At 42.4% G+C, this 56,609-nt stretch carries 63 protein-coding genes and 1 pseudogene (2 of these 64 cut by a window edge); 50 read left to right on the top strand and 14 right to left on the bottom strand.

Annotated features, from left to right (window positions below):
* The 13 genes and pseudogenes from V6D42_RS07285 to V6D42_RS07225 form a co-directional block, all read left to right on the top strand.
* Positions 1–848 carry the 3' portion of an EAL domain-containing protein gene (locus tag V6D42_RS07285; RefSeq protein WP_333512774.1) on the top strand. Its footprint begins 379 nt before the window's first position, so the window shows 848 of its 1,227 coding nt (coding positions 380–1,227); its start codon lies off the left edge, out of view; the stop codon is at positions 846–848.
* 247 nt (positions 849–1,095) lie between these two features.
* Positions 1,096–1,614: pseudogene (locus V6D42_RS07280) on the top strand (manganese catalase family protein); the annotation flags it as partial.
* 266 nt (positions 1,615–1,880) lie between these two features.
* Positions 1,881–2,120 carry a YkuJ family protein gene (locus V6D42_RS07275; protein WP_010334055.1) on the top strand — a complete coding sequence of 80 codons (240 nt, stop codon included), beginning with the start codon at positions 1,881–1,883 and terminating at the stop codon, positions 2,118–2,120.
* A 109-nt stretch (positions 2,121–2,229) separates the two neighbouring features.
* Entirely contained in the window at positions 2,230–2,748 is a 519-nt protein-coding gene (locus V6D42_RS07270; protein WP_010334056.1) for a ribonuclease H-like YkuK family protein, read from the top strand.
* Positions 2,749–2,887: 139 nt separating this feature from the next.
* A complete protein-coding gene (abbA, locus tag V6D42_RS07265; RefSeq protein WP_003218673.1) occupies positions 2,888–3,079 on the top strand; it encodes an AbrB antirepressor AbbA in 192 nt (63 codons plus the stop codon).
* 137 nt (positions 3,080–3,216) lie between these two features.
* The gene (gene cbpB, locus V6D42_RS07260; RefSeq protein WP_333512773.1) at positions 3,217–3,660 is read left to right on the top strand and encodes a cyclic-di-AMP-binding protein CbpB; all 444 of its coding nucleotides are present in this window, start codon (positions 3,217–3,219) and stop codon (positions 3,658–3,660) included.
* A 146-nt stretch (positions 3,661–3,806) separates the two neighbouring features.
* Complete coding sequence (gene ccpC / locus V6D42_RS07255; protein ID WP_010334058.1) at positions 3,807–4,688, top strand: transcriptional regulator CcpC; 882 nt, start codon at positions 3,807–3,809, stop codon at positions 4,686–4,688.
* Between the two features lie 115 nt (positions 4,689–4,803).
* Positions 4,804–5,280 carry a flavodoxin gene (locus tag V6D42_RS07250; RefSeq protein WP_333512772.1) on the top strand — a complete coding sequence of 159 codons (477 nt, stop codon included), beginning with the start codon at positions 4,804–4,806 and terminating at the stop codon, positions 5,278–5,280.
* Positions 5,270–6,163 (top strand): WD40/YVTN/BNR-like repeat-containing protein, encoded by an 894-nt coding sequence (locus tag V6D42_RS07245; RefSeq protein ID WP_333512771.1) that lies wholly within the window; start codon positions 5,270–5,272, stop codon positions 6,161–6,163. The genes V6D42_RS07250 and V6D42_RS07245 overlap by 11 nt, the downstream gene beginning before the upstream one ends.
* A 15-nt stretch (positions 6,164–6,178) precedes the next feature.
* Complete coding sequence (locus V6D42_RS07240; RefSeq protein WP_229148106.1) at positions 6,179–6,634, top strand: flavodoxin; 456 nt, start codon at positions 6,179–6,181, stop codon at positions 6,632–6,634.
* A 105-nt stretch (positions 6,635–6,739) separates the two neighbouring features.
* The gene (dapD, locus tag V6D42_RS07235; protein WP_333512770.1) at positions 6,740–7,450 is read left to right on the top strand and encodes a 2,3,4,5-tetrahydropyridine-2,6-dicarboxylate N-acetyltransferase; all 711 of its coding nucleotides are present in this window, start codon (positions 6,740–6,742) and stop codon (positions 7,448–7,450) included.
* Between the two features lie 70 nt (positions 7,451–7,520).
* Complete coding sequence (locus V6D42_RS07230; RefSeq protein WP_333512769.1) at positions 7,521–8,645, top strand: N-acetyldiaminopimelate deacetylase; 1,125 nt, start codon at positions 7,521–7,523, stop codon at positions 8,643–8,645.
* 60 nt (positions 8,646–8,705) lie between these two features.
* Positions 8,706–8,951, top strand: coding sequence for a YkuS family protein (locus V6D42_RS07225; protein WP_010334064.1), 246 nt, complete (start codon positions 8,706–8,708; stop codon positions 8,949–8,951).
* Positions 8,952–8,985: 34 nt separating this feature from the next.
* On the opposite strand, the gene V6D42_RS07220 is transcribed toward V6D42_RS07225, so the two are convergent.
* The gene (locus V6D42_RS07220) at positions 8,986–9,789 is read right to left on the bottom strand and encodes a mechanosensitive ion channel family protein (protein ID WP_044156062.1); all 804 of its coding nucleotides are present in this window, start codon (positions 9,787–9,789) and stop codon (positions 8,986–8,988) included.
* A 244-nt stretch (positions 9,790–10,033) separates the two neighbouring features.
* Here V6D42_RS07220 and ahpA point away from each other — a divergent pair, with 244 nt between their 5' ends.
* The 3 genes from ahpA (at position 10,034) to rok (ending at position 12,150) form a co-directional block, all read left to right on the top strand.
* Positions 10,034–10,576, top strand: a complete 543-nt coding sequence (ahpA, locus tag V6D42_RS07215; protein WP_010334066.1) for a biofilm-specific peroxidase AhpA — start codon at positions 10,034–10,036, stop codon at positions 10,574–10,576.
* An 81-nt stretch (positions 10,577–10,657) separates the two neighbouring features.
* Entirely contained in the window at positions 10,658–11,116 is a 459-nt protein-coding gene (gene ykuV / locus V6D42_RS07210) for a thiol-disulfide oxidoreductase YkuV (protein ID WP_333512768.1), read from the top strand.
* 449 nt (positions 11,117–11,565) lie between these two features.
* Positions 11,566–12,150, top strand: coding sequence for a transcriptional regulator Rok (gene rok / locus V6D42_RS07205; protein WP_010334068.1), 585 nt, complete (start codon positions 11,566–11,568; stop codon positions 12,148–12,150).
* A 42-nt stretch (positions 12,151–12,192) separates the two neighbouring features.
* On the opposite strand, the gene V6D42_RS07200 is transcribed toward rok, so the two are convergent.
* On the bottom strand, positions 12,193–13,158 hold the full coding sequence (locus V6D42_RS07200) for a sporulation protein (RefSeq protein ID WP_326202164.1): 966 nt from the start codon (positions 13,156–13,158) through the stop codon (positions 12,193–12,195).
* 132 nt (positions 13,159–13,290) lie between these two features.
* Between V6D42_RS07200 and V6D42_RS07195 the strand changes: the two genes are divergently transcribed.
* The 16 genes from V6D42_RS07195 (at position 13,291) to sipT (ending at position 29,691) form a co-directional block, all read left to right on the top strand.
* Entirely contained in the window at positions 13,291–13,890 is a 600-nt protein-coding gene (locus V6D42_RS07195) for a molybdenum cofactor guanylyltransferase (RefSeq protein ID WP_333512767.1), read from the top strand.
* Between the two features lie 51 nt (positions 13,891–13,941).
* Positions 13,942–14,961, top strand: a complete 1,020-nt coding sequence (locus V6D42_RS07190; protein ID WP_268505557.1) for a MoeB/ThiF family adenylyltransferase — start codon at positions 13,942–13,944, stop codon at positions 14,959–14,961.
* Positions 14,962–14,978: 17 nt separating this feature from the next.
* Positions 14,979–16,271, top strand: a complete 1,293-nt coding sequence (locus V6D42_RS07185) for a molybdopterin molybdotransferase MoeA (RefSeq protein ID WP_326202169.1) — start codon at positions 14,979–14,981, stop codon at positions 16,269–16,271.
* Entirely contained in the window at positions 16,232–16,753 is a 522-nt protein-coding gene (gene mobB / locus V6D42_RS07180) for a molybdopterin-guanine dinucleotide biosynthesis protein B (protein ID WP_026014702.1), read from the top strand. The genes V6D42_RS07185 and mobB overlap by 40 nt, the downstream gene beginning before the upstream one ends.
* Complete coding sequence (locus V6D42_RS07175) at positions 16,753–17,226, top strand: molybdenum cofactor biosynthesis protein MoaE (protein ID WP_095714706.1); 474 nt, start codon at positions 16,753–16,755, stop codon at positions 17,224–17,226. Before mobB ends, V6D42_RS07175 begins: the two co-directional genes overlap by 1 nt.
* A complete protein-coding gene (gene moaD / locus V6D42_RS07170; protein ID WP_326192094.1) occupies positions 17,219–17,452 on the top strand; it encodes a molybdopterin converting factor subunit 1 in 234 nt (77 codons plus the stop codon). Before V6D42_RS07175 ends, moaD begins: the two co-directional genes overlap by 8 nt.
* Before the next feature lie 236 nt (positions 17,453–17,688).
* Positions 17,689–19,446: an ABC transporter ATP-binding protein gene (locus V6D42_RS07165; protein ID WP_333512766.1), complete on the top strand. Its 1,758-nt coding sequence runs from the start codon at positions 17,689–17,691 to the stop codon at positions 19,444–19,446.
* A 9-nt stretch (positions 19,447–19,455) separates the two neighbouring features.
* Complete coding sequence (locus V6D42_RS07160; protein WP_333512765.1) at positions 19,456–21,270, top strand: ABC transporter ATP-binding protein; 1,815 nt, start codon at positions 19,456–19,458, stop codon at positions 21,268–21,270.
* 119 nt (positions 21,271–21,389) lie between these two features.
* Complete coding sequence (gene yknW / locus V6D42_RS07155; protein ID WP_333512764.1) at positions 21,390–22,085, top strand: toxin SDP protection protein YknW; 696 nt, start codon at positions 21,390–21,392, stop codon at positions 22,083–22,085.
* 4 nt (positions 22,086–22,089) lie between these two features.
* Positions 22,090–23,226: an efflux RND transporter periplasmic adaptor subunit gene (locus V6D42_RS07150; protein WP_333512763.1), complete on the top strand. Its 1,137-nt coding sequence runs from the start codon at positions 22,090–22,092 to the stop codon at positions 23,224–23,226.
* Positions 23,227–23,919, top strand: a complete 693-nt coding sequence (locus V6D42_RS07145) for an ABC transporter ATP-binding protein (RefSeq protein WP_168747669.1) — start codon at positions 23,227–23,229, stop codon at positions 23,917–23,919. It begins immediately after the preceding gene.
* Positions 23,916–25,109, top strand: coding sequence for an ABC transporter permease (locus V6D42_RS07140; protein ID WP_326202183.1), 1,194 nt, complete (start codon positions 23,916–23,918; stop codon positions 25,107–25,109). Before V6D42_RS07145 ends, V6D42_RS07140 begins: the two co-directional genes overlap by 4 nt.
* 278 nt (positions 25,110–25,387) lie before the next feature.
* Complete coding sequence (locus V6D42_RS07135) at positions 25,388–26,143, top strand: DeoR/GlpR family DNA-binding transcription regulator (protein ID WP_229148119.1); 756 nt, start codon at positions 25,388–25,390, stop codon at positions 26,141–26,143.
* Positions 26,140–27,051: a 1-phosphofructokinase gene (gene pfkB, locus V6D42_RS07130; RefSeq protein WP_333512762.1), complete on the top strand. Its 912-nt coding sequence runs from the start codon at positions 26,140–26,142 to the stop codon at positions 27,049–27,051. Before V6D42_RS07135 ends, pfkB begins: the two co-directional genes overlap by 4 nt.
* A gap of 14 nt (positions 27,052–27,065) precedes the next feature.
* The gene (locus tag V6D42_RS07125) at positions 27,066–28,967 is read left to right on the top strand and encodes a PTS fructose transporter subunit IIABC (protein ID WP_333512761.1); all 1,902 of its coding nucleotides are present in this window, start codon (positions 27,066–27,068) and stop codon (positions 28,965–28,967) included.
* Between the two features lie 142 nt (positions 28,968–29,109).
* Positions 29,110–29,691, top strand: coding sequence for a signal peptidase I sipT (gene sipT / locus V6D42_RS07120; protein WP_029441233.1), 582 nt, complete (start codon positions 29,110–29,112; stop codon positions 29,689–29,691).
* Between the two features lie 35 nt (positions 29,692–29,726).
* Here the strand turns inward: sipT and V6D42_RS07115 are convergent, their stop codons facing one another.
* Positions 29,727–29,996: a hypothetical protein gene (locus V6D42_RS07115; protein WP_010334087.1), complete on the bottom strand. Its 270-nt coding sequence runs from the start codon at positions 29,994–29,996 to the stop codon at positions 29,727–29,729.
* Positions 29,997–30,181: 185 nt separating this feature from the next.
* Here V6D42_RS07115 and V6D42_RS07110 point away from each other — a divergent pair, with 185 nt between their 5' ends.
* Both V6D42_RS07110 and V6D42_RS07105 read left to right on the top strand, forming a co-directional pair.
* Complete coding sequence (locus tag V6D42_RS07110) at positions 30,182–31,801, top strand: ABC-F family ATP-binding cassette domain-containing protein (protein ID WP_168747675.1); 1,620 nt, start codon at positions 30,182–30,184, stop codon at positions 31,799–31,801.
* 59 nt (positions 31,802–31,860) lie between these two features.
* Complete coding sequence (locus tag V6D42_RS07105; RefSeq protein WP_326202197.1) at positions 31,861–32,772, top strand: ketopantoate reductase family protein; 912 nt, start codon at positions 31,861–31,863, stop codon at positions 32,770–32,772.
* 27 nt (positions 32,773–32,799) lie between these two features.
* On the opposite strand, the gene V6D42_RS07100 is transcribed toward V6D42_RS07105, so the two are convergent.
* The 3 genes from V6D42_RS07100 to mreBH all read right to left on the bottom strand — a co-directional run bounded on the left by V6D42_RS07100 (position 32,800) and on the right by mreBH (position 35,387).
* Positions 32,800–34,032 (bottom strand): aminopeptidase, encoded by a 1,233-nt coding sequence (locus V6D42_RS07100; protein WP_333512760.1) that lies wholly within the window; start codon positions 34,030–34,032, stop codon positions 32,800–32,802.
* A 113-nt stretch (positions 34,033–34,145) separates the two neighbouring features.
* Entirely contained in the window at positions 34,146–34,277 is a 132-nt protein-coding gene (locus V6D42_RS07095) for a protein YkpC (RefSeq protein ID WP_010334091.1), read from the bottom strand.
* Positions 34,278–34,379: 102 nt separating this feature from the next.
* Entirely contained in the window at positions 34,380–35,387 is a 1,008-nt protein-coding gene (gene mreBH / locus V6D42_RS07090) for a cell shape-determining protein MreBH (RefSeq protein WP_333512759.1), read from the bottom strand.
* Positions 35,388–35,668: 281 nt separating this feature from the next.
* On the opposite strand from mreBH, the gene abhA reads away from it, so the two are divergent.
* From abhA to ade, 5 genes are all read left to right on the top strand, one after another.
* Complete coding sequence (abhA, locus tag V6D42_RS07085) at positions 35,669–35,947, top strand: transcriptional regulator AbhA (RefSeq protein ID WP_003244728.1); 279 nt, start codon at positions 35,669–35,671, stop codon at positions 35,945–35,947.
* Between the two features lie 187 nt (positions 35,948–36,134).
* Entirely contained in the window at positions 36,135–37,421 is a 1,287-nt protein-coding gene (locus V6D42_RS07080) for an ATP-binding protein (RefSeq protein ID WP_333512758.1), read from the top strand.
* Between the two features lie 15 nt (positions 37,422–37,436).
* Positions 37,437–38,267, top strand: a complete 831-nt coding sequence (locus V6D42_RS07075) for a gamma-glutamylcyclotransferase (protein ID WP_333512757.1) — start codon at positions 37,437–37,439, stop codon at positions 38,265–38,267.
* 71 nt (positions 38,268–38,338) lie between these two features.
* A complete protein-coding gene (gene ktrC / locus V6D42_RS07070) occupies positions 38,339–39,004 on the top strand; it encodes a Ktr system potassium transporter KtrC (RefSeq protein WP_010334094.1) in 666 nt (221 codons plus the stop codon).
* A gap of 156 nt (positions 39,005–39,160) precedes the next feature.
* A complete protein-coding gene (gene ade, locus V6D42_RS07065) occupies positions 39,161–40,894 on the top strand; it encodes an adenine deaminase (protein WP_333512756.1) in 1,734 nt (577 codons plus the stop codon).
* Positions 40,895–40,927: 33 nt separating this feature from the next.
* On the opposite strand, the gene rnjA is transcribed toward ade, so the two are convergent.
* Positions 40,928–42,595 carry a ribonuclease J1 gene (gene rnjA / locus V6D42_RS07060; RefSeq protein ID WP_010334096.1) on the bottom strand — a complete coding sequence of 556 codons (1,668 nt, stop codon included), beginning with the start codon at positions 42,593–42,595 and terminating at the stop codon, positions 40,928–40,930.
* Between the two features lie 5 nt (positions 42,596–42,600).
* Entirely contained in the window at positions 42,601–42,810 is a 210-nt protein-coding gene (gene rnpZA / locus V6D42_RS07055; protein ID WP_010334097.1) for an RNA polymerase subunit omega 1, read from the bottom strand.
* Positions 42,811–43,190: 380 nt separating this feature from the next.
* Between rnpZA and V6D42_RS07050 the strand changes: the two genes are divergently transcribed.
* Positions 43,191–43,964, top strand: coding sequence for a Cof-type HAD-IIB family hydrolase (locus V6D42_RS07050; protein ID WP_333512755.1), 774 nt, complete (start codon positions 43,191–43,193; stop codon positions 43,962–43,964).
* Positions 43,965–44,005: 41 nt separating this feature from the next.
* On the opposite strand, the gene def is transcribed toward V6D42_RS07050, so the two are convergent.
* A complete protein-coding gene (gene def, locus V6D42_RS07045; RefSeq protein ID WP_333512754.1) occupies positions 44,006–44,560 on the bottom strand; it encodes a peptide deformylase in 555 nt (184 codons plus the stop codon).
* Positions 44,561–44,672: 112 nt separating this feature from the next.
* On the bottom strand, positions 44,673–44,822 hold the full coding sequence (locus V6D42_RS07040; protein ID WP_333512753.1) for a YjcZ family sporulation protein: 150 nt from the start codon (positions 44,820–44,822) through the stop codon (positions 44,673–44,675).
* 218 nt (positions 44,823–45,040) lie between these two features.
* On the opposite strand from V6D42_RS07040, the gene V6D42_RS07035 reads away from it, so the two are divergent.
* The 5 genes from V6D42_RS07035 to lpdA all read left to right on the top strand — a co-directional run bounded on the left by V6D42_RS07035 (position 45,041) and on the right by lpdA (position 51,057).
* A complete protein-coding gene (locus V6D42_RS07035; RefSeq protein ID WP_333512752.1) occupies positions 45,041–45,712 on the top strand; it encodes a YkyA family protein in 672 nt (223 codons plus the stop codon).
* A 386-nt stretch (positions 45,713–46,098) separates the two neighbouring features.
* Positions 46,099–47,214, top strand: coding sequence for a pyruvate dehydrogenase (acetyl-transferring) E1 component subunit alpha (gene pdhA, locus V6D42_RS07030; protein WP_326128912.1), 1,116 nt, complete (start codon positions 46,099–46,101; stop codon positions 47,212–47,214).
* Positions 47,215–47,217: 3 nt separating this feature from the next.
* Complete coding sequence (gene pdhB / locus V6D42_RS07025; RefSeq protein ID WP_029441235.1) at positions 47,218–48,195, top strand: pyruvate dehydrogenase complex E1 component subunit beta; 978 nt, start codon at positions 47,218–47,220, stop codon at positions 48,193–48,195.
* Between the two features lie 116 nt (positions 48,196–48,311).
* Entirely contained in the window at positions 48,312–49,640 is a 1,329-nt protein-coding gene (gene pdhC / locus V6D42_RS07020; protein ID WP_024121262.1) for a pyruvate dehydrogenase complex dihydrolipoyllysine-residue acetyltransferase, read from the top strand.
* Between the two features lie 4 nt (positions 49,641–49,644).
* Complete coding sequence (gene lpdA, locus V6D42_RS07015; protein ID WP_333512751.1) at positions 49,645–51,057, top strand: dihydrolipoyl dehydrogenase; 1,413 nt, start codon at positions 49,645–49,647, stop codon at positions 51,055–51,057.
* A gap of 50 nt (positions 51,058–51,107) precedes the next feature.
* Here the strand turns inward: lpdA and slp are convergent, their stop codons facing one another.
* Positions 51,108–51,482 carry a peptidoglycan-associated lipoprotein Slp gene (slp, locus tag V6D42_RS07010; protein ID WP_010334105.1) on the bottom strand — a complete coding sequence of 125 codons (375 nt, stop codon included), beginning with the start codon at positions 51,480–51,482 and terminating at the stop codon, positions 51,108–51,110.
* A 430-nt stretch (positions 51,483–51,912) separates the two neighbouring features.
* Here slp and V6D42_RS07005 point away from each other — a divergent pair, with 430 nt between their 5' ends.
* Positions 51,913–52,032, top strand: a complete 120-nt coding sequence (locus tag V6D42_RS07005; protein ID WP_010334106.1) for a GapA-binding peptide SR1P — start codon at positions 51,913–51,915, stop codon at positions 52,030–52,032.
* Between the two features lie 36 nt (positions 52,033–52,068).
* On the opposite strand, the gene speA is transcribed toward V6D42_RS07005, so the two are convergent.
* Complete coding sequence (speA, locus tag V6D42_RS07000) at positions 52,069–53,541, bottom strand: arginine decarboxylase (protein ID WP_333512750.1); 1,473 nt, start codon at positions 53,539–53,541, stop codon at positions 52,069–52,071.
* 185 nt (positions 53,542–53,726) lie between these two features.
* Here speA and V6D42_RS06995 point away from each other — a divergent pair, with 185 nt between their 5' ends.
* Positions 53,727–53,993 carry a UPF0223 family protein gene (locus V6D42_RS06995; RefSeq protein ID WP_010334108.1) on the top strand — a complete coding sequence of 89 codons (267 nt, stop codon included), beginning with the start codon at positions 53,727–53,729 and terminating at the stop codon, positions 53,991–53,993.
* A 36-nt stretch (positions 53,994–54,029) separates the two neighbouring features.
* Here the strand turns inward: V6D42_RS06995 and V6D42_RS06990 are convergent, their stop codons facing one another.
* Positions 54,030–54,668 carry a YktB family protein gene (locus tag V6D42_RS06990; RefSeq protein ID WP_326128908.1) on the bottom strand — a complete coding sequence of 213 codons (639 nt, stop codon included), beginning with the start codon at positions 54,666–54,668 and terminating at the stop codon, positions 54,030–54,032.
* 238 nt (positions 54,669–54,906) lie between these two features.
* Here V6D42_RS06990 and V6D42_RS06985 point away from each other — a divergent pair, with 238 nt between their 5' ends.
* The 3 genes from V6D42_RS06985 to V6D42_RS06975 all read left to right on the top strand — a co-directional run bounded on the left by V6D42_RS06985 (position 54,907) and on the right by V6D42_RS06975 (position 56,472).
* Entirely contained in the window at positions 54,907–55,095 is a 189-nt protein-coding gene (locus V6D42_RS06985) for a hypothetical protein (protein ID WP_010334110.1), read from the top strand.
* 137 nt (positions 55,096–55,232) lie between these two features.
* Positions 55,233–56,030 (top strand): inositol-1-monophosphatase, encoded by a 798-nt coding sequence (suhB, locus tag V6D42_RS06980; RefSeq protein WP_333512749.1) that lies wholly within the window; start codon positions 55,233–55,235, stop codon positions 56,028–56,030.
* On the top strand, positions 56,017–56,472 hold the full coding sequence (locus V6D42_RS06975) for a GNAT family N-acetyltransferase (RefSeq protein WP_333512748.1): 456 nt from the start codon (positions 56,017–56,019) through the stop codon (positions 56,470–56,472). The genes suhB and V6D42_RS06975 overlap by 14 nt, the downstream gene beginning before the upstream one ends.
* Positions 56,473–56,569: 97 nt before the next feature.
* On the opposite strand, the gene V6D42_RS06970 is transcribed toward V6D42_RS06975, so the two are convergent.
* Positions 56,570–56,609, bottom strand: partial view of a class I SAM-dependent methyltransferase gene (locus V6D42_RS06970; RefSeq protein ID WP_333512747.1) — the 3' end only. It continues 875 nt past the right edge of the window; 40 of the gene's 915 nt are visible here — the last part of the coding sequence; its start codon lies off the right edge, out of view; its stop codon occupies positions 56,570–56,572.

Below are 56,609 nucleotides of genomic sequence, written 5' to 3'. Positions count from 1 at the left end.
ATTTTGAAGGGGATATTGAGCAGCTTTACCATATGCTTGCCTACTATCGTACATACGGAATCAAAATTGCAGTTGATAATATCGGAAAAGAAAGCAGCAATCTGGACAGAATTGCGCTGCTTTCACCAGATTTGTTAAAAATTGATCTGCAGGCGCTGAAAATATCGCAGCCATCTCCGTCTTATGAGCATGTGCTGTACAGCATTTCATTATTAGCAAGAAAAATCGGTGCGGCGCTGCTTTACGAAGATATTGAGGCGAATTTTCAGCTTCAATATGCATGGAGAAACGGAGGCCGCTATTTTCAGGGCTTTTATTTGGTGTCCCCGTCAGAATCGTTTTTAGAGAGAGATGTATTGAAGCGAAGACTTAAGACTGAATTTCACCAATTTATCACACATGAGAAAAAGAAACTAGAAACCGTCTATGAGCACTCTGAACAGTTTTACAAACGGGTGCATCAGGCTGTTACATCATTGCGAAAATACAGCCAGTCTCCGGATGATGACGACTTTATTAAAAAGCTTGCGGAAGAGCTGACGGATTGCAGCTTTAGAATTTATATTTGTGATGAAGAAGGCGATCAGCTGACTGGAAATGTTTTTAAACAAAACGGAGAATGGATTTACCAGCCGGAGTATGCGGAGAAGAATTGGAGCTGGCGTCCTTATTTTTTAGAGAATATTATGAGAATGAGAAACCTCAGAAAAGGATTTTTCAGTGATTTGTACAGCGATTTGGAAACAGGTGAAATGATCAGAACGTTTTCGTATCCGATGGATGATCATATGTATTTATTTATAGACCTGCCGTATTCTTATTTATATGAGCAGGATGGTTTGATTTAAACGGCTGAAGAGCCGTTTTTTTTATGAATTGAAAAAATATCAAAAAAACGATTGACATTGATACTGAGAATCATTATCATTTAATTATAGAGAGAAGCTACTCTCTGTTCCCCAACCCCTCTATCAGATCAAGATCCGAAAAGCTTGGCGCTACCCCCGCCAAGTTTTTTATTTGTCAACGAATAAGACAAACCATAAAAACAATAAACCTTATTAGTGGTAAACAACGCCACTAGGAGGTTAAAACATGTTCAAAAGGAGCAACAGCCTGCGCATTGATTTTCCAACCCCAGAACATCCTGACCCGAATGCTGCAGCCGCGTTTCAAGAGCTAGGCGGCAAATTTGGTGAAGGGTCCATTCTCAATCATTACATGTTCCAATCCTGAAACTTTCGCTGCAAGAAAAAATTAAAACCGTTTTACGCCGATCTCGTATCAAGCATTACCGCTGAAGAATTCAGCCATGTAGAGCTTGTGTCAAATACGAAATCTTTAATGCTGACAGCTTCGTCATTTAAAGGTGATCCCGATGTTTTACACCGATGAGAGATGCAAAAAATAAACGCCATTCCCAGCATCTTATTGAAACGGCTCAATCGTATCCGTTTGATTCGATGGGGAAGTCTGGACTGGTGAAAATGTGTTAACAGCGGAAACCTGGTGCTGCATTTGCTCATGTGCGGCGGCGTTCACATCGTGGCTTATGCCAAAGCGCTTGAGGTTGCGACTGGCGTTAGTATCGGCAAAATGCATCCAATCCCAAATCCCGTTATTCAAAAAAGGATTTTGACAAAATTGCAAAAGGCTGTTGGATCCTGCCGGAATACCAAAAAAACTATAATTGTGTGTATGACATTCCAAAAAAAGCCTCAAACTACGTAAAAATAGTTTTTTCACTTTTTTTCTTTTTTTAAATTCAGCAGGGAAAATGCCATCCTGTCCGACTTTATGGTATGATGCTCAATAGAACTTGTATTATAATAAATACTTGTTGATTTGAAGTTGTTTTTTGAAAGGAGTCTTTTTTTAGAATGTCACAATTAATGGGTATCATCACACGGCTGCAAAGTCTGCAAGAAACGGCGGAAGCGGCTAGCGAGCCAATGCAGCGCTACTTCGAAGTAAATGGTGAAAAAATATGCAGTGTTAAATATTTCGAAAAAAATCAAACGTTCGAACTGACGGTTTTCCAAAAAGGTGAAAAGCCGAACACATATCCGTTTGATAATATCGACATGGTTTCAATCGAAATCTTTGAACTTCTGCAGTAAGACTCTTGATATAGGGGAAACAAGCTTTCGCTTTGCAGCATGTAATCGAAATAAACGGTAAGGAACATACTTGTTTCATGGTTGTAAATCCTTGAAAAGGAGTGTCGTCATGGCCGATTCTTTTCTGTTTTATAATCTTTCAGAAGCACAGATGACCTTTCAAGATGTGATGGAGCGGCTTAAAGCCTTTATCCGAAAGGACCCCCGTTCTTCATATGTGTTATCGATTGGAACCGATTCTCAGGTTTATCGTGATTACACAAAGTTTATTACTGCGTTACATTTGCATCGTACAGGCAAGGGAGCTTGGGGCTGCTTGAAAAATCACGCAGTCGACAGACCCATACATAGCCTTCGTGAAAAGATTTCGTTAGAAACTGCGTACAGTCAAGAAACAGCCGCCTATATTCTGGATGGACACTTGATGGATATTACCGATCTGCTCCTGCCTTTTACAGGTGAAGGGGCGGATCTTACATTTGAGGTTCACTTGGATATTGGGAAAAAAGGTCTTACAAAAGAACTGATTCAAGAAATGACAGGACGTATTACTTCAATGGGGATTGAGGCTAAAATCAAACCGGATTCATACACAGCCTTCAGCTATGCAAATCGTTTCACAAAATAATTCCGGCTCGCAAGCCGAGGGAAATGTCGAATTATGCGGTTGACGATTGTTTTCTGATTACTTATTCTAGCGGTAGAGCTGAAAGTAAGTTTTCTTGCTTTCAGAGGTATTCAGTATAAAACAGGGGGCCTGATTACGAATGAGTCTTATCGGTGAACGATTTACAGAAGAAGAACAAAAACTTCTGCTGAATATCCTGATCAACCATGAGTATGCTATCGAGCTTTTAAGCAGTGAGATCAACGATATAGAGACAGGAACCAAAAACGTTGACGGAACCACCTACAAAAAACTTGTAACGCTATACGACCGATTTCGATTTGAAAATTAATGGAACACTTTATAATTGATACTCCTCCAAAGAGTATCTTTTTTATTGAGGAAACTTTTCGACAAATACTGATAAAGTTTATATTATTGTAGTATAGGGAATGTATGTGTTGATGAAAATGAAAAGGGGTCGAAAACATGATAAGCTTGCAATCAGATCAGCTTCTTGAGGCAACAGTCGGACAATTTATGATTGAGGCGGACAAAGTAGCGCACGTTCAAGTTGGGAACAACCTGGAGCACGCTTTATTAGTGCTGACAAAAACAGGATACACGGCCATCCCGGTGCTGGATGCGTCTTATCGTTTACACGGCTTAATTGGGACAAATATGATCATGAACAGCATTTTTGGTCTTGAAAGAATTGAATTCGAAAAGCTTGACCAGATTACCGTAGAGGAAGTCATGCTGAGTGATATTCCGCGTCTTCATATAAATGATTCGATTATCAAAGGATTCAGCATGGTCATTGATAACGGGTTTGTTTGCGTTGAAAATGATGATCAGGTCTTTGAGGGGATCTTCACGAGAAGAGTGGTTTTGAAGGAATTGAATAAACATATTCGCTCATTGAACAAGTAGGCTGCTCGGCCTATTTTTTATTATATTTCCAGAGCCATAAAGAAAGCGCATACATAAATTGGGGTGAAAAGGACTTGAATCATAAACTAAGTTTTTATTAGAATGGGAGATAAGAAAAACTTATTGATAATAAAAAGGAGGACGACATGCAGCTTCAAGAGCTTCATATGCTCGTAGTTTTAGCTGAGGAGTTAAATATGAGAAAGGCGGCTGAACGGCTTTTTGTATCCCAGCCGGCTTTATCTCAGCGTTTACAAACCATTGAAAAGGCGTGGGGGACAAAGATATTTTTAAGATCCCAAAAAGGACTGACGGTAACGCCAGCCGGAGAGAAAATCATTCAGTTTGCGAATGACGTTACGTCAGAGCAGGACAGAATTAGAGAAAATATCGATGAGCTCGAAGGAGAAATTCACGGCACACTGAAGCTCGCCGTCGCCTCTATCATCGGCCAGCATTGGCTTCCTAAAGTTCTGAAAACGTATGTGGAAAAGTATCCGAATGCAAAGGTTTCGCTTATTACCGGCTGGAGCAGCGAAATGCTGAAAAGCCTTTATGAGGATCAGGTTCATATTGGCATTATTAGAGGAAACCCCGAGTGGAAAGGCCGCAAAGACTATTTAATGACAGATCATCTGTATTTAGTCGATACTGAAATTTCCTGTATAGAAGATATTGCTCATACAGAACGGCCATTTATCCAATTTAAAAGCGACAGCACTTATTTTCAGGAGATTCAGCATTGGTGGCATCAAAAATTTAAAACGTCGCCAAAACAGACTATATTGGTTGATCAGATTGAAACGTGCAAACAGATGGCGCTGCACGGGATCGGATATGCGATTTTGCCGTCTGTTACCCTTCAGAACGAAGACAAAGTCAATAAAATGCCTCTGTTAGACGGTAAAGGAAACCCTATCGGGCGGGATACGTGGTTATTAGGCTATGAACCTGCTTTTGAACTGAAGCAAGTTCAAGCTTTTGTTTCAGTTGTAAAGGAGATGCTTGATCAAGAGCACCCATTTTAAGAGAAAAGACAGCACAAGGCTGTCTTTTTTTATTTACATATTGACAATGAAAATCATTATCATTTAAAGTGGTACATATGATATTGAAAATCATTATCAATTATGAGGTGATAACATGGCAAAAGCCTTGATTACATATGCCAGCATGTCAGGAAATACCGAAGACATTGCTGGAATTATAAAAGACACGCTGCAGGAATATGGTTTAGACATTGATTGCATCGATATGGATGACGCAGAAGCATCGGCTCTGACTTCTTATGATTATGTGCTCATTGGCACCTATACATGGGGGGATGGTGATTTGCCTTACGAAGCAGAGGACTTTTTCGAAGAGGTTCAGCAGCTCCAGCTTAACGGCTTGAAAACAGCTTGCTTCGGCTCGGGGGATTACTCTTATCCGAAATTTTGCGAAGCTGTCAATCTGTTCAGTGACATGCTGCAAGAGGCGGGAGCTGCTGTCTATCAAGAAACACTTAAAATTGAGCTTGCCCCTGAATCGGATGATGACGTGGAAAGCTGCAGAGAATTTGCAAGAGGTTTTCTTGCATGGGCAGACTTTGTGAACAAGGGAAAAAGCCATGTTTCATAAAGGTGCGACAGCTGTTGCGGCATCGGCGTTTTCTGGCTATTTTGTGGCACTAAAAAGAGAGGGCATTTTTCATTATTCTTTGGAACAAGGCTGGAAGAAGCTTTTTCGTTTAAAAGCGAAAATACACTGCATCAGTTACATCGGTCCTTATTTATTCGGTGTCGGTGAAAAGGGAACGATCATTCGTTCATCTGACGAGGGGAAAACATGGTCGATATCGAGCTTCCCGACAAATGCGACAGTGTGGGCGATTACCGGCAGGAATGATGGATTTGTTTGCGCCCATGGCAAGCATTGCGTTTATGTATCAGAAGACTTCGGTATTTCGTGGCGGGTTGCCAAACCCTTTGCGGAATTTGAACATCCGCCTGTTATCCGTTCACTGTGTCTGCACGGCGGTAATCTTTATATTGGTACACAAATACACGAATGCTTCGGAGGGATTTGGGCTTACGATTTCAAACAAGACGCTGTCCGAATGGTAAAAAAAGAAGACAGCCGTATGACGGCATCCATGCTAGTGTTCAATGAAAAATGGCTGGTTGCTGCAATGGGCTCTGTAAAAGGGAAGCACGGAGCCGTCATTGCACAGCATATTTTTACGGCTGAAGAAGTTACGATACATTCCAGCATGATGAGAATGGAAGAATCGTTTCTTGATATTTCAGAGGATGATGGCATTATTTATGTCACAACGGCTCAAGATGAAAATGGCTATTCGAGGATTTATCAGGCTGATCTTGAGGCCCGAGAACTAAGATGGTTTGATACCATTAAAGGTCATGGCTGGAGAGTCGCCAATCAAAGAGAAAATTTCTTTTGTGCAGGTTTGTATGAATGTAAATTTGTCCAGCCATACGAAGTTTCAGCAATGATTCATTAGAGGAGGAATACGGAATTGGGGAAGATTTTGCTGGTTTACGCAACGATGTCAGGCAACACAGAAGCCATGGCTGATTTGATTGAAAAGGGACTTCAGGAGGCGGAAGCGGAAGTAGACCGTTTTGAAGCGATGGACATTGATGATGCCGAGCTGTTTAATGATTATGAACATATCATCTTAGGAACCTATACATGGGGAGACGGAGATTTGCCTGACGAATTTCTCGACCTTGCCGAAGAAATGGATGCACTTGACTTTACCGGGAAAACCTGCGCCGTTTTCGGTTCCGGTGATACAGCATATGAATTTTTCTGCGGTGCTGTAGATACACTTGAAGAGAAAATAAAAGATCGAGGCGGCGAAATCGTGCTTCCTTCCGTAAAAGTTGAAATGAATCCTGAAGGGGAAGAAGAGGAAGCATTAAAGGAATTCGGCAGACAATTTGCTAGAAAAAGCGGCTGTGCTGTCTGATAGATGCAAAGAGAAATGCCGAGCGCCTGTTTCCTTTTTTTCTTGTCTTTGTATCTTTCCTTTGATACAGTAATGAGGTAGAAAATCAGGAGGAGGACTATACATATGAAAATGATGGACGCAAATGAAATTATTTCATTTATTCAAAATAGTACAAAATCTACACCTGTAAAGGTTTATGTAAAAGGTGAGCTGGAAGGAATCAATTTCGGTGAATCTGCGAAAGCTTTTCTAAACGGAAACACTGGTGTTGTCTTCGGTGAATGGAACGAAATCAAAACAGCAATTGAAGAAAACCAAAGCAAAATCGAAGATTACGTGGTTGAAAATGACCGCCGCAACTCTGCGATTCCTATGCTTGATCTTAAAAATGTAAAAGCGCGCATCGAGCCGGGTGCGATCATTCGCGACCAAGTTGAAATTGGCGATAACGCAGTCATCATGATGGGGGCTTCTATCAATATCGGATCAGTTATCGGAGAAGGTACAATGATCGATATGAACGTTGTCCTTGGCGGACGAGCTACTGTTGGTAAAAACTGTCACATCGGTGCGGGTTCTGTGCTTGCGGGCGTTATTGAGCCGCCATCCGCTAAACCGGTTGTCATTGAAGACGACGTTGTGATTGGCGCAAATGCTGTCGTGCTCGAAGGTGTAACAGTTGGTAAAGGAGCTGTTGTTGCTGCGGGTGCGATCGTAGTGAACGATGTTGAGCCATACACAGTTGTTGCAGGAACACCTGCTAAGAAAATTAAAGATATCGATGAGAAAACAAAAGGCAAAACTGAAATCAAGCAGGAATTACGCCAGCTGTAAGGAATGATTTGATCAAAAAGGCGTGGATGATATATCCACGCCTTATTCGTATAGGCAGGAGGACATGAAAATGAAGAAAGAGGAGCTCATTGCAATCCGCAGAGATCTGCACCGTATTCCCGAGCTTGGATTTCAGGAATTCAAAACACAGCAATATTTATTAAACGTCTTGGAGAAATATCCGAAAGACAGAATTGAAATTGAGAAATGGAGAACAGGACTTTTTGTGAAAGTGAACGGAACAGCGCCGGAAAAAATGCTCGGATACCGAGCGGACATTGATGCGCTATCAATCGAAGAGCAGACAGGGCTGCCATTCGCATCAGAGCACCACGGCAAAATGCACGCCTGCGGACACGATTTGCATATGACGATTGCGCTGGGCATCATCGACCACTTTGTTCATCAACCTGTTAAGCAGGATCTGCTCTTTTTATTCCAGCCGGCAGAGGAAGGTCCAGGCGGAGCGGAACCGATGCTAGAGAGCGACGTTTTGAAAAAGTGGCAGCCTGATCTCATCACTGCGCTTCATATTGCTCCAGAGCTACCGGTCGGCACCATCGCGACAAAAAGCGGTTTGCTTTTTGCGAATACATCAGAGCTTGTCATTGACCTGGAAGGCAAAGGGGGGCATGCTGCTTATCCGCACTTAGCTGAGGATATGGTTGTAGCGGCAAGCACACTCGTTACTCAACTGCAAACAATCATCTCCAGAAATACGGACCCGCTGGACAGCGCTGTGATTACTATCGGTACGATTACGGGCGGCTCCGCGCAAAATATCATTGCGCAAACAGCTCACCTGGAAGGCACAATCCGCACGCTTTCTGAAGAATCCATGAAGCAGGTAAAGGAACGGATCGAAGATTTAGTGAAAGGAATCGAAATCGGCTTTCGCTGTAAAGGAAAAGTGACGTATCCGTCTGTGTATCACCAAGTTTACAATACAAGCGGGCTCACAGAGGAATTTATGTCTTTTGTTGCTGAGCACAAATTGGCACAAGTAATTGAAGCAAAAGAAGCGATGACCGGAGAGGATTTTGGCTACATGCTGAAAAAATATCCGGGTTTCATGTTCTGGCTCGGCGCTGATTCCGCGCACGGACTCCATCACGCGAAGCTGAATCCTGATGAAAATGCAATCGAAACAGCGGTTAACGTGATGACAGGTTATTTTTCTGTTTATGCCAATTAAGTACAATGTAAAGAATAAAATGCCATATGATGAGCACCCTATTTAACGGAGGTGTTCTTTATGACAAAAAAAATTGGAATTGAACAGTCGTTATCAGATGTAGAAGCTGCATTAAGAGAAAAAGGATATGACGTTGTCATGATGAAAAGTCCTGCAGATGCAAAAGGCTGTGACTGCTGTGTCGTAACAGGGCTAGACAACAATGTGCAAGGTATTGCCGATACAGTAACACAAGCACCAGTCATTACAGCTTCCGGGATGACTGCTGAAGAAATTTGCAGCGAAGTTGAAAGCAGAATTCAGTAAAGTAAAAACCGAAGCAAAAGCTTCGGTTCTTTTATTATTCTGTTTCTTTAGGAAAAGCGCGATCGAGTGCGGTTTTTATTTCTTTTCTCAGCACGCGTTCGACCCGCCACTGTTCCATATTTTCTGTTTTGGCAATGACTCTGATCACAATTTCAGAGGTTCCCAGCTCTTGAATGCCGATAACATTAGGGCCCTCTTTAATTTGCGGAAGAGCAGCTGCCGTTTCGTCACATACATGTTGTAAGATGTGAATGGTTTCATCGAGGTTTCTTTCAGCAGGTACTTTAATATCAACCAGGGCCTGCATCGTTCCTCGGGAATGGTTGCTTACATTTGTGATGTTCCGATTCGGGATGTAATGCAGTGTGCCGTCAAAGCTGCGGATTTGGGTCGTTCTTAAACCGACCTGCTCCACAATTCCGTCAAAGGTCGCAACGGTTATATAATCTCCGACATCCAATTGTTTTTCAAGCAAAATAAAAAAACCTGTCACGATGTCGCTGACAAGGCCTTGGGCGCCAAAACCGACTGCCAGACCTACGATTCCCGCACCGGCTAAAAGAGCGCTTGGATCGTAATGAAACAAATCCAGAACCATAACGAAAAAAATAAAAATCAATATGTAAGCAAATACGTTAAGTGTCAGGCTTCGGAGCGTGTGAGCCCGTCCGATAGTCAGATTGTTTTGCGCTTCAAATTTTGCAAATAGATGTTTAATAATTCTCATGCCTACAGATCGAACGATAAAATAGAGGCAAATCATAATGACGAGCTTAATGAGTAAAACACCCGCATTGGTGACAAGACCTGCCCAATCATAGTGTGTAATAAAATCCATGTTGGAGCTTCCTTTCTGAATGTGTTGCAGCATGTTAAAATTTGTTTCCCTATACATGAACATGTTAAACTTTTTAACGTAAAATGTCGAAGGCAAAGACATGTATTCTTTGTTAAAAATTGACTGTGAAAATGTGCTTCGATATAATGGTCATTGTGATGTTATTAACGAAATAAGGGATATTTTCCTTTATTTTCTTATCTGTCTGGCTTTTAAAGCCAAACTATCAATTGGAGGGATACATATGGCAGAACGTATGGTAGGTAAACAAGCTCCTCGTTTTGAAATGGAAGCAGTCCTTGCAAATAAGGAATTTGGCAAAGTTAGTCTTGAAGAAAACATGAAAAACGACAAATGGACGGTTCTTTTCTTCTATCCAATGGACTTTACTTTTGTCTGTCCGACAGAAATTACAGCGATGTCTGACCGTTATGACGAGTTCGAAGATCTTGATGCTGAAGTGATCGGCGTTTCAACTGATACAATCCATACCCACTTGGCGTGGATCAACACAGACCGCAAAGAAAATGGTCTAGGTCAGCTGAAATATCCGCTTGCTGCTGATACTAACCATGAAGTATCCCGTGAATATGGCGTTTTAATTGAAGAAGAAGGCGTCGCACTTCGCGGATTGTTTATTATCAATCCTGAAGGCGAGCTACAATATCAAACGGTTTTCCATAACAACATCGGCCGTGACGTTGATGAAACGCTTCGAGTGCTGCAAGCACTTCAAACAGGCGGACTATGCCCGGCTAACTGGAAACCAGGTCAAAAAACACTTTAATTCTTTTTGAGAACGAAAGAAAAAGGTCTAACAATTCGTTAGGCCTTTTTGACTCTTACTGCTCACTAGGAGGAAAAAGCGATGAAATTACGTCAGCCAATGCCTGAATTGACAGGAGAAAAAGCTTGGTTCAACGGTGAAGTAACAAAAGAACAACTGATTGGAGAAAAACCGACACTGATTCATTTCTGGTCTATCAGCTGTCACCTGTGTAAAGAAGCAATGCCGCAGGTGAATGAATTCCGTGACAAATATCAAGACAAGCTGAACGTTGTAGCTGTTCATATGCCTCGTTCCGAAGACGACCTGGATCTCGACAAAATCAAGGAAGTAGCTGCAGAACATGACATGACTCAGCCTATTTTTATTGATAGCGACCACGCTTTAACCGACGCATTTGAAAACGAGTATGTGCCGGCGTACTATGTGTTTGATAAAACCGGCCAGCTTCGTCATTTTCAAGCGGGCGGCAGCGGCATGAAAATGCTTGAAAAACGTGTGAACCGCGTTCTGGCTGAAACAGAACAAGCAGCTGAATAATGTTGCGCAAATAAAAAACCTGAGGTTATCAGGTTTTTTTATTTGCGCAAAAAAGGAAAAGAGTAAGAAGCTTATTTTTCCATATTTGGGTATAAGAAAAACGTTTTTTAATGACTTATCTTCTAAAAAAGAGACCTAATTTCTTATGTTTTTCTGCAAATTTAGATATTTTTCATATCTCAGAATGCGAAAATTGTAGATATTACACTAAATTTCATTAAAGAAGTAATTAAAAGATAGATTTTCAACATTATTCCAAATGATTGACATAAGCTTTGAACCCTTGTGGATAAAGAGGTCTGTTGAAAAATAAAACGTTTTCAGAAAATAAGGAATTTTTCATAGAGTAAATATAATAGTAAAATGCTAAAATAATAGTTGATAAAATTACTTTTGTAATCTAATATCTTAATTAAAGATGTTAATTCTGATAGGGGGTACATTGAGGAATGTTTAATGAAAGAGAAGCTTTGCGCTTGCGATTAGAACAATTAAATGAAGCTGAAGTGAAAGTCATTCGTGAATATCAAATTGAACGCGATAAAATATACGCAAAATTAAGAGAGCTGGACAGAAATGGAAGCCCTTCCGAAACGAAAAAGGAGTTCCGTTCTGAAAGAAAAACTGACTCTCTGCCAGTTCTCGCCGAGCTTGCAGCTCAGGAAATCAGAAGCTATCAGCCGCCATCACAGCAGCAGTCCGCCCAGCCTCAGCTTCAAACTATTTCCTCTCTTCCTGCCGGTATACCAGATGGAGCGACAAGAAGAAGAAGAGGAACGGCAAGACCGGGGTCAAAAGCAGCTAAACTGCGTGAAGCGGCTATTAAAACATTAAAACGCCACAACGCGGCAATTAAAAGTTCCGAACTTCAAAAAGAGATTGAAAAGGAAAGCGGTCTGGAAATTCCTAATATGACAACGTTTATGCAAAGCTTAATTAAAATGTATCCTGAAGTGAAAAAACCGTATCGCGGCCAGTACATTTTAGAGGGCGAAATCGAATCCGTTGAATCAACTGAATCAGCAACAGAATAGGCACACAGAAAAACTGCTTGAAGAGCTCAAGCAGTTTTTTTATTATTGGGTTTTTTTCGAGGAAGGTTTATTTTCTTTTTCAAGATTAAGCTTATACACCCATTTTTGATAAGGTTTTTCTTCGGCGGCGCGGCTCTTCAGCTCTTCAATTTTATGATTGATAAGCTGGTCAGATGATTGGACTCTGGTCAGCTGTTTTTGAAGCTCATTTACTTGTTTTGTGACATCTTCAAGGATGGTCTCTACATGACTTGACGGTGCGTAAACGGTTTGAGCTTCTTCTGCCGTTTTTTCTTTTTGTTTCGCGCCGCCATCAATATCGGCAAAATGAGAAGCAATCCAGGCATCACTTTCATCAAGCTGCCGTTTGTACGAAATAATAGTTTCTTGAAATAGTTTTTCTTTCGTTTTTTCTATTTCAAGCAGCCTTTCTTTCGTTTCTATGATTCGATCTTTCATATGATCTATTTCTATTTTGATATGTTTTAGCTGGTATTCTTTTTCTATCATTTGCTCTTTTAAGCGTCCGTTTTCGGCTTTTATCGTTTCGGCTTGCTGCTTTGCTTGAAACAATTCGTGCTGTTCTCGCTGGATAGAGGTATTAAGATGAATGATTTGTTTATGCAAATTTTTATTTTCTTCCTCAATTTTGATTTTTTCGATATGAAGCTTATGTTTTTCTTCAATTTCAGTTTTGCGTTTGTAGGTTTCCGCGGAAAGAAGCTCCTGCAAGGTGACGATTTTATCGAGTAGTTCGGCTCTCATTTGATGCAGTGTATGACTCGTATGGGAGGCGTGTTTTTCTTTCATTGACATTTGCTTTAACTCAGCAGACAGCTGCTGAAGTTTTTCTTTCATATTGGTATTTTCTTTGAGCAGTTTGTTATTTTTCTGATGGAAGTAGCTTGCCTCAAGCTCGGAAATAAGTTTATGGCACCTTGACAGCTCTGATTTTAAATAAAGGTTCTCCTGTGACACGTCATGGAAAAAAGGACCTGATCTTTTCAAGCGAACCATCTCCCTCATGATGTTAACATTACAATATGCAAATACTGAACAGCTATTCCTCTTTAATAAACAGACAAGCATTGGCGTTGGAGCCTTGCTTTTGCTATGCTTTTGGTAACTAGAGGTGAGAGCATGAAACATATAAATGTACTTTTAGCAGGAGGAGCCTCACGCCGATTTGGGGAGCCCAAGGCTTTTGTAAATTGGAGAGGCCGCATGTTTTACGAATGGGCTAAAAAGGCGCTTGGTGAGCAAGCGGTCATCATCAGCCGTCCCGAGTTTATCGATAGATTTCAAGAGAATGGCGAAACCGAAGTATATCAAGACGCGGAGCCGTTCCAGGGAATGGGCCCATTGGCTGGTATCTATACTGCTTTTGAAAAGACAGACGGTGACCTTTATACGATTCTATCCTGTGACACACCGTTAATACGTAGAAGGACGATGGCGGAGCTCAGGCGCATGGTGACTGCCGATACGGACGCAGTCATCCCGATATCAGGCGGACGAGAGCAGCCATTGATAGCACTGTATCATAAAAGGATCATGCCTATTCTATATGAACAGCTATCTGAAAAAAAATTAAGAATATCAGATTTGGTAGACCGTATTTCAGTTCGTTACGTACAGGCAGAGGAAATCGCGGCAGTGCCGGAAGAGTTTATGAATATTAATACACGCGATGACTATAGGCGTTTGGAAGAATTCAAGACATTCTCCTGCTGGGACTGACGGGAGTAAAACATGGTATGATTGACATAAAAGATAAGGAGATCAGGTTTGATGGAGGAGCGTTATTCACGGCAAATCAGATTTAAGCAAATTGGAGAAGAGGGCCAGCAAAGACTGGCAGACAGCCGCGTGCTGATCGTAGGAGCAGGAGCGCTCGGAACAGCCGGAGCTGAAGGGCTATCGAGAGCGGGAGTGGGAACCGTCACCATCATTGACCGTGATTATGTAGAATGGAGCAATCTGCAAAGGCAGCAGCTCTATACAGAAAGCGATGCAGAACTCCGCATGCCGAAAGCTATGGCTGCCAAAGAACATTTATCCGCTATAAACAGCGGCATACATATTGAGGCATACGTTACAGAGGGGACGGCTGAAACACTTGAACCGCTGATTGAAAAAGCGGATATTGTTATCGATGCGACAGATAATTTTGAAACACGTATGCTTATCAACGATCTAGCTCAGAAAACAAAGACACCGTGGATTTATGGCGCATGTGTAAGCAGTCAAGGGATGTTCATGACGATTATACCGGGGGAGACACCTTGTTTGTCTTGTTTGTTTGAACAAATTCCTGTCGGCGGAGCGACGTGCGATACAGCGGGGATTATTCCCCCTGCGGTCCATATGGTTTCAGCCTATCAGCAGGCAGAAGCGCTGAAACTGTTAACGGGAAACACAGAAGCGATACAGCGCGGCTTTGTCACGTTTGATGTCTGGAACAATTCACATATGAAAATAAACGTTAGCGATGTACGAGTCGAAGATTGTCCGTCATGCGGCGCACACGCAGTTTATCCTTATCTACAAGATTGGAACACGCCAAAAGCCGCTGTACTGTGCGGCCGTGATACGGTTCAAGTCAGATCAGAGTCATTAAAAAGAATACCGAAGCAGGAGCTCGTCAGTCGGCTGAAAACAATCGGCAAGGTAGAGGCCAATGCATTTTTGCTTCATATTTATTATGAACATTTTAGAATCGTCATTTTTAATGACGGACGGGCTCTGATTCACGGAACAAGTGATGTGAAAGAAGCCAATTCTGTGTTGGCAAGAGTAATCGGATTGTAACAACAGGAGGGTTCAGAATGCTGGAGAAAAGAACACCGATACCGGTAGATGAAGCTGTTCGGCGTGTCGGACGATTTCAAAAACGAGGGGAAACAGAATGGGTGGCGCTTGAAAACAGCCTTCATCGATTTTTAGCTGAAGATGTAACGGCAGATCACCATGTGCCTGCATTTGACCGTTCGCCATATGACGGTTTTGCTGTCAGAGCATGTGATACGGCTGAAGCTTCACGCGAACACCCTGTCCGCTTTGAGGTCATTGACCATATCGGAGCAGGGGCTGTATCTGAGAAAGAACTTGCTGCGTTTCAGGCAGTGCGGATCATGACAGGTGCGCAAATTCCAAAAGGCGCGGATGCAGTGGTCATGATTGAGCTGACTCAAACCTTTGAAGAGAATGGTCAGCCGTTTATGTCTTTAAAACGCCGCTTCCACCCAGGGGACAATATTTCAAAAACAGGCGAAGATGCTCGAAAAGGGAGCGTTTTAGTCAGAACGGGCACTCGAATTACCCCGGGAGTAACAGCTCTTCTGGCAACCTTTGGATACGCTTCTGTGCCTGTCGTGAGAAAGCCTGTTGTTGGGATCATCGCAACCGGCACTGAATTGCTGAATGTCAGTGACCCGCTGGAGCCGGGGAAAATCCGTAACAGCAACGCAAGTATGGTATATGCACAAGTCATTGAAGCGGGCGCTTCACCTCTTTACTTAGGGAAAATTTCCGATGATCTTGATCAAAGCTTTGCTGCGGTCGAAGAAGCGATGGAAAAGGTTGATTTTCTAATCACAACAGGCGGCGTGTCAGTTGGTGACTTTGACTTTTTGCCTGCAATCTATGAAAGACTCGGGGCGGAGGTGCTCTTTAATAAAGTTGCTATGCGTCCAGGAAGTGTAACGACTGTGGCTCATGCAAATGATATGCTGCTGTTTGGGCTGTCAGGTAACCCTTCGGCATGCTATGTCGGTTTTGAACTGTTTGTAAAACCGATGATCCGGACATGGCTGCTTCATGATAAACCGCATCCCATTTGCGCAGAAGCTGTTTTGACTAAGGACTTTCCTAAGCCAAATCCTTTTACCCGATTTGTACGTGCTTATGTACACCATCAGGAAGGAAAGCTGTTAGCGGCTCCCGTTGGATTAGATAAGTCAAGCTCTGTCACTTCACTTGCAGAGGCGAATGCGTTTATCATCCTGCCGGGCGGTACGAGAGGTTACGAATCGGGTAGAACGGTTCACGTGCTGCTGATCAGAGAAGAGAATGGAAGTGAGTGGCCTTGGTCCGTCCTTTCCCAATCGTCCAAATTGTAGGGTTCCAAAACAGCGGAAAAACAACGTTGATAGAGCGTATACTTAAAAAAGCCGCACAACAGGGGCTGCATGCAGGCTGCTTGAAGCATCACGGTCATGGCGGCGAACCAGAAGCATTCACTGAAGGAAAAGACACTGACCGTTACCAAGCCGCGGGAGCTGATATAACAGCAGTAGAAGGAGCGGGTGTTTTACAGCTTACGGCCCGCCGTAAATGGGATCTCCCGCAGCTGATCGAGTTATATCGCTTTCTCGATATGGATTGCCTGCTCATAGAAGGCTTTAAAAAAGCTCCTTACCCTAAAGTCGTTATAGTACGAGATAAGGATGATCTGGCCGAACTGCAGGCAGTAAATATAATCGCAATCATGTACAGAGAAAAAGAACAAATGGCTTCACACCAAGGATTACCCGTTTTTCACGCGGATGATCCAGCAGGAGTTGATTATGTGCTTTCACAGCTGAAGGGGGAATCTGTGTAATGGGTCGATTTGAGATCACGAAAACACCCATCGTTACTGAAGATATCATAAAAAAGGTAGAGAAACGGGAAGCCGGAGCTATTACCACGTTCATCGGGACGGTTCGGGAGTGGACAAACGGAAAAAAAACAATCAGGCTGGAATATGAGGCTTATGAACCGATGGCTGTGCAGATGCTGGCCCAAATCGGGGCTGAAATAGAAGAGAAATGGAAAGGTGCCTCAGCTGCTATCACACACCGGATCGGTGTACTGGATATCGGCGAAGCGGCAGTTGTCATCGCTGTGTCTTCTCCCCATCGAAAAGCTGCTTATGAAGCCAATGAGTATGCAATCGAACGCATTAAACAAATAGTGCCTATTTGGAAAAAGGAAATTTGGGAAGACGGAGAGCAATGGATTGGTGACCAGCTTGAGACAACAGCTTATCCGAATGGAAAACCAGATCTAAGTGAGGGAGAGCAGCATGATTAACATTCTTTTGTTTGCGGGACTTGCTGAAAAGGCCGGCACGTCAACGCTTGAAATTGATATGGAACAAGCAACAACCGATGATGTAAAAGCAGTATTAAAGGAACAATACGGACTTGAATCAATTGATACGGCTATGATTGCCGTAAATGAAAGCTACGTCAAAGAAAATACTTCAGTATCTTCCGGTGACACGGTGGCTGTTATTCCGCCTGTCAGCGGGGGATGAAAACCGGACGGCGATAAAGCCGTCCGGTTTTTGCGTTAGAAGCCATATCTCTCGTTTTTTGCATATCCTGCTCCTCATCCTGCATACAATGATTTTCTGTAAGCATTTATTTTACATAGTCCCACCATATAAAGTAAGAGACCATCTCCATCATTAGATTGAATTTTGGAAAAATAATAGAAATTTATTTCGGGAATCAATATAGTAAGGGTGAAAAAACTGGAAGGGTGCTGGATATGGAGACATTTAAAAGATTAAAATCATTTTATTGGCCGTACAGAAAGGTGTTTATGTGGTCGCTTCTGGCGATGTTTTTGATGACAGCGATAACGGTCGTTTATCCGATCATTCTTCAAATTACGATTGATGAGATCGTACTGGGGAGGCAGTATCAGCTTGCAGTATGGATCAGTCTGGGATTTATTGCGGTAATGGCTGTAAAAGGAACCGCCACTTTTTTTCATCAGTATTTAGGTGATATGTTTGGAATCAAATCTGTTTATCGGCTGAGAAATGGCCTGTATGGAAAACTGCAGAGGCTTTCTTTTTCTTACTATGACAATGCCAAAACAGGTGATTTGATGTCCAGGCTGACAGCCGATGTTGAGGGGCTTAGGTTTTTTTTATCCTATGGGCTTGCTGAGTTTATTCGATTCGGCTTGCTGATTGCGATCAGCTTATCAGTCATGTTTTACTATTCGGTTCCTCTTACGCTGGTAACAATCGCTGCTTTGCCTTTTCTGGCGATCGCAGTATATCAGTTTGACAAAAGAGTACACCCTGCCTTCCGAGGTATTAGAAAATCGTTTGCGAAGCTTAATACAAAGGTGCAGGAAAATATCAGCGGCATCAACACAGTTAAGTCACTATCAAGAGAAGATTTTCAAATCAGTGCCTTTAGTAAGGCAAATGCGGCCTACAGAACAACATATTTACAAACGTCATTCATCTGGTCTGCGTATTTTCCGCTGATGGAATTTATCGGCAATATTTGTATTGTGGCTCTTCTTTCATACGGCGGCTATTTGGTCATGCAAAATCAGCTGAATCCGGGTGAGCTTGTCGCTTTCTTCAGTCTTGTCAGTTATATGATGTGGCCGATCATGAACTTAGGTTTTGTGATTAATATGTTTTCTCAGGCAAAAGCCTCAGGAGAGCGTCTGTTAGACATTCTTGACGAAGAGGAAGACATTAAAGACCATGCTCATGCTCTACACCAGCCAAAGTTAACCGGAGATGTCTCATTCAAAGATGTGTCTCTCGCATACAAAAATGAGCAAACCAACGCGCTTTCCAATGTAAGCTTTGAAGCAGACAGCGGAAAGATGATCGGACTTTTGGGCCCTACGGGATCTGGAAAAAGCTCAGTCACACAGCTTCTGACTAGATTTTACAGTCCGGCAGGCGGAATCATCACGATTGATCATAAACCTATCACAGATTATTCATTAAAAACCCTTCGCTCAAATATTGGAGTCGTACTTCAAGAATCATTCCTATTTTCATCTACTATTCGATCAAATATTTCATACGGGAAGCCGGCCGCTTCGATGGAGGAGGTTATAGCTGCGGCAAAAAGGGCTCAGGCTCACGAGTTTATTATGGAACTGCCTGACGGATATGACACCATGCTTGGAGAAAGGGGGCTGGGGCTTTCAGGCGGCCAGAAGCAGCGCATTGCTATTGCCAGAGCCATCTGTTTAAACCCAAGCATTTTAATATTAGATGACGCTACAAGTGCAGTAGATATGCAAACCGAGCACAGCATACAGCTTGCGTTAAAAGATGTCATGAAAAACCGCACAACCTTTATCATCGCTCACCGAATTTCATCACTGAAACACGCAGATGAAATTCTCGTCTTCGATAAAGGCAGCATTCGTGAAAGAGGCACTCATCACGAGCTTCTTGCCAAAAACGGCTATTACAAAAAGATATACGATTTGCAATACCGGGATGCCAATATGATAAATGAGCCTCATCAGGTCGGATAGGAGGAACATATGAAACAAGCAAAAAAACAGGGGATTTTGGAGCGTTTCTATTATTCTTCAGATGAAATTATTGAAAAACCGTTTAACTGGGCTCAAATGTGGCGGCTGTTAAGCTATGTCAAACCGTATCGAAAAACAATTCTGCCGCTTTCTTTTCTCACCGTTTTGATTGGGACTGCTGTGAAGCTTGTCATTCCCATTCTGATCGGTGTTTATGTTCTCGATCAAGCCATTACAGCAAAGAATTCGGAATTGCTGATGCAGCTGATGATTTTGATCAGCGTTTTATACGCTGTTAATTATGTAGCCAATATGCTAAGGATCAGATGGATGAACCAGCTTGGCCAGCATGTCATTTACGATTTGCGCCAGCATTTATTTACCCATGTGCAGCGCTTGTCCCATCGATTTTTCGATCAGAGATCGGCAGGGTCTATTCTCGTCAGAATTATGAATGACATTAACTCCCTTCAGGAGCTTTTCACAAGCGGCGTAATTAACTTATTAACAGATTTATTGCTTTTGGCGGGAGTCGTCATCATTTTATTCACGCTAAGTCCTGAACTGACCATAGCCATCATGGTGACTCTGCCGATTATGTTTTTTATTTCAACAAGTCTCAGAAAAAAAATCCGCCGTTCATGGCAAACGGTTCGCCTGAAGCAATCAAAGCTGAACTCCCATTTAAACGAAAGCATCCAAGGTATCCGCGTAACGCAGGCTTTCACGCAGGAACAAGAGAACATGACGTATTTTGACGGAGTCAATCAAGAAAACTATCAATCATGGCGGGAAGCAACAAGAAAAAATGCTGTGTTCCGTCCGCTGGTAGAAATGACAAATGCGGTAGGAACAGCTGTATTAATATGGTATGGCGCCACACTCATCATGAACGAAACCATTACGATAGGTGTCTTCGTATCTTTTGCCTTCTATTTAGGCATGTTTTGGGAGCCTATTTCAAGATTAGGCCAGGTTTATAACCAATTGTTAATGGGGATGGCCTCGTCAGAGCGGATTTTTGAATTTTTAGATGAACAGCCGAACGTCAAGGAAAAACCGGAAGCCATTCATAAGAAAAATATAAAAGGCCATATCAGCTTTGAAGAGGTTGAATTTTCTTATGATGAAAAGCGAAAGGCTCTTCATTCTGTCTCCTTTTCCATTCCTGCAGGCTCTACACTTGCACTTGTCGGTCACACAGGGAGCGGGAAAACAACGATTGCCAATTTAATCAGCCGTTTTTATGATGCAACAGGAGGAACCATTAAAATAGACGGCATTCCGATAACAGACCTATCCCTTGCCAGTTTGCGCTCTCAAATCAGCATTGTGCTTCAAGACACGTTTATTTTCTCCGGAACGATTATGGAAAATATTCGCTTCGGAAGGCCGGATGCCTCAGACGAAGAAGTAATAAAAGCTGCTCAAGCAGTCGGAGCGGATGAGTTTATTTCTGGTTTAGCAGAAGGATACGAAACAGAGGTGGAAGAAAGGGGAAGCGTACTATCCGCCGGTCAGCGCCAGCTCATTTCCTTCGCAAGAGCGCTGCTCGCAGATCCTGCTATTATCATTCTTGACGAAGCCACGGCAAGCATTGATACAGAGACAGAGGTCAAAATCCAGCAGGCTTTAAAAACATTGCTGAAAGATCGTACAGCCGTCATGATTGCCCACAGACTGTCCACGATCCGCGACGCCGACCATATCATCGTTCTAGATCACGGCAGGAAAATGGAAGAGGGGAATCACGAACAGCTGCTTGGGAAAGGAGGTATTTACGCAGGACTGGTGAAATCGCAGTACAGCATCACTGCAGAATAAAAGCCTTCAGTTTTAAAATCAGGAAGGTCTTTTGAATGATTTGAATATTTTTTTGAAAATATGAAACTTTTTTTAGACCCTTACGTATTATCAGCTAGATATGTTAAAGGAGGATTTATATGGAAGCAAATGTAGAAAAAAACGGTGGAGTAACAACTGAAAAGCCATCCATTTTTGGTGTGATCACAAGTCCTGGAATTCAATTTGAGAGAATAAGAGAAAGGCCGGTTGTATGGGGCCCGTTCTTGATTGTTGCGGCAATCATCATAGTTGGTGCTGTATTGCAGGGGCTCGGAACGGATTATAGCGAGCTTCTTAAAGCGACCGATACTGAAGGTTTATCGCCTGAGCAAATTTCAACTGTCGCAACCATTACCAAATTTGGAGCAATGGCAGGTTCGATTCTTGGCGGAATTGCAGCTTTATTTATTGCGCCTCTCATTTATTGGCTCTGCGTGAAAATATCAGGAGGCGTAACGACGTATAAGAAAATGCTTTCTCTCGGTCTGTTTGTCTCCTTAATCAGCAGCTTAGGATTATTGGTTAATGGCATTGTAGCTTTTACAACTGATGCAAGTTCACTTTACAGCATGACATCACTTGCTGGAATTATTCATTCAGACATGCCTTTAGCAAACGTATTAAATACATTTGAAATCTTCAGCATTTGGAGCTATGTATTATTAGCGATCGGTCTTCACAAAACGGGAGGCATCTCAAAAAAAGCAGGGTGGATATCCGTTATTATTCTTTTCGTCCTTTTGGTCGCATTTTCGTTTATTTCAGGATCAATAAGCTCTGTGGCAGGTGCATAATTAGATGAAAAAAGTCTGGATCGGAATTGGGATTGCAGCATTAGTCGCTCTTTTTATTGGAATTAATATTTACCGGTCTGCCGCTCCTGCAAGCGGCAGCGCCGGCCAGAAGGTGGAGACGGGAAGCCTCGAAGAAAAAAAGATATCGTCAACGGTTATGGTTCCAGGCACACTTAAATTTTCAGATGAACAATATGTGTTTTATGAAGCGGATAAAGGAACTTTGCACGACATTAAAGTGAAGGAAGGCGACAAAGTCAAAAAGGGTACGCCGTTAGTCACTTATTCGAATGAGCAGCTCAGTCTGGAAAAAGAACAAAATGAATTAACCGCTGAATCGAACCGGCTGCAAATCGATCAGATTCTAGAAAAGTTACAAGCGTTGGACAATAAAGAAAAAGAACTGACAAAACAGCTCGGAAAGAAAGAAGCAGAAAAGCAAATTGAATCTGAGCGCACAGAGCTTGAAATGCAGGAAAAAACGGCTCAAATTGAATTAAAGCAAACTGAGCTTCAGCGGCAGTCGCTTGCTAATAAAATGTCAGATCTTCAAGTGAAAAGCGAGATCGATGGCACTGTAATTTCAGTCAACAAAGAAGCGGCATCAAAAAAATCAGATATTCAAGAACCTGTTATACATATTGGTAATCCTAAAAACCTTGTTGTTTCAGGGAAATTGTCTGAATACGATACACTTAAAGTCAAAAAAGGCCAAAAGGTCACACTCACTTCAGATGTCATTCAGGATAAAACATGGAAAGGGACAGTTTCCGCTGTCGGACTGGTGCCGGATCAGCAGGAAAACGCCGCGGCAGCAGCTGGCACAGATCAGGCGGTTCAATACCCGCTTCAAGTTAAAATAAAAGGCAATCTTCCAGAAGGAAAGCCGGGTTTTAAATTCATTATGAACATTGAGACGGATAAGCGGAAAACCAATACGCTTCCTTCTAAGGCAGTTAAAAAAGAAGATGATCAATATTACGTGTATACAGTAAAGGATGGTAAAGCCAAGCGAGTCGATGTCAAAATCGGTGAAGTAACAGACGACGTAACGGAAATCAAAGAAGGAATTTCTAAGGATGACCAAGTCATTTTAAATCCTGCTGATGATTTGGCTGACGGAACGGAAGTGAAAGCATAAATGATTCAGCTTTCTAAAGTGCGAAAAAGCTACCAGATCGGCAGAGAAACGTTTGATGTTCTTCATTCGATTGATTTGAACATCAATCAAGGGGAATACGTTTCGATCATGGGGCCGTCAGGATCGGGAAAATCAACGATTATGAATATTATCGGCTGTCTGGATCGTCCGACTTCCGGTATATATAAGCTGGACGGTGAAGACATCTCTTCTTATAAAGACAAAGAACTGGCCGCGGTCCGCAACAAATCCATCGGTTTTGTCTTTCAGCAATTCCAGCTTCTCCCGCGGCTGAACGCTAAAAAAAATGTCGAGCTGCCAATGATTTATTCCGGCATTGGAAAAAAAGAACGTCAAGAGAGAGCTGAAAGAGCCTTAGAAAAGGTCGGATTAGCCGATCGAATGCTTCATATGCCGAATGAGTTATCCGGTGGCCAGAAGCAGCGTGTGGCCATTGCAAGGGCAATCGTCAATGAACCAAAATTAATTTTGGCGGATGAACCGACGGGCGCGTTGGATACAAAAACAAGTGCATCGATTATGGACCAATTTACAGCGTTAAACGACGAGGGAACAACAATTGTACTTGTTACCCACGAGCCTGAAGTTGCAGATTGCACGAACCGGGTCATCATGGTGCGAGATGGAGAAATTGTTCCTCCGGGCTCCGGACAAAGGAGCGTGGGAGAATGAGTCTGTTAGAAAACGTCAGAATGGCTTTGAGCTCTGTTCTTGCACATAAAATGCGCTCCATTTTAACGATGCTCGGAATCATCATTGGTGTTGGCTCTGTTATTGTTGTCGTTGCTGTAGGGCAGGGCGGCGAGCAGATGCTTAAGCAGTCCATCAGCGGTCCGGGGAATACGGTGGAACTATACTACATGCCGAGTGACGAAGAGCTTGCAAGCAATCCGAACGCCGTAACGGCGTCAACTTTCACAGAAAACGATATTAGCGGATTAAAAGAGATAGATGGGATAAGACAAGTAGTTGCATCCACTTCTGAAAGCATGAAGGCGCGTTATCATGAGGAAGAAACCGATGTAACCATTAACGGAATCAACGACGGATATATGAATGTGAATTCCTTAGAAATAGAAAGCGGGAGAACCTTTACTGATAATGACTTTCTTGCGGGAAAAAGGGCGGGCATTATATCACAAAAAATGGCCGAAGAGCTGTTTGATAAATCCTCTCCTCTCGGTGAAGTTGTCTGGGTAAACGGACAGCCTGTTGAAATTATCGGTGTACTGAAGAAGGAAACAGGTTTGCTGTCTTTTGGACTAAGTGAAATGTATGTGCCGTTTAATATGATGAAATCGTCTTTTGGTAAAAGTGACTTCAGTAATGTGTCATTGCAGGTCGAATCGGCTGATGATATAAAATCTATCGGTAAAGAAGCGGCACAGCTGATGAATGACAATCACGGCACTGAGGATTCATATCAAGTAATGAACATGGAAGAGATTGCAGCAGGAATTGGAAAGATCACAACAATTATGACCACAATTATCGGCTCAATTGCAGGCATATCGCTTGTAGTCGGCGGAATCGGAGTCATGAATATTATGCTTGTGTCAGTGACAGAACGAACGCGGGAAATCGGAATTCGGAAATCTCTCGGAGCGACTAGAGGACAAATTCTGACCCAGTTTTTAATTGAATCTGTGGTATTAACGCTCATCGGCGGACTAATTGGGATCGGGATCGGATATGGAGGGGCCGCGCTGGTTTCTGCCATTGCCGGCTGGCCGTCATTAGTATCCTGGCAGGTCATATGCGTAGGCGTGCTGTTCAGTATGCTTATTGGCGTAGTGTTTGGAATGCTTCCTGCAAATAAAGCTGCTAAGCTCGATCCGATTGAAGCGCTGCGTTACGAGTAACCTCATGCATATGCATGAGGTTTTTTAATGCTTGGTGTTTTTTACTATGAATATAAAAGACTTTTTACATTAAGATAAGGAGAAAAAGTCATACAATTGTCCTTGTTTTTGTCGAATTTACAGTTTACAAACCCTATATACATACGTTAATATGGAGAAACGTGAAAGATTTTGATAGTTATTGAATGAATTTGAATGATTTCAGTTGCCTATTGTAACAAAAGCGTTTACAATGAAATTGTATTCAAAATGAATACGTTTTCATTAGGAGGTGAAGCATGCTAACTCCTGAAAGATATCAATTGATTATTGATCAAATAGAAAAGCATGATGTGGTAAAGATTCAAGAGCTCATAAATCTAACAAATGCTTCTGAATCAACAATCAGAAGAGATTTATCGACGCTTGAAGAACGCGGTTTTTTAAAGCGTGTTCACGGGGGAGCTGCCAAGCTTTCCGATATCAGACTTGAACCGGATATGCTTGAAAAATCATCCAAAAACCTTCAAGACAAATTGAAGATTGCTGAAAAAGCCGCTTCACTTTTGGAGGAAGGGGATTGCATTTATCTCGATGCGGGCACGACGACTTTGCACATGATTGATTTTATGGATAAAAGCAAAGATATCGTTGTGGTCACGAATGGGGTTATGCACATCGACGCATTGATAAGGAAAGAAATATCTTTTTATCTGCTTGGAGGATATGTAAAGCACAGAACAGGCGCGGTTATCGGAGGCACTTCACTGATTGCCATGGATCAGTACAGATTCGATAAGAGTTTTCTGGGGGCAAACGGTGTGCATACAGAGGCTGGCTTCACAACGCCTGACCCTGATGAAGCCCTTTTGAAAACGAAGGCTGTCAAACAGGCAAAACACGCTTACGTCTTAGCGGACCCTTCGAAATTTGGAGAAATTTCATTTTCGGCATTTGCCGGCATAGGCGACGCAACAATCATTACGACTGACGCTGAAGAGCTTACATTCGATAATTACCAAGAAAAAACTGTCGTAAAGGTAGTGAAACCATGATTTATACTGTAACACTTAATCCATCTGTCGATTATATTGTTCACGTTGAAGATTTTACTGTAGGAGGCCTGAACCGTTCCGTATATGATACAAAGTATCCAGGAGGAAAAGGCATCAACGTATCGAGACTGCTGAAAAGACATCATGTTCAGTCAAAAGCGCTCGGATTTGTCGGCGGATTTACCGGAGAATATATCAAAGCATTTTTGCGGGAAGAAAATCTGGAAACAGCTTTTTCTGAAGTAAAAGAAGATACCCGCATCAATGTAAAACTGAAAACTGGTGACGAAACGGAAATTAACGGTCAGGGACCAACAATTTCAGACGAAGATTTCAATGCCTTTTTAGAACAGTTTACTTCTTTGCAAGAGGGAGATATTGTCGTTCTTGCCGGCAGCATTCCTTCTTCACTGCCTCAAGATACCTACGAAAAAATCGCAGAAGCTTGCAAACGGCAGAATGCACGTGTTGTATTAGATATTTCAGGCGAAGCGCTTATGAAAGCAACAGAAATGAAACCATTTTTGATGAAGCCGAACCATCACGAGCTTGGTGAAATGTTCGGAACGACGATTTCATCTGTTGAAGAAGCTGTTCCTTATGGGAAAAAGCTTGTAGAACAAGGCGCTGAGCATGTAATCGTATCCATGGCCGGTGACGGAGCGCTTCTGTTTACAAAGGATGCCGTCTACTTTGCAAACGTGCCAAAGGGGAAATTGGTAAACTCTGTGGGAGCAGGAGATTCTGTCGTTGCAGGTTTTCTTGCCGGTGTTTCCAAGCAGCTGCCGCTTGAAGAGGCATTCCGCTTAGGAGTTACATCAGGCAGTGCTACCGCATTTTCTGAGGAACTAGGTACAGAAGAATTTGTCCAGCAGCTTCTTCCTGAAGTTAAGGTCACACGTCTATAGAGGAGGAAACAAAAGTGAAAATAACTGAGCTTTTAACGAAGCATACGATAAAGCTTAATATTGAAAGCAAAGAAAAAGAAAACGTTATTGACGAGATGGTCACAGTTCTTGATAAGGCTGGTAAATTAAATGACAGACAAGCCTACAAAGAAGCCATTTTAAATCGTGAAAGCCAAAGTTCAACGGGTATCGGTGAAGGAATCGCTATTCCGCATGCGAAAACGGCAAGCGTTATCAACCCGGCGATTGCCTTTGGGCGTTCAAAAGACGGTGTCGATTATGAATCACTAGACGGCCAGCCGGCTCACTTGGTCTTCATGATTGCAGCGACTGAAGGCGCAAACAACACCCACCTTGAAGCGCTGTCAAGACTGTCTACACTGTTAATGCGTGAAGAAATCCGCAAACAGCTGCTTGAAGCTGAATCAGAAGACGCGATTATTGACATTATCAATCAGCATGATAAAGATGATGACGAAGAGGAAGAAGAAGAAGCGGCACCAGCACCAGCCGGAAAAGGCAAAATCCTAGCGGTTACAGCTTGTCCGACAGGTATTGCCCATACTTTCATGGCAGCGGATGCCCTTAAAGAAAAAGCGAAAGAGCTTGGAGTTGAGATTAAGGTTGAAACAAATGGTTCAAGCGGTATTAAGCACAAGCTAACTGCCCAAGAAATTGAAGATGCACCTGCAATCATTGTCGCAGCGGACAAGCAGGTTGAAATGGAGCGCTTCAAAGGCAAACGCGTGCTTCAAGTTCCGGTAACGGCAGGCATCAGACGCCCGCAAGAGCTTATCGAAAAAGCGGTGAACCAAGACGCACCGATTTATCAAGGCAGCGGCGGCGGTTCTTCTGCTCAGAGTGATGAGAATGAAGCAAAAGGCAGCTCCGGCGGTATTGGAAACGCGTTTTATAAGCACCTTATGAGCGGTGTCAGCAACATGCTTCCATTCGTAGTGGGCGGCGGTATACTCGTTGCAATTTCATTCTTCTGGGGGATCCATTCTTCAGATCCAAATGACCCTAGCTACAATACGTTTGCTGCAGCATTGAACTTTATCGGCGGCGACAACGCATTAAAATTGATTGTTGCAGTTCTGGCCGGTTTTATCGCGATGAGTATTGCAGATCGTCCGGGATTTGCTCCTGGTATGGTCGGCGGGTTTATGGCCACTCAAGCGAATGCGGGATTCTTAGGCGGCTTGATTGCCGGATTCCTTGCTGGTTATGTCGTAATTTTATTGAAAAAAGTATTTGTATTTATCCCTCAGTCACTTGATGGATTGAAGCCTGTATTGATTTATCCGCTGTTTGGTATTTTTATCACTGGCGTATTGATGCAATTTGTAATCAATACACCTGTAGCAGCATTTATGAATTTCTTAACAGACTGGCTTCAAAGCCTTGGTACAGGAAACCTGGTGTTAATGGGTATTATTTTAGGCGGTATGATGGCGATCGACATGGGCGGTCCGCTTAATAAAGCAGCCTTCACGTTCGGTATCGCGATGATTGATGCAGGCAACTATGCGCCTCATGCAGCAATCATGGCCGGCGGTATGGTTCCTCCATTAGGTATCGCACTTGCAACAACAATTTTCAGAAACAAGTTCTCTCAGCGTGACCGTGAAGCAGGTATTACGTGCTACTTCATGGGTGCGGCTTTCGTAACAGAAGGCGCAATCCCGTTTGCTGCGGCTGATCCGCTTCGCGTTATTCCAGCTGCTGTGGTCGGTGCAGCAGTTGCCGGCGGATTAACTGAATTCTTCCGTGTAACCCTTCCTGCACCTCACGGAGGCATATTCGTAGCCTTTATTACAAACCATCCGCTCCTTTACTTATTAAGTATTGTAATTGGTGCTGTGGTTATGGCGATTATCCTAGGTATCGTGAAAAAACCTGTAACTGATAAATAAGGAAAAAAGCGTCCTGTTACTAAAGGACGCTTTTTCTCTATCTTCTTGCAGCAGCGCGGTTAAGTTATGTATTTTATAATAAATTATGATAAAGTAAAAGAAGGGAAACAACTGATATAGCAATCGTCTAGGAGGAAACACTTTGACCGAAGAAAATCAAATAAAAACTGAAAAAGCGGGGAAGAAAAAAACCAATACGTATTGGGAATGGGGAAAAGCGATTGTCATTGCTGTCCTGTTGGCACTCATTATCCGCCACTTCCTATTTGAACCGTATTTAGTCGAAGGTTCATCTATGTATCCCACTTTACATGATGGCGAAAGGCTGTTTGTCAATAAAACGGTACACTATATCGGTGAGCTGAAGCGGGGCGATATCGTCATTATCAATGGTGAGACTTCAAAAATCCATTACGTCAAACGATTGATCGGTAAGCCTGGAGAAACCGTGGAAATGAAGGATGACACGCTTTATATAAACGGAAAAAAAGTTGACGAGCCTTATTTGTCTAAAAACAAAAAAGAGGCAGAAAAGCTTGGTGTCAGTCTTACAGGCGACTTTGGCCCGGTGAAAGTACCGAAAGGCAAATATTTCGTTATGGGGGATAACCGGCTAAACTCCATGGACAGCAGAAATGGCCTCGGACTGATTGCGGAAGATCGGATTGTGGGTACGTCGAAGTTTGTATTTTTCCCGTTTAATGAAATGCGCCAAACCAAATAAAAACGCCTTGCTGGCCTTTGGACAGCAGGCGTTTTTTAATTGGAAAAAGAAGCGACCAATGCAATGCATAATACAGTGACAAATACTGAACCAATAATAGCCAGCACACTGAAGAAAAGGTGCACTTGTTTGTTCTCTTTGCCGCGTTTTTCTAATAACCGTTTAGAGAAGATATGTGAGAAGATATAAATCAGGGCGATCCCGATATATAAGCCGATATCTTTGGCGGTAAAGCCAGTTACGGCAAGATAAAAGCCTGTAAAAAAGATCAATAAGCAATATTCAGTCAGTGTTAAGAGCCTCAATGTGTTCCTCCGAGTAAGAATGTATGATTTTCCATCTGGATGCATCCTCTTTGCCTTCAATTGTACCACAGCTTCTCCCTTTTAGTGTAGAAGTGTTTCTGCCTGCTTTTATCAGGGAAGCATTTCTCTTGTCTTCCATTCATGGTATACTTTTAATTGATGATAGACATGATGGAGGATATTAAATGATTGCTGTAAATAATGTGAGCTTGCGGTTTGCGGATCGCAAGTTATTTGAAGATGTAAATATTAAATTTACCCCAGGCAACTGTTACGGGTTAATTGGTGCCAATGGTGCTGGTAAATCAACGTTTCTGAAAGTGTTATCAGGAGAAATTGAGCCTCAGACAGGCGATGTTCATATGAGTCCTGGCGAGCGTCTTGCCATTCTGAAACAGAACCACTTTGAGTACGAAGAGTATGAAGTGCTAAAAGTTGTGATTATGGGACATAAGCGTTTATACGAGGTCATGCAGGAGAAAGACGCAATTTACATGAAGCCTGATTTCTCGGATGAAGACGGAATTCGTGCGGCAGAGCTCGAAGGTGAATTTGCAGAGCTGAACGGATGGGAAGCAGAAAGTGAAGCTGCAATCCTCTTAAAAGGTCTCGGCATCTCAGAAGATCTTCACACGAAAAAGATGGAAGACATTGGCGGTTCCGAAAAAGTAAAGGTTCTCCTGGCCCAGGCATTATTCGGCAAACCCGATGTCCTGCTTCTTGATGAGCCGACGAACCACTTGGACCTTCAGGCAATTCAGTGGCTGGAAGAGTTTCTGATTAACTTTGACAATACTGTGATTGTTGTATCCCATGACCGTCACTTTTTAAACAAAGTGTGTACACATATTGCTGACCTTGATTTTAACAAAATCCAAATCTACGTAGGAAACTATGATTTCTGGTATGAATCAAGCCAGCTTGCTTTGAAGCTTTCACAAGAAGCGAACAAGAAAAAAGAAGAGCAAATTAAACAGCTGCAAGAGTTTGTGGCCAGATTCAGCGCGAACGCGTCTAAATCAAAACAGGCGACTTCAAGAAAGAAACTTCTTGATAAAATTTCTCTTGATGACATTAAACCATCTTCACGCCGTTATCCTTACGTCAACTTCACACCGGAACGAGAAATTGGTAATGACGTTCTCCGGGTAGAAGGATTAACGAAAACAATTGATGGTGTAAAAGTTCTCGACAATGTCAGCTTTATTATGAATAGAGAAGATAAAATTGCTTTTACAGGACGTAACGAATTGGCTGTTACTACTCTGTTCAAAATCATTTCCGGGGAAATGGAAGCTGACAGCGGAACGTTTAAATGGGGCGTGACGACATCTCAAGCGTACTTCCCTAAAGACAACAGCGAATATTTTGAAGGCAGTGATTTAAATCTTGTAGACTGGCTTCGCCAATATTCTCCTCATGATCAAAGCGAGAGCTTTTTACGTGGCTTCTTAGGTCGCATGCTGTTTTCCGGTGAAGAAGTACACAAAAAAGCAAATGTATTATCTGGGGGAGAAAAGGTTCGCTGCATGCTTTCGAAAGCAATGCTTTCTGGCGCCAATATTTTAATTTTGGATGAACCGACCAACCATTTAGACCTAGAATCCATTACAGCGCTCAATAACGGCTTAATCAGCTTTAAAGGCGCTATGTTGTTTACATCACATGACCACCAGTTTGTACAGACGATTGCCAACAGAATCATAGAAATTACGCCTAATGGCATCGTTGACAAGCAAATGAGCTATGACGAGTTCCTTGAAAATGCTGATGTGCAGAAAAAACTGGCTGAACTATACGCGTAATAAAAAAGCAGAGAATTCTCTGCTTTTTTTTGTACATAGAAAAGAAAGGGGACATTAACTTGAAATTTTTAATTGTCGGAGCAGGTGGAGTAGGCGGTTATATTGGCGGACGGCTTGCAGAGAAAGGGAATGCGGTGACGTTTCTTGTCCGCCAAAAAAGAGCTGAACAGTTAAAACAAACGGGACTAGTTATTCATAGTGAAAAGGGTGACGTGTCCTTGGACCCAGCAGTAATCACGGCAGGAGAAAGAGGACAGTTTGATGTGATCATCATCGCTTCTAAAGCATATTCACTCGGTCAGGTGATTGACGATGTCAAACCTTTTGTCCACAGCGCATCAGTCATTATTCCTTTCTTGAACGGTTATCGCCACTACGAGCAGCTGTTTACGGCATTTTCGAAAGATCAGGTGCTGGGCGGGCTGTGTTTCATAGAAAGTGCTTTAAACAAGCAGGGAGAAATCAACCATACAAGTGCGTCGCATCGTTTTGTGTTTGGTGAATGGAACGGTGAGCGTACGAAACGGATAAAAGAGCTTGAGAAAGCATACGCAGGAGTGAAGGCGGAGGTCATCATTAGCGAGCATATCGAAAAAGACATCTGGAAAAAATATCTGTTTATTGCAGCGCAAGCAGGAATGACAACCTTATTTCAAAGACCGCTTGGACCAATTCTTGAAACAGAGAGCGGACGGCACACTGCGCAAACACTCATTGGGGAAATCGGCCTGATCTTACGCAAGGAGGGGGTGCCTGCTGATCCAGAGCTTGAAGAAGATAGCTTCCGCACGATGACAAAAATGTCTTATCATATGAAATCCTCCATGCTCCGTGATATGGAAAATGGTCAAACGACTGAAGGTGATCATCTGCATGGCTTTTTGCTTGATAAAGCAAAGCGTTTGTCCCTTTCAACACCAATATTAGAAACAGTTTATGCCAATCTGCAAATGTATGAAGCAGAAAAATAAGAAGGAGGCGAAAGCCTCCTTCTTATTTTAAAAAGCCCAATTTCCATTTCTAAAGATCGGTTCTCTTTTTCCGTCTTCAGTAATTCCATCAATGTTCATATCCTTAGAACCAACCATAAAATCTACGTGGGTAATGCTTTCGTTTAAGCCTTCTTTGACAAGCTCTTCACGAGACATCTGTTTTCCGCCCTCAATGTTAAAAGCGTAAGCACTGCCGATTGCCAGGTGATTTGATGCATTTTCATCAAATAAAGTGTTATAAAAAAGAATATTTGATTGTGAGATAGCTGAATCGTAAGGGACAAGAGCTACCTCACCAAGATAGTGAGAGCCTTCATCTGTTTCGACCAATTCTTTTAATATGTCTTCTCCTTTTTCAGCTTTGATATCAACAATACGGCCGTTTTTGAATGTGAGCGTGAAGTTTTCGATAATATTCCCGCCGTAGCTGAGTGGTTTTGTGCTCGATACAAACCCGTCAACCCCGTCTTTTTGCGGAAGCGTGAATACTTCTTCTGTCGGCATATTAGCCATAAATTCATGTCCGCTTTCATTTATGCTTCCGGCTCCTGCCCAAACGTGTTTTTTCGGCAGCTTGATTGTTAAATCAGTTCCTTCTGCTTGATAATGTAAAGCGGCGTAATGTTTTTGGTTCAAATGATCAACTTTTTCATGAAGGTTTTGATCATGATTGATCCACGCTTGGACCGGATTTTCTTCGTTTACGCGTGTTGCTTTAAAAATTTCTTCCCACAGAAGCTGTGTCGCTTCCTCTTCTGATTTGTCAGGGAACACTTTCTGAGCCCAACCTGCTGATGCAGCACCGACGACAGTCCAGCTCACTTTATCTGATTGAATGTATTGTCTGTATGTATGTAACGCTTTTCCTGCTGCTTTTTGGAAGGCAGCAATCCGTTTGGAATCTACACCTTGCAGTAAGTCTGGGTTTGAGGATACGACTGAAATAAAAGCAGCTCCTTTTTTGGCGAGATCTTCTTTGCCTTTTGCTTCCCATTCAGGATACTCTTCAAAGGCTTCAAATGGCGCCAATTCATATTTTAATCTGGCCACTTCGTCATCCTGCCAATTCACTGTTACATTTTTTGCGCCTTTTTCATATGCATGTTTTACAATCAGACGGACGAAATCACGTACCTCCGTCGAAGCATTTACAACCACATACTGGCCTTTTTGGACATTAACGCCGACCTCAACCGCCAGCTGGGCATATGTATTTAATTTCTCTGAAAATGTATCCATCAATCTTTCCTCCTCGTGCTTTTTTCTCATCATATCAAATAATCTCCAATAAAGAAAAGAAAGGAGTGCAAAGAGAAAAACCCAAAACAAAATTGTCTTGGGCTTTTCAATACTTATGGATGATTCATTTTTACAGGGCCTTCAGGTGCATGAGGCATGTTTGCCAGTGAAATGCTCATGCCTCCAAGAATGATTCCGCTCAAAATGGCTGCAATCGCTACCCGTCTTCCTAAATCTCTAAGCATCTGTTTCCTCCTTATCGTTTCTCCATTTCCCACAATATGAAGAGAGAGAGGAAAAAAGAAGCAGGAATTTCAATTACTTTCTGAGATTTTGCGAGAAAAGGATTATTTAACCGCTTTTTGAAGCTTATCAATCACCTCTAAGGAACGTCCGGTGCCGATTGCCACGGATTCAAGCGGGTTTTGCGCAACGTGTACCGGTACAACGATTTCTTCTGACAGCCATTCTTTTATCCCGTTAAGAAGCGCCCCGCCGCCTGTTAAAATGACACCGCGATCGACAATGTCTCCGCTTAATTCAGGAGGACAGTCCTCAAGTGTGGCTCTAATCGCTTCAAGAATATGAAGGAGAGATTCACGCATCGCAGTTTGAATTTCATTTGATTGAAGCAGAATGGTTTTTGGTAGCCCCGTTACAAGGTCACGTCCGCGAATTTCCATTGCATCCGGCACATGCTCAATTAATGCATGGCCAATTTCCATTTTAACCTGCTCAGCTGTGCGTTCACCGATCAGCAAATTGTACTTTTTCCGCACAAAAGCAACGATATCCTCATCAAGCTGGTCTCCGCCGATTCTGATTGAATGGCAGGAGACAATGCCTCCAAAGGAAATAATCGCGACTTCCGTCGTCCCGCCGCCGATATCTACCACCACGTTAGCAACCGGCTCGTCAACCGGCAAATCCGCTCCGATCGCAGCTGCCACCGGTTCTTCGATTAAATGGACGTTTTTCGCTCCGCAATTTTTCACCGCGTCACTGATGGCGCGGCGTTCCACTGCAGTTGAGCCTGATGGTGTGCACACAACGACATTCGGCTTTCTAAACGACATGCCGATGCTCTTTCCGGCTTTTTTCATGATGTGCTTTAACAAATCAGTTGTCATGTCGTAGTCAGCGATAACGCCGTCTTTCATCGGTCTGACAGCGACAATTTTTCCTGGTGTTTTACCGATCATATTTTTCGCGTCAGTACCGATCGCAAGCACTGCTTTCGTCGTTGTATCTACTGCGACAACAGAAGGTTCATTTAAGATGATTCCTTTATTTTTGCTGTAAACAAGTATATTAGCTGTTCCTAAGTCAATTCCAATTTCAGTTGATTGAAACATGTTTTCACCCAATCTTTATCCTGATTTAATATGATTCTACATTTAAAGTTTCTAAGAAAAGAAGAGATTTGTGGGGGTGTGCGTCGGGAAAGAAATGTTTTTGTAAAAAAATGCGGAAGGGTGTAACAGAAGTAATACATTTTTCGGTTTTATGGAAAAAATTTCGAGCAATTCTTCAAGAAAGCGGGAAACTTTTTCTAAGTTTCGTACGTCTACGATATATTGAGGGACAACCTTGAATATTATATGAAAAAAGAAACGTTTAAGGAAGAAGGGTTTTTATGAAATCAATAGGTGTTGTAAGAAAAGTAGATGAATTAGGCCGTATTGTTATGCCGATTGAGTTAAGACGGGCACTGGATATTGCTATTAAAGACAGCATTGAGTTTTTTGTCGACGGTGATAAAATTATTTTGAAAAAGTACAAACCTCATGGCGTTTGCTTAATGACTGGGGAAATCACTTCAGAAAATAAAGAATACGGCAACGGTAAAATTACGTTAAGCCCTGAAGGTGCACAGCTGCTTCTCGAAGAAATCCAAGCCGCTTTAAAAGAATAATATATGTTGAAAGGCGGAATGTGTAATCTCCGCCTTTTTTTGCGTGCCGATTTCTGATTACCGCCGCCTAAGATATGACATCATGAACAAAAGGTAATGAATGATTTGGGATACTTTACATATTTTACTCAATTATTTGTCGAAGAATGGTACAATAAACAGAGAAACACAAGCGGCAGGTGGTCATATGAGAAAATATCAAGCACGTATCATTTCCATTATTCTGGCAATGATTTTTATTATGTTTTGGGATTATTTATTTTATTTTATAGGCAAAAACCCGATTAATTGGCCTGTTGACATTGTGTATACAGCAGTCACGATTTTCAGTGTCTGGATGCTGGCGTATTATGTCGATGAGAAAAAACAGCTGGTCAAGAAAATGAAAGATAATGAATGGAAGTATAAACAGCTTTCTGATGAGAAAAACCGCATCATGGATAATTTACAGGAGATCGTTTTCCAAACAAATGCAAAAGGCGAAATTACATACTTAAATCAAGCGTGGGCAGCGATCACAGGTTTTTCGATCAGTGAATGTATGGGAACAATGTATAATGATTACTTCATAAAAGAAAAGCATGTAGCTGATCACATTAATACTCAAATCAAAAACAAAGCGTCCTCGGGAATGTTTACGGCAAAATATGTGACAAAGACCGGGACGATCTTTTGGGGTGAGGTCCACTATAAACTTTACTATGACCGAGATGAGCAATTTACCGGAAGCTTAGGTACAATGTCAGACATCACTGAGCGAAAAGAGGCTGAAGATGAGCTTCTGGAGATTAATGAACGGCTTGCGAGGGAGTCGCAGAAACTGTCGATCACGAGTGAACTGGCTGCCGGCATTGCCCATGAGGTCAGAAATCCCTTAACGTCCGTCAGCGGATTCCTTCAAATTATGAAAACATCATATCCTGATAGAAAAGATTATTTTGATATCATCTTTTCAGAGATTAAAAGAATTGATCTGGTGCTCGGCGAGCTGCTGCTGCTGGCGAAGCCGCAGGAAATTACATTTAAAACGCACCCAATCAATGAAATTTTAAAACAAGTCACGACATTGCTTGATACAAATGCCATATTGTCCAATATTGCTATAGAAAAGAATTTTGATGAGACGGAAGCCTGTATGATTAAAGGGGACGAAAACCAGCTGAAGCAGGTTTTTATCAATATAATCAAAAATGGAATTGAAGCCATGCCAAAAGGCGGTGTCGTTACGATTTCCACTACTAAAACAGCTTCACACGTCGTAATAAGCGTAAAAGATGAAGGGAACGGCATGTCACAGGAAAAGCTTGAGCAAATCGGTAAACCTTTTTATTCAACTAAGGAGAAAGGCACAGGACTGGGGCTCGCGATTTGTTTGAGAATATTAAAGGAGCATAACGGGGAATTGAAGATTGAAAGTGAAGCTGGAAAAGGCAGCATCTTTCAAGTTGTTCTGCCCTTAAAATCTGACAGCTGAGAGGGGAAAAACAAGATGAACTTGCTTCTGTTTGTATATGGGACCTTAAGGAAACATGAAAAAAACCATCATCTGTTATCACAGTCGGCTTGTATCAGTGAGCAGGCACGGACAAAGGGATGTCTTTTTGATACGGCAGCCGAGGAACCTGCGGCCGTCTTTGAGACTGATGGCTATATTTGCGGTGAAGTTTATGAAGTAGATGAATCGATTATACATAAGCTGGATCTTTTTTATCAAGGCTACGACAAGAAATCTGTACATGTAAAAACTGATGCTGGAATTAAGAAAGCACTTGTGTATGATATGAAAAGAGATAATTGTGCTGACTTTGTGAAAATAGGCAGCGGTGACTGGAAAGAACATCAGATGATCAGCAAATCTAAAGGTCCCGTGTACTATTTTGCCTACGGATCTTGTATGGACAATGCCCGTTTTCAAAAAGCAGGGGTTGATCATTATTTTCAAGATCCAGTGGGAGGAGCTGTTTTAAAAGGGTATACAACCCGCTTTACGTTAAAAAGACAAGACGGCTCAAGAGCGGATATCACTGAAGACGGAGGCACGACAGAAGGGGTTTTGTATCGTCTTCCTTTTTCAGCTGTCGCCTATTTGTATAAAAGGGAAGGGGTTGAATCTCTTACCTATCGGCCGGCATTTGTAGACGTTGAAGCAGGGGGAAAGCTCTATACCGATTGTTTAACCTTTCTCGTCCTCCGAAAAGAAGCGGAAACAGCACCTCCTCAGCATTATCAAATCGAGATCGAACGGGGAGCGGAGCTTTATTTGACCCCGGGCTTTACTGAACGGCTTAAGCAGCATATGAATTCGCTGCCAAAAGGTTGATGAAATTAACACTGTCTCAAAAGAATATGTTAAAATTTGATCAATATGATGTTAGGTAAAGGAGCACCACTATGAAAAAAGAATTTGCCGTAATTGGACTTGGCCGTTTTGGTGGAAGTATTTGCAAAGCATTGAGCGAAGAGGGCGTCGAGGTCATGGCGATGGATATTGATGAAGATAAAGTCAACGAGTATGCCAAAATTGCATCACATGCCGTCATCGGAGACTCGACCGACGAATCTGTTCTGAAAAATTTAGGTTTGAGGAATTTTGACCACGTCATTGTTGCGATCGGTGAAAATATTCAGGCGAGTATATTAACAACTCTGATCCTCAAAGAACTGGGTGTCAACACGATTACAGTTAAGGCTCAGAACGATTATCATGAAAAAGTGCTGTCTAAAATCGGCGCGGATCACATTGTCCACCCGGAACGAGATATGGCAAAAAGAATTGCGCATAATATCGTGTCCAACAATGTACTTGATTATTTGGAGCTGTCAGAAGAGCATAGTCTTGTCGAGATCGTGGCCAACAGCCGACTTGCCGGAAATACTCTTCTCGATTTAGATATACGGGCGAAATATGGTATTAATATTGTAGCGATTAAAAGGGGCAAGGAAGTCATCGTGTCGCCGCTTGCGACTGAAGTGATACACCAAGAAGATATTCTCATCGTCATTGGATCGGTTACGGATATTTCACGTTTCGAGAAAAGAGTTCTTCATACGAAATAGAAGAAATATAAGCCGTCCTTAGGGGCGGTTTTTTTCATATTATCAGAATATAACAACTTTAATGAACTGAGTGCCAATTTATTAAAATTTTATTGACTACGGATAAGCGTTCCGATAGCATATTGTACCATATAAATAAAAAGAGGAGGGGGCCATTTGAATAAAGAAGCGCTGGTCAAAAGGCTGAATGCTTCAGCCCGCAGACAAAAAGCTGACATCGTCATTAAGAACGGGAAAATCATGGACGTATATAATCATGAGTGGATTTATGAAGATATTGCGATAACAGACGGAGTCATTGTAGGCCTCGGCCAGTATGAAGGTGAAGAAACCATTGATGCAGAGGGGCAAATCATTGTGCCGGGGTTTATCGATGGTCATGTACATATTGAGTCATCAATGGTGACACCGATCGAGTTTGCCAAAGCCGTATTGCCGAATGGTGTGACGACCATTATTACCGATCCGCATGAAATAGCGAATGTGTCCGGTCAAGAAGGAATCAAATTTATGATTGAACAGGCCCGCCAAACACCGCTGAATATCCATTTTATGCTTCCCTCCAGTGTGCCCGCCGCCAGCTTTGAGCGATCCGGTGCAGTACTCCGGGCGGCCGATTTGGAGCCATTTTATGAAGAAAAAGAGGTATTGGGTCTGGCTGAAGTGATGGATTATGTATCGGTTGAGCAGGGTGAAGCAGACATGGTTAATAAGCTGTTAGATGCTCGGAGTGCCGGGAAACGGATTGATGGGCATTTAGCAGGCTTGTCAACTGATCTCATCAATATATACAGAACCGCTCTTGTCTTGACCGATCATGAGGTAACAACGAAGGAAGAAGCGCTTGATCGTATCAGAAGAGGGATGTATGTCATGATGCGAGAAGGGTCAGTGGCAAAAAATACATTGAAAGTGCTGCCGGCTGTTAATGAAAAGAATGCGCGCCGTTTCTTTTTCTGTACTGATGATAAACACGTAGATGATTTATTGTCAGAGGGAAGTGTGAATCATCAGGTGAAGATGGCCATTCAATCAGGCCTCGATCCGTTTTTGGCATACCAATTGGGAAGCCTGAATGCAGCAGAATGTTACGGACTAGATACAAAGGGAGCAATTGCTCCGGGATTTGACGCCGACCTGCTCTTTATTTCAGATGTGGAAAATGTCACTGTCACAAAGACGATGGTAAAAGGACAAACTGTTGCTGAAGATAATAAAGCAGTCGGTCAGGCACAAGTACATACGCTAACACCAGACCCGGCACTGCTTGATTCCGTTAACCTTGCTGCTCCTCTTTCCGAACAGGATTTTCATATGCCAATTAATCCCCAGCAGCAGATGAATGTCATTCAAATCATACCAAATCAGCTTGAAACACGCCTTGTGAGTGTTCCGGCTCCAGAAGCACACATTTTTCAGCCTGACATTGAACTTGACTTGTTAAAGATTGCAGTCGTTGAACGGCATAAGGGATTAAAAGAAACGGGACTTGGTATTGTGAAAGGATTTGGTTTGAAAAGCGGAGCGATTGCAACAACCATTTCACACGATTCGCACAATATCATAGCTGTCGGGACAAATGACGCCGATATCGCAGCCGCAGTTAATAAGCTGCAGGAAATTGGCGGCGGATTAACCGTTATAAAAGATGGGGAAGAACTTCACTCTGTTCCTCTGCCGATTGCGGGATTATTATCCGACCAATCTGCAGAATTGGTGAATCAAAGTTTAATGACGCTTCATGAAAAGCTCTCATTTATTGGTTTCAAAGACCGTTTTAACCCATTTTTGACGCTTTCATTTTTGGCTTTGCCTGTCATTCCTGACATCAAAATGACGACAACAGGGTTGTTTGATGTAAAGTCATTTCAGCATATTTCGCTGCAATAAAAAAGATGCACTCCTAAGTGAGTGCATCTTTTTTTAAACCTCCATAATGATCGGAAGGATCATTGGGCGGCGTTTCGTTTTTTCATATAAGAACGGAGCAAGCGTATCCGTAATCTCATTTTTGATTTCTGACCATTGAGTGGTTTTTCGTTCCATGACTTTTTGCAAGTGGTTTGAAATGAGCTCTTGGGCGTCATTGATCAAATCGCCCGATTCTCTCATGTAAACAAACCCTCTGGAAATCAAGTCAGGGCCCGCTGAAATCTTAAAGTCATCCATATCTATGCTGACAACGACGATTACAAGACCTTCTTCAGAAAGAATTCTGCGGTCACGAAGCACGATATTTCCAATATCACCGATACCGCTACCGTCGATGTATACTGAACCGGATGGGATTTTACCGGCAACTGAAGCTTCATCGCCTTTAAGCGCCAATACTTCACCATTATCCATGATAAAGCAGTTTTCTTCAGGGATGCCGCAATCTGTTGCAAGCTTGACATGCATCTTTTGCATTCTGTACTCACCGTGAATCGGCATGAAGAATTTAGGCTTGATTAAACGTAGCATCAGCTTTTGTTCTTCCTGTCCGCCGTGGCCTGATGTATGGATATCATTAAGAGGTCCGTGAATAACCTCAGCTCCCGCACGATACAGCTGGTTAATTGTACGGCTCACGCTGATAGTGTTGCCTGGGATAGGGGATGAAGAAAATACGACTGTATCCCCAGGATTGATAGAAATCTGCCGGTGTGTGCCGTTTGCAATTCTGGATAAAGCCGCCATCGGTTCCCCTTGGCTTCCAGTACACAGGATCGTTACTTTATTGGCAGGAATGCGATTGATTTCGTTATGTTCGATAAACGTATTTTTAGGACAGTTAATATAGCCGAGAGTTTGTCCGATTTCGATAGCCGATTCCATACTGCGTCCAAATACGGCAACTTTTCTTCCATTTAATACAGCAGCCTCAATTACCTGCTGCAAGCGGTGAATATTCGACGCAAATGTAGCGAAGATAACTCGGCCGTCCACCTTGCGGAAAATGTCATGAATGCTTTCTCCGACACGGCGTTCAGACATAGTGAACTCAGGGTTTTCACTGTTTGTGCTGTCTGAAAGGAGACATAGAACGCCTTCTTTGCCGATTTCGGCCATTTTCGTTAAATTTGCCGGTTCGCCGACTGGAGTAAAGTCGAATTTGAAATCTCCAGTATGTACGATGTTTCCGGGTGGCGTTTTTACAACAATACCGTAGGAATCCGGAATACTGTGTGTTGTTCTAAAGAATGAGACAGCCGTTTTGCGAAATTTTACGATATCATCCTCACCGATGATGTTAAGCTTAGTCTGTCTTAATAATCCATGCTCTTCAAGTTTATTCCGAAGTAAGCCGATCGCGAGTTTACCGCCGTAAACGGGAATATTGACTTGTCTAAGCAGGTACGGGATGCCACCGATGTGGTCTTCGTGCCCGTGCGTAATAAAAAGCCCTTTAATTTTATCTTCGTTTTTGACTAAATACGTGTAATCGGGAATGACGTAATCAATACCGAGCAGTTCGTCCTCGGGAAACTTAATCCCCGCGTCAATCAGCACAATTTCATCCTGAAACTGCACCGCATACGTATTTTTACCGATTTCGCCCAGTCCTCCGAGAGCGAAAACAGCAGTCTGATCATTTTTTACAAATTTCATACCGCTCATAACTCCAATACTTTAAAATTTTCACTCTGTTGTTCATATTCTAAAAAAGCACCGTCAACAGGTGTGATAAATTCAATATTAAATTTCTTGTCTTTCAGTTTTGTTCTGACGTCACGCTCTGATACGCCTTCAATATAAAGTGAATCTGTTTTTTCCCGAACAGGTACTTCCTCAGCTTTTTTTTGATAAAATACCTTATAAATCATCCAAATCTCTCCTTAAATGCCGTATGTTAGACTCGCCTTACTCTATTATATTCGAAAACGGAATATAAGGAAAGTCTTGAGCAAAATAAGGACCTTTGAAAAAGTGAAGATTCCTTATCAGGCAATGACTTTCCTGCGGAGCATTCCGTTCCATTGTCTTCTGAGCTTCTTTTTTAATTTCCTAAGCATAACGCAGGCCCTCCTTCAATTGTTACTTGTCCAAGGTTGTTATATACAAATAGTATACGGAGTTTAGCACGGACTTTTCGTGGATATTAATGGAATTTTATTTTGTTTTTGAGGGAAATGGTTTGCTGAACCGGAATCTTTTTGTATGATGAGTGTGGGAATTGCAGATTAAGACATAAAGGGGAATAACGATGAACTCAAAATTAATCTTTTTCGATATTGACGGCACGATATATGATCATGACAAAAAAATACCGGAAAGCACAAGAAAAACGGTAGCAGAGCTTCAGCGGCAAGGACACCATGTGTTTATCGCTAGCGGGCGGTCCCCGTTTCTGGTGAAACCGATTTTAGAGGAGCTAGGCATTCACTCATTTATCTCCTACAATGGTCAGTATGTCGTCTTTGAAAAAGAAGTGATTTATAAGAATCCGCTGCCTGAAGAGGCTATCAGAAGATTGTTAAAGCAGGCGGGAGAAGGAAGCCACCCGGTTGTGTTTATGGCTGAAGATACAATGAAAGCAACTGTTGCAGATCATCCTCATGTCTTGGAGGGAATCGGCAGCCTGAAAACCGACTATCCTGAAACCGATGACCTCTTCTATGAAGGAAAAGAAATTTTTCAGCTTCTGTTGTTTTGCCAGGATGTAGAAGAAAAAGTTTATGCGGCTTTTCCTGAATTCGATCTTGTGCGCTGGCATGAGCTTTCGACTGATGTTCTGCCGCGCGGCGGATCAAAGGCGGAGGGGATTAAAAAAGTAATCGAGCGTCTTCCGTTTGATATCAGCGATACATATGCCTTCGGTGACGGATTAAATGATCTGCAAATGATTCAGTTTGTCGGAACAGGCGTTGCCATGGGGAATGCTGTTCCTGAATTAAAAGAAGTTGCGGATTTTGTAACAAAGCCTGTAGACGAGGATGGAATTGCTCATGCTGTCAAAGAATTAGGCCTGCTAAAATAAAAAAGCGGCTGGCACTTAGAGTGCCAGCCGCATATTTTCTTTTAGCGGTCTATCGCAATCGCATTTTCAGGTTCTTTAAAAGGATTTTCTTTATCGATATGATCATAAAACATAACGCCATTTAAATGGTCGATTTCATGCTGAAATACAATCGCCGGAAACCCTTTTAAACGAATATCAATTTGTTCACCCTCCAGTGTTGTTCCTTTCACTCTGATACGAGCATAGCGCGGAACAAAGCCGGGAATTGTCTCATCAACTGACAGGCAGCCTTCACCGCTTGTTAAGTAGCTTCTTTCAACGGAATGGCTGACGATCTTTGGATTAAACAATGCATAGCTGTATAACTTCCCGGAAGCATCTTCTGCATGGACTGCGATCATCCGTTTATTAATATTAATTTGAGGAGCCGCGAGTCCCACGCCGGGACGCAGCTTATATTTTTCAGCTAATTCCGGATTTTGGCTGTTTTTTACGAATTCAATCATATCTGCCAGCTGCTGTTTTTCTTCTTCTGTGGCAGGCAGCCCGACAGGCTCTGCTGTCACTCTTAGGGCAGGATGGCCGTCGCGCACGATGTTTTCCATAGTAATCAAGAAACTTCACTCCTAAAGCTTAATATGTAAATTATATCGGATTTCTTCGTAAAGGTGCAACGAAACAAATGACCAGCCGTAAATGGCTGGTCAGTGTTTTACTGTGTAATGATTAACAGCCTCCGCCTAAATAAGCAGCTCCGACAATGATTAACAGAATGAATAAAACAACAATTAACGCAAATGTGCGGCCATATCCTCCGCCATATCCGTAACCATAACTGCAGCAGCCTCCGCCGTAACCATATCCATAACCGTACATGAACATAACCTCCTCTTTTAATTACGCCAGAGCCTTGTAGTAGGCATAGCGTCTACAATAACCTATGTAAAAACAAAAAAGTTGTATGGTCATCTGTCCTGATTTTTCACGATTTAGATTTGTTTTTTTGTTCAGCAAACCATGAGATAACCATCTGACTATTGTCAAATATCTTTATGGATTCTATAGTAGAAAATGTCAAGATTGGAGGATTTAACGTGAAAGACAGAATAAAACGGCGACACGGTGTGAAAATCGGAGCCTTTTGCGCTTTGAGTTTACTTTTAACCGGGTGTGTGGGACAGGATCCGCTGGACTCACTTCATGACTCATTAGAAAAGGTCGCTGATCTAGAAAAGCCGTTTCAAGAAGAACAGAAAACGCTCGAGGAATTAGAGAAAAAAGAACATGCTCTCTACAATGATGTCATCAAGCTTAATATGGATGATTATAAAAAAATCGTTTCTTTATCAAATGAAGCATTAGAGAATGTAAATAAACGTGAAGAACATCTGAAGCTTGAAAATGAGAGCATCGAGAAATCCGAGTCAGAATTTGAGGAAGTAAAAAAATCCGCTGAAACTATTAAGGATAGACACTTAAAGAAAAAGGCCGAGACTGCGGCAGATCATATGAAAAAAAGATATGCAGCATACAGCTCTATGTCTGAAGAATATGAAAAAGCCATTAAACTTGATAAAAAACTGTATAAGCTTCTGAAAGACAAAGACTTGACGGTGAATAAGCTTGAACAGCAGATCGAAAAAGCAAATGCTTCTTATAAAAAAGTCCTTAAACAAAGCGGAGAATTTGATGTGCAAACGCAGAAATATAATAAAGCCCGTGAAGACTTATATGACGCCGCAGGCTATCAGATAAAAAAGAGCTGACTATGATCAGCTCTTTTTGCTTTTCTATTGTAGTACAGTAGGATAGGTTATACTAGTACAGTTTGGAGTACAGGTTGCATCTGTTTTTTTTGAGAAAATGTAAAGCGAATACATTTATTGAAAATCAGCGATGAAAACGATTGACGGTTCTTCTTTATATGGTGTAAACTAATCCATGTTAAGCGGTGTTGTATTAGTTTTTTACAACTGCGAAATAATACAGTTCAAAGCGAGTGTAACTATCCTACATAAAGGTTTCGGCAAACTGGGGATCGGCTAAAATATATACGACTTACTGCTGATACTTTAGGGTACCCTAAGTTTGTATGTATAAAAGGAATGCACGTCTAATGACTGTTTAAAAGAAAGGAAGAGGTGACTTTAGTATGGCTGCAAAAACGAAAAAAGTAATCGTTGACAGTAAGAAGCAATTTGATGCCATTAAAAAGCAGTTCGAAACGTTCCAAATTTTAAATGAAAAGGGAGAAGTCGTGAATGAAGCGGCGATGCCTGATTTAACTGATGATCAATTGAAAGAGCTAATGCGCCGTATGGTATTTACGCGTGTGCTTGATCAGCGCTCTATCTCATTAAACCGTCAAGGACGTCTCGGATTCTACGCTCCTACTGCGGGCCAAGAAGCTTCTCAGATTGCTACGCATTTCGCGCTTGAAAAAGAAGACTTCGTTCTTCCGGGATACCGTGATGTGCCTCAGTTAATCTGGCACGGCCTTCCATTATATCAAGCGTTCCTGTTCTCTCGCGGACATTTCCGGGGTAACCAAATGCCTGATGATGTGAATGCCCTTTCTCCACAAATCATTATCGGTGCTCAATACATTCAAACGGCCGGTGTTGCGCTAGGTCTTAAAAAACGCGGTAAGAAAGCTGTCGCAATCACTTACACTGGTGACGGCGGAGCTTCACAAGGGGACTTCTACGAAGGAATTAACTTTGCCGGCGCTTATAAAGCACCTGCGATCTTCGTTGTACAAAACAACCGTTACGCGATTTCAACTCCAGTTGAAAAACAATCTGCAGCAGGCACAATTGCACAAAAAGCAGTAGCTGCCGGTATTGTGGGTGTACAAGTAGACGGAATGGATCCGCTTGCTGTATACGCTGCAACTGCTGAAGCACGCGAGCGCGCGATTAACGGCGAAGGCCCGACACTGATTGAAACACTGACATTCCGTTATGGCCCGCACACAATGGCTGGTGACGATCCGACTAAATATCGTACAAAAGAAATCGAAAACGAGTGGGAGCAAAAAGATCCGCTTGTACGCTTCCGTGCGTTCCTTGAAAACAAAGGCTTATGGTCTGAAGAAGAAGAAGCAAAAGTAATCGAGGATGCAAAAGAAGAAATTAAGCAAGCAATCAAAAAAGCGGATGCTGAGCCTAAACAAAAAGTAACTGATTTAATGAAAATCATGTTCGAAAAAATGCCTCATAACCTTGAGGAGCAATTTGAAATTTATACACAGAAGGAGTCGAAGTAAGCCATGGCGCAAATGACAATGATTCAAGCAATCACGGATGCGTTACGCACAGAACTGAAAAATGACGAAAATGTCTTAGTTTTCGGAGAAGACGTTGGTGTAAACGGCGGCGTATTCCGTGCGACAGAAGGATTGCAAAAAGAATTTGGTGAAGATCGTGTGTTTGACACGCCTCTTGCTGAATCTGGTATCGGCGGTCTTGCCCTTGGTTTAGGCTTAAATGGCTTCCGTCCGGTAATGGAAATCCAATTCTTCGGATTCGTTTATGAAGTAATGGATTCAGTTTCAGGCCAAATGGCTCGTATGCGCTACCGTTCAGGCGGACGCTGGACTTCACCTGTAACCATTCGTTCTCCTTTCGGCGGCGGTGTTCATACTCCTGAACTACACGCTGACAGCTTAGAAGGTCTTGTTGCACAGCAGCCTGGTATCAAAGTTGTCATTCCGTCAACTCCTTATGATGCCAAAGGGCTTTTAATTTCTGCGATCAGAGACAATGATCCTGTTGTTTTCTTAGAGCACATGAAACTTTACCGCTCTTTCCGTCAGGAAGTTCCTGAAGAAGAGTACACAATTGAACTTGGCAAAGCTGATGTGAAACGTGAAGGAACTGATCTTTCAATCATCACTTACGGCGCAATGGTTCATGAATCATTAAAAGCAGCTGAAGAGCTTGAAAAAGACGGCATTTCTGCTGAAGTCGTTGACCTTCGCACAGTCAGCCCGCTTGATATCGACACAATCATTGCATCTGTAGAAAAAACAGGCCGCGCGATTGTTGTTCAAGAGGCTCAAAAACAAGCCGGCGTTGCTGCGAACGTAGTAGCTGAAATCAATGACCGTGCGATTTTGAGCTTGGAAGCGCCTGTACTTCGCGTTGCTGCGCCTGATACAGTATTTCCTTTCTCTCAAGCGGAGAGCGTATGGCTTCCAAACCATAAAGACGTTCTTGAAACAGCTAGAAAAGTACTTGAATTTTAATCAAATTGCATAATATCGGGAGGGAGCTGAAACGCTTTCCCTCCATTATATATGTGTTTTCAATGCTTACGATGTAAACTTTAAAATTGCTTAATCAAACTAGGAGGTCGAGAACTGTGGCATTTGAATTTAAACTTCCAGATATCGGGGAAGGTATCCACGAAGGCGAAATCGTAAAATGGTTTGTCAAGCCTAACGATGAGGTAGACGAAGATGATGTACTGGCGGAAGTCCAAAATGATAAAGCAGTAGTAGAAATTCCTTCACCTGTTAAAGGAAAAGTATTAGAATTAAAAGTTGAAGAGGGAACAGTTGCAACTGTTGGACAAACGATCATTACGTTTGATGCACCTGGTTACGAAGACCTTCAATTTAAAGGCAGCGATGAGTCTGGCGACGCAAAAACTGAAGCACAAGTTCAGTCTACTGGTGAAGCTGGACAAGATGTTGCGAAAGAAGAGCGTGCTGAAGAGCCTGCTAAAGAAACTGGCGCAGGACAGCAGGATCAAGCTGAAGTTGACCCGAACAAACGCGTGATCGCTATGCCTTCTGTACGTAAATACGCTCGTGAAAAAGGCGTAGATATTCGCAAAGTAACTGGTTCAGGCAACAACGGACGTGTTGTGAAAGAAGATATCGACAGCTTTGTAAACGGAGGAGCGCAAGAAGCTGCGCCGCAAGAAACGGCAGCACCTCAAGAAACAGCCGCTAAACCGGCTGCTGCACCAGCTCCAGAAGGCGAATTCCCAGAAACTCGCGAAAAAATGAGCGGTATCCGTAAAGCAATTGCAAAAGCGATGGTTAACTCTAAACACACTGCTCCTCACGTAACACTAATGGACGAAGTGGACGTAACAAACCTTGTTGCACATCGTAAACAGTTCAAACAGGTTGCTGCTGATCAAGGCATCAAGCTGACATACTTGCCTTACGTTGTAAAAGCTCTTACATCTGCACTGAAAAAATTCCCTGTTTTAAACACGTCAATTGACGATAAAACAGATGAAGTAATCCAAAAACATTATTTCAACATCGGTATCGCTGCTGACACTGAAAAAGGCTTGCTTGTGCCGGTTGTAAAAAATGCAGATCGTAAAGCGATCTTTGAAATTTCTGATGAGATCAACAGCCTTGCAACAAAAGCTCGTGAAGGCAAGCTTGCTCCAGCTGAAATGAAAGGCGCATCTTGCACAATTACAAACATCGGTTCTGCCGGCGGACAATGGTTCACTCCGGTTATCAACCATCCAGAAGTTGCGATTCTTGGTATCGGACGCATTGCAGAAAAAGCGATTGTTCGTGATGGCGAAATCGTAGCAGCTCCAGTCTTAGCTCTTTCTCTCAGCTTCGACCACCGTATGATCGACGGAGCGACTGCGCAAAATGCACTCAATCACATCAAGCGTTTACTGAACGATCCACAATTAATTTTAATGGAGGCGTAATGTTATGGTAGTAGGAGATTTCCCTATTGAAACAGATACTCTTGTAATTGGTGCGGGACCTGGCGGCTATGTAGCTGCCATCCGCGCTGCACAGCTTGGACAAAAAGTAACAGTCGTTGAAAAAGCAACTCTTGGAGGCGTTTGTCTGAACGTTGGATGTATCCCTTCAAAAGCGCTGATCAATGCTGGCCACCGTTATGAGAATGCTAAGCATTCTGATGACATGGGAATCACTGCTGAGAACGTAACAGTTGATTTCACAAAAGTTCAAGAGTGGAAAACTTCTGTTGTTAACAAGCTTACTGGCGGTGTAGCAGGTCTTCTTAAAGGCAACAAAGTAGATGTAGTAAAAGGCGAAGCTTACTTCGTAGACAGCAATTCAGTTCGTGTAATGGATGAGAATTCTGCTCAAACATACACGTTCAAAAATGCAATCATTGCGACTGGTTCTCGTCCTATCGAATTGCCAAACTTCAAATATACTGAGCGTGTTCTAAATTCAACAGGCGCTTTGGCTCTTAAAGAAATTCCTAAAAAACTTGTTGTCATCGGCGGCGGATACATTGGAACTGAGCTTGGAACTGCGTATGCAAACTTCGGAACTGAGCTTGTCATTCTTGAAGGCGGAGATGAAATTCTCCCAGGCTTCGAAAAACAAATGAGTTCCCTTGTTACTCGCAGACTGAAGAAAAAAGGCAACGTTGAAATCCATACAAACGCGATGGCTAAAGGCGTTGAAGAAAAGGCTGACGGCGTAACAGTCACTTTCGAAGTAAAAGGTGAAGAAAAAACTGTTGATGCTGATTACGTATTGATCACTGTCGGACGCCGTCCAAATACTGATGAACTTGGTCTTGATCAAGTCGGTATTGAGATGACTGACCGCGGTATTATCAAAACTGACAAACAGTGCCGTACAAACGTACCTAACATCTATGCAATCGGTGATATCATTGAAGGACCGCCGCTTGCTCACAAAGCATCTTACGAAGGTAAGATTGCTGCAGAAGCGATCGCTGGAGAGCCTGCAGAAATCGATTACCTTGGTATTCCTGCGGTTGTCTTCTCTGAGCCTGAGCTTGCATCAGTCGGTTACACTGAAGCACAGGCGAAAGAAGAAGGCCTTGACATTGTTGCTGCTAAATTCCCATTTGCAGCAAACGGCCGTGCGCTTTCTCTTAACGAAACAGACGGCTTCATGAAGCTGATCACTCGTAAAGAGGACGGCCTTGTGATCGGTGCGCAAATCGCCGGCGCAAGCGCTTCTGACATGATTTCTGAATTAAGCTTAGCTATCGAAGGCGGCATGACTGCTGAAGATATCGCTATGACAATTCATGCGCATCCAACATTGGGTGAAATCACAATGGAAGCTGCTGAAGTGGCAATCGGAAGCCCGATTCACATCGTAAAATAATAGAGATAACATAAAAAAACAGCCCCGCTGCAAGCGAGGGCTGTTTTCCTTTATTTAGACAGTACATGCTGTAATGGTTTAATAATGTCTTCTTTCTTTTTCACACATCCCTCTATTTTCACAACGACATGCCGCTGATCAACTACCATGAGAGTAGGGACGGTTTCGATTTCATCTTCCCAGCCTTTCCTATTATCGTATACCTTCATTTTATCTATTTGATCAGGATAATCCTTTTCTAAATCAAGCAGAGCATCATAATATGACGCCTCTTGATCAATTTGATTTTCATCAGAAAAAAATAGGATTTGAGTATGATGAATGCTGTCAATTCGGCTTTTCTGTATTGGATTGATTGTGGAAAGGGTGCAGCCCGATAAAGCAAATACTATCATCAGTATGGGAAATACCGCGCGATATCGCATCTATCTTCTCCTCTGTAAAACCATAGTAAACTAGTTTTAGTTTATCACGAGTAACCGCGTCATCTGCTTCTTGTTACCTAATTGTTATATAATTGAAACCGTTTTTAAAGAGAGATAACATTCCTTTAAACCCAATACTCTGAACGCACATTTTATTCATCGCGAATCATTTGCAATTTCGTTACACGATTCAAAAAAAGTTCAAGAAAACATGAAATCACCATGTCTTTTCAGCATAAGTATCGAATGAAAGCGTTTGTTATGAAGATGATAATTTATATAACCGAAAAGAAAAAACATGTTACATTAAAAGTTTTCGAAATAAATGTGTTATACAGTTTGTTGTTGACATTTTAAATGTGACATATTAATATAATACCAATAAAAGAAATTAAGCGTTTTCAAAATTAAAAGAAATGGGGAATGAGAGATGGGTACGATTGTTTGCCAAGATTGTAACGAAGCCATTCATTACTTCGAGGATGAGAAGGTTACAACGTTATACGGAACATGCTGCGGACAATGTCAGTGTCCTCTTGATGAAGAGTAAGAAAAAGCATGCGGCTAAGCCGCATGCTTTTTGTATTTATTGAATAGCTTTTTGCTCTTTTATAACTCGAATCATGCTTAGGGTAGAGTCTTCCGGTCCTTGAACTGGAAGTCCGGCATCAATGTTTTTGAAGATGTAGCTGATGTTTTCTTCTGTAATAATCTCGCCGGGGATAAAGATAGGAATTCCAGGCGGATACACCATTACAAATTCAGCGATAATCCGTCCTGCTGCTTCTTTTAATGGAACAACTTCTGTATTCGCATAGAAAGCGTCACGCGGCGTCATCGCCAGTAACGGGATTTCTGGAAGCAGTACCTTTGTCTGTTTATGCGTAACATCATTTGCTGACATTTGACGCGCAATCTCTTTTAATGCTTCAACAAGGCGATCCGCATCGTTTTGGCTGTCACCAGGCGTGAAGATACACAAGATGTTATATAGATCTGAAAGCTCTACTTCAATATTAAAGGATTCCCGCAGCCACTTCTCGACATCATGTCCTGTGAGCCCAAGATTTTTAACTGAAATAATTAATTTTGTCGGGTCATAATTGTAAGCTGCTTTAGAACCGAGAATTTCAGAACCGACACAGTAAATGCCCTCAATTTGGTTCAGACGTTCTCTCGTCTGGTTGGCAAGCTTCAACGTTTCTTCAGCAAGCTGGTAGCCCTCTGTCGCAAGACGTTTTCTGGCGACGTCCAAAGAGGCTAGAAGCAAATAAGAAGTAGACGTGGTTGTCAGCATGCTGAGTATCGATTGCACTCTGTCTTTAGATACAAGGCCTTCTTTCATGTTTAGAATAGAGCTTTGTGTCAGTGATCCGCCTAGCTTATGCACACTTGTCGCGGCCATGTCTGCACCTGCCTGCATCGCTGAAAGCGGAAATTGGTCATGAAAATGAATATGAACGCCGTGCGCTTCATCGACCAGAACCGGCACATTAAAGGAATGGGCTAATTCTACGATGCTTTTTAAATCAGCAGCTACTCCGAAATATGTCGGGTTGATCACTAGAAGCCCCTTGGCATCAGGATGTTCACTCAGCGCCCGTTTAGCGGATTCAAGTGTAATGCCGTGAGAGATGCCCAGTTCATTGTCAATTTCAGGATGAATAAAGATTGGGACAGCTCCGGAAAATACAATAGCTGACATAATGGATTTGTGCACATTTCTTGGAATGATGATTTTATCTCCAGGTCCGCAGACAGCCATCACCATTGTCATGATTGCGCCGCTTGTGCCCTGAACAGAAAAAAAGGTGTGATCCGCGCCGAAAGCTTCGGCCGCCAAATCCTGCGCTTCTTTAATAATGCCTTTAGGCGCATGCAGGTCATCTAATGGTTCAATATTAATCAAATCTATACTTAACGCGTTTTCACCGATAAATTGTCTGAACTCTGGATCCATTCCTGCCCCTTTTTTATGGCCGGGAATGTGGAATTGAACAGGCTGTTTGCTTGCGTGCTTTTTCAGGCCTGTGTATAAGGGTGTTTCATGTTGCGACAATTGTTTTCCCACCTTTGTAGTAATACCTATGCATATTAGTGTGTATTAAAATCAGTTTCTCAACCGTTTTTTAGACGTAAAACAAATGAATTATATTATGAACTTGAAAGAATGTAAAGAACAATTTATGATCAAATGAAGATGCTTTTTGTAAAAGGAAAGCGAATTGATAAGGAGTGAAGAAAATGGAATACCAATACCCCATGAATGAAGATTGGACAACCGAAGAAGCTGTCGATGTGATTGCATTTTTCCAGCAGGTTGAGCTGGCTTATGAAAAGGGAGCCGATCGTGAAGAACTGCTTAAGGCGTACCGGCGTTTCAAAGAAATTGTGCCGGGAAAAGCTGAAGAAAAAAAGCTATGCGGCGAGTTTGAGGAACAAAGTACATACTCTCCTTATCGTACGGTCAAGCAGGCGAAGGAATCTGACCAGGCAAAGATTAAGATGTAAAAGGAAAAGAGCCGGATGAAAGATCCCGGCTCTTTTTTATGCTTGTGATACTTTTTGGGTTAAGCGATACAGAAATGCAAGCTGCTGGAAGGCATCGTCTATTCGCTGCAGAAATTCTTCGTTATTCATACTCAGCACCTCATCTTTTGAAAGCTGAATACCGCATAACAGTTCGGCTTTCTTTATGGTCTGCAAACGTTCAAACAATGTCTTGAGCTGTTCCTTGTCCATTTCTGACTGCTTATGGACCCCCGGCTTTGTGTGATCCGCAGACCAAACGAAGCTGTCTGGAATGTGATTTGTAACGCTGTCTTGATTCGCTTCAAGCAATTTGCCGTATTCTTCTTTTATAGGGGACTCATAAATGATCGCGAACCATACAAAAACATGGCTCTCCCACAAGCCGATTTGAAAATGCGGCAGTTTTTTATAGCCTCTTTTGCTATTGGCAAAAGCCACCCAGCTGTCTGCGGGAGGGTTGACTGATCTTCTTGCGTGCTTGGCCACATGGGGGAACATTTCATCTCCGGTTAAAGCAGATAATGTCGGGGCAAAGTGCTCGCCTAGAGCAGTCAGCTTCGGACGAACCCGCTCTTTTAACACCTCCATGCGCGCGTCTAAGCCGTCTATTGTAAATGTGTTAAAGTCTTCTTCAGTAAAACGCATTTGTGTCATGATTTTCCTCCTTCATGCTAAGTATACATATTTTATCACAGTTAGAACGCGCAGCAAAAAGATGAGCACGCGTTTGAAGAGAGGGGGAATGTGGTAATAAACGAATAGGTAAACACACAATTTTCAGAATCATGTTACAGGTAAATAGAAGAATCATAGGATATAAGAAGTATCATTGTTGAATGGCAAAATGGGATGCTTTTTTAAAACAAATGATCTCTGGAAGGGGCGAAAGACAATGAGGCAAGTTGTGAAAGAGGGATTTAGGGAAGAGAAAAACAACCGTGTAGCTGTCTGGAGACTAGAGGTTGATTATGAATTGGCAACCCTTTATGAGGCAATGCAGAAAGAAAATGACGAACAGATTGAGCTAAGCAAAAACAAACTTGAACGTCTCAGAAAAGAATGGATTCGCCTCAACGGGTAAAAAGCTATAGTGAAAACGAACCGCGTGAATGGTTCGTTTTTACATGAGAAGGCATATTTTTCATTTTCCTTGCTTTTTCACTGCCGTTATCAGTATTCTATAAAATAAAGGTCTACATAGAAAAGAGGTACGTATGAATGACAAATTGGACGGAAATTGATGAGACTGCAAAGAAATGGATAAAAGAAGCAGGCGCAAGAATTAAACAGTCGATGCACGAAAGCCTGACAATTGAAACAAAATCAAATCCGAATGATTTAGTCACCAATATTGACAAGGAAACGGAAAAGTTTTTTATTGACCGCATTCAAGAAACCTTTCCGGGGCATCGCATACTTGGAGAAGAAGGACAAGGAGATAAAATCCACTCATTGGAGGGTGTCGTCTGGATTATCGATCCGATTGACGGCACGATGAATTTTGTGCACCAGCAAAGAAATTTTGCGATCTCAATTGGTATTTTTGAAAATGGAAAAGGCAAAATCGGCTTAATTTACGATGTGGTGCATGATGAACTGTATCACGCGTTTAGTGGTAAAGGTGCTTATATGAATGAAACGCAGCTGTCTCCTTTAAAGGAAACCATTATTGAAGAAGCGATTCTTGCCATTAATGCAACATGGGTGACGGAAAACAGAAGAATTGACCCGGGTGTGCTAGCGCCGCTTGTGAAAAGGGTGAGAGGAACACGCTCCTATGGCTCTGCCGCTTTAGAACTGGCAAACGTCGCTGCGGGAAGAATTGACGCTTACATTACGATGCGGCTTGCTCCTTGGGATTACGCAGCCGGCTGTGTGCTGTTAAACGAAGTAGGGGGCATCTATACAACGACTGAAGGTGAACCGTTCACCTTTTTAGAAAATCACTGTGTGCTGGCCGGCAACCCATCTATACATAAAATAATATTGGAAGAGTATCTTCATGCTGAAAAATAGACCATTTGAACAGGATGACCTCAGTTGGTTTGAGGAAATTGCGGAGGCTCATCCTGTTTGGAAAAAGGAAGAGTTTGGTGAAAAAGATGCAGAAAGCTATATGATCTCCTACTCGATGTATAACGGATCGTGGCTTGTATGGGAAAAAGACGGCCTGCCTGTTGCCGTCAGCTATCATCTCGAATGGGCTCCTTCCAACGGAAAGCCATGGCTGGGAACAGTGCTGGTTGATCCTGCTGAAGAAAGAAAGGGGCATGCCAGAGAGATCATTGAACAAATTGGCCAATCGCTGAAGGAAAAACACAGAGCGCTATTTACAGCGGTTCCGATTGACCGGAATGAATGGATCCGGTTTTTGAGCCAGTGCGGCTTTGAACAGCTCAAGACGGAGAAAGATGAGGCAGACAAGTCATACATGATCATGGTAAAGCCTTTAGTTTAAGCTGCCGTATACAGCCGGCGGCTTATTTTCATGCGCAAAAAACCTCCCAATCTTTAACCATCGATTGAGAGGCCAGCTTGGTGATGAACCAAGGGGTTTATTTTTTTACGGCATGTATATAATGAATGGTTTCAAAC

It is taken from the genome of Bacillus sp. 0909A, assembly GCF_036765115.1.
GTDB classification, from domain to species: domain Bacteria; phylum Bacillota; class Bacilli; order Bacillales; family Bacillaceae; genus Bacillus; species Bacillus mojavensis.
The sequence above is the reverse complement of the archived record's forward strand: the minus strand, read 5'-3'. Positions and strand labels throughout refer to the sequence as shown.

Excerpts from the sequence above, each read along its gene's own strand:
- V6D42_RS07275 (WP_010334055.1), top strand. The coding sequence starts at position 1,881 with ATGTCACAATTAATGGGTATCATCACACGGCTGCAAAGTCTGCAAGAA.
- V6D42_RS07270 (WP_010334056.1), top strand. The coding sequence starts at position 2,230 with ATGGCCGATTCTTTTCTGTTTTATAATCTTTCAGAAGCACAGATGACC.
- abbA (WP_003218673.1), top strand. The coding sequence starts at position 2,888 with ATGAGTCTTATCGGTGAACGATTTACAGAAGAAGAACAAAAACTTCTG.
- cbpB (WP_333512773.1), top strand. The coding sequence starts at position 3,217 with ATGATAAGCTTGCAATCAGATCAGCTTCTTGAGGCAACAGTCGGACAA.
- ccpC (WP_010334058.1), top strand. The coding sequence starts at position 3,807 with ATGCAGCTTCAAGAGCTTCATATGCTCGTAGTTTTAGCTGAGGAGTTA.
- V6D42_RS07250 (WP_333512772.1), top strand. The coding sequence starts at position 4,804 with ATGGCAAAAGCCTTGATTACATATGCCAGCATGTCAGGAAATACCGAA.
- V6D42_RS07245 (WP_333512771.1), top strand. The coding sequence starts at position 5,270 with ATGTTTCATAAAGGTGCGACAGCTGTTGCGGCATCGGCGTTTTCTGGC.
- dapD (WP_333512770.1), top strand. The coding sequence starts at position 6,740 with ATGAAAATGATGGACGCAAATGAAATTATTTCATTTATTCAAAATAGT.
- V6D42_RS07230 (WP_333512769.1), top strand. The coding sequence starts at position 7,521 with ATGAAGAAAGAGGAGCTCATTGCAATCCGCAGAGATCTGCACCGTATT.
- V6D42_RS07225 (WP_010334064.1), top strand. The coding sequence starts at position 8,706 with ATGACAAAAAAAATTGGAATTGAACAGTCGTTATCAGATGTAGAAGCT.
- V6D42_RS07220 (WP_044156062.1), bottom strand. The coding sequence starts at position 9,789 with ATGGATTTTATTACACACTATGATTGGGCAGGTCTTGTCACCAATGCG.
- ahpA (WP_010334066.1), top strand. The coding sequence starts at position 10,034 with ATGGCAGAACGTATGGTAGGTAAACAAGCTCCTCGTTTTGAAATGGAA.
- ykuV (WP_333512768.1), top strand. The coding sequence starts at position 10,658 with ATGAAATTACGTCAGCCAATGCCTGAATTGACAGGAGAAAAAGCTTGG.
- rok (WP_010334068.1), top strand. The coding sequence starts at position 11,566 with ATGTTTAATGAAAGAGAAGCTTTGCGCTTGCGATTAGAACAATTAAAT.
- V6D42_RS07195 (WP_333512767.1), top strand. The coding sequence starts at position 13,291 with ATGAAACATATAAATGTACTTTTAGCAGGAGGAGCCTCACGCCGATTT.
- V6D42_RS07190 (WP_268505557.1), top strand. The coding sequence starts at position 13,942 with ATGGAGGAGCGTTATTCACGGCAAATCAGATTTAAGCAAATTGGAGAA.
- V6D42_RS07185 (WP_326202169.1), top strand. The coding sequence starts at position 14,979 with ATGCTGGAGAAAAGAACACCGATACCGGTAGATGAAGCTGTTCGGCGT.
- V6D42_RS07175 (WP_095714706.1), top strand. The coding sequence starts at position 16,753 with ATGGGTCGATTTGAGATCACGAAAACACCCATCGTTACTGAAGATATC.
- moaD (WP_326192094.1), top strand. The coding sequence starts at position 17,219 with ATGATTAACATTCTTTTGTTTGCGGGACTTGCTGAAAAGGCCGGCACG.
- V6D42_RS07165 (WP_333512766.1), top strand. The coding sequence starts at position 17,689 with ATGGAGACATTTAAAAGATTAAAATCATTTTATTGGCCGTACAGAAAG.
- V6D42_RS07160 (WP_333512765.1), top strand. The coding sequence starts at position 19,456 with ATGAAACAAGCAAAAAAACAGGGGATTTTGGAGCGTTTCTATTATTCT.
- yknW (WP_333512764.1), top strand. The coding sequence starts at position 21,390 with ATGGAAGCAAATGTAGAAAAAAACGGTGGAGTAACAACTGAAAAGCCA.
- V6D42_RS07150 (WP_333512763.1), top strand. The coding sequence starts at position 22,090 with ATGAAAAAAGTCTGGATCGGAATTGGGATTGCAGCATTAGTCGCTCTT.
- V6D42_RS07145 (WP_168747669.1), top strand. The coding sequence starts at position 23,227 with ATGATTCAGCTTTCTAAAGTGCGAAAAAGCTACCAGATCGGCAGAGAA.
- V6D42_RS07140 (WP_326202183.1), top strand. The coding sequence starts at position 23,916 with ATGAGTCTGTTAGAAAACGTCAGAATGGCTTTGAGCTCTGTTCTTGCA.
- V6D42_RS07135 (WP_229148119.1), top strand. The coding sequence starts at position 25,388 with ATGCTAACTCCTGAAAGATATCAATTGATTATTGATCAAATAGAAAAG.
- pfkB (WP_333512762.1), top strand. The coding sequence starts at position 26,140 with ATGATTTATACTGTAACACTTAATCCATCTGTCGATTATATTGTTCAC.
- V6D42_RS07110 (WP_168747675.1), top strand. The coding sequence starts at position 30,182 with ATGATTGCTGTAAATAATGTGAGCTTGCGGTTTGCGGATCGCAAGTTA.
- V6D42_RS07100 (WP_333512760.1), bottom strand. The coding sequence starts at position 34,032 with ATGGATACATTTTCAGAGAAATTAAATACATATGCCCAGCTGGCGGTT.
- V6D42_RS07095 (WP_010334091.1), bottom strand. The coding sequence starts at position 34,277 with ATGCTTAGAGATTTAGGAAGACGGGTAGCGATTGCAGCCATTTTGAGC.
- mreBH (WP_333512759.1), bottom strand. The coding sequence starts at position 35,387 with ATGTTTCAATCAACTGAAATTGGAATTGACTTAGGAACAGCTAATATA.
- abhA (WP_003244728.1), top strand. The coding sequence starts at position 35,669 with ATGAAATCAATAGGTGTTGTAAGAAAAGTAGATGAATTAGGCCGTATT.
- V6D42_RS07080 (WP_333512758.1), top strand. The coding sequence starts at position 36,135 with ATGAGAAAATATCAAGCACGTATCATTTCCATTATTCTGGCAATGATT.
- V6D42_RS07075 (WP_333512757.1), top strand. The coding sequence starts at position 37,437 with ATGAACTTGCTTCTGTTTGTATATGGGACCTTAAGGAAACATGAAAAA.
- ktrC (WP_010334094.1), top strand. The coding sequence starts at position 38,339 with ATGAAAAAAGAATTTGCCGTAATTGGACTTGGCCGTTTTGGTGGAAGT.
- rnjA (WP_010334096.1), bottom strand. The coding sequence starts at position 42,595 with ATGAAATTTGTAAAAAATGATCAGACTGCTGTTTTCGCTCTCGGAGGA.
- rnpZA (WP_010334097.1), bottom strand. The coding sequence starts at position 42,810 with ATGATTTATAAGGTATTTTATCAAAAAAAAGCTGAGGAAGTACCTGTT.
- V6D42_RS07050 (WP_333512755.1), top strand. The coding sequence starts at position 43,191 with ATGAACTCAAAATTAATCTTTTTCGATATTGACGGCACGATATATGAT.
- V6D42_RS07040 (WP_333512753.1), bottom strand. The coding sequence starts at position 44,822 with ATGTACGGTTATGGATATGGTTACGGCGGAGGCTGCTGCAGTTATGGT.
- pdhA (WP_326128912.1), top strand. The coding sequence starts at position 46,099 with ATGGCTGCAAAAACGAAAAAAGTAATCGTTGACAGTAAGAAGCAATTT.
- pdhB (WP_029441235.1), top strand. The coding sequence starts at position 47,218 with ATGGCGCAAATGACAATGATTCAAGCAATCACGGATGCGTTACGCACA.
- lpdA (WP_333512751.1), top strand. The coding sequence starts at position 49,645 with ATGGTAGTAGGAGATTTCCCTATTGAAACAGATACTCTTGTAATTGGT.
- slp (WP_010334105.1), bottom strand. The coding sequence starts at position 51,482 with ATGCGATATCGCGCGGTATTTCCCATACTGATGATAGTATTTGCTTTA.
- V6D42_RS07005 (WP_010334106.1), top strand. The coding sequence starts at position 51,913 with ATGGGTACGATTGTTTGCCAAGATTGTAACGAAGCCATTCATTACTTC.
- V6D42_RS06995 (WP_010334108.1), top strand. The coding sequence starts at position 53,727 with ATGGAATACCAATACCCCATGAATGAAGATTGGACAACCGAAGAAGCT.
- V6D42_RS06990 (WP_326128908.1), bottom strand. The coding sequence starts at position 54,668 with ATGACACAAATGCGTTTTACTGAAGAAGACTTTAACACATTTACAATA.
- V6D42_RS06985 (WP_010334110.1), top strand. The coding sequence starts at position 54,907 with ATGAGGCAAGTTGTGAAAGAGGGATTTAGGGAAGAGAAAAACAACCGT.
- suhB (WP_333512749.1), top strand. The coding sequence starts at position 55,233 with ATGACAAATTGGACGGAAATTGATGAGACTGCAAAGAAATGGATAAAA.
- V6D42_RS06975 (WP_333512748.1), top strand. The coding sequence starts at position 56,017 with ATGCTGAAAAATAGACCATTTGAACAGGATGACCTCAGTTGGTTTGAG.